The organism is Parafrankia sp. EUN1f, assembly GCF_000177675.1.
GTDB lineage: Bacteria > Actinomycetota > Actinomycetes > Frankiales > Frankiaceae > Parafrankia.
This window is the reverse complement of the sequence record NZ_ADGX01000001.1, coordinates 56,146-112,770: the sequence shown is the minus strand read 5'-3', so window position 1 is coordinate 112,770 and position 56,625 is coordinate 56,146. Positions and strand designations below refer to the sequence as shown.

The window sequence follows — 56,625 nt, the reverse complement described above, 5'->3', positions numbered from 1 at the left end:
GCCGTGGCCCCGGCTGGACCCGGCGGAGCGCGGCGCGGCACTGGGCCGGCTGTCGAAGGCGCTGCAGGCGCGCTCCGAGGAACTGGCCGTCACGATCAGCCAGGAGAACGGCACCCCCGTCGCCGCGGCCCGGCTGGCGCAGGTGCTGATGGCGACGATGACGCTGGACTACTACGCCGGGCTCGCCCCCGAGATCGCCTTCACCGAGACCAGGGCGGGAATGCTCGGGCCGACCGTCGTGCGCCGGCGCCCGGTGGGGGTCGTCGGCGCGATCGTGGCCTGGAACGTGCCGCTCTACCTGAGCGCGCTCAAGCTGGGCCCGGCGCTGCTCGCCGGCTGCACCGTCGTGCTCAAGCCGGCGCCGGACGCCCCGCTGTCCCTGCAGATCCTCGCCGAGGCCGCCGCGGACGCCGACCTGCCGCCCGGTGTGCTCAACGTCGTCCCGGCCGACCGGGACGTCAGCGAGTACCTGGTGACCCACCCGGGCGTCGACAAGATCTCGTTCACCGGCAGCACCGCGGCCGGCCGGCGCATCGCCGCCCTGTGCGGGGAGCTGCTGCGCCCGGTGAGCCTGGAGCTCGGCGGCAAGGGTGCGGCGCTCGTGCTCCCGGACGCGGACCTCGGCCGTGCGCTGCCGGGGATCCTGCAGTACGGCTTCATGCTCAACGGGCAGGCCTGCGTCGCGCAGACCCGCATCCTGGCACCCCGTGACCGTCACGCCGAGCTGGTCGAGGGCCTGCTCGCGGCGGTCGGCGCGCTGAAGGTCGGCGATCCGCTGGACGAGGCCACCGGGCTCGGGCCGCTGGCCAGCGGCCGGCAGCGGGACCGGGTCGAGGAGTACATCGGGATCGGGCGGGGCGAGGGCGCCACGCTGGCCCTCGGCGGTGGCCGGCCCGCCGGGCAGTCGCGCGGCTTCTTCGTCGAACCGACCGTCTTCACCGACGTCGACCCGGCGATGCGGATCGCGCAGGAGGAGATCTTCGGCCCGGTGCTGACCGTCATCCCCTACGACACGGTGGACGACGCGATCGCGATCGCCAACGGCACCCGCTACGGGCTGGGCGGCACGATCTGGACGTCCGACGTCGAGGCGGGCTACGCCCTGGCCGACCGGATCGACGTCGGCGTGCTCGGCGTCAACATGTTCATGCTCGACAACGTCGCGCCGTTCGGCGGCGTCAAGGATTCCGGGATCGGTCGTGAGCTGGGCCCGGAGGCCCTCGCGGCCTACCTGACCTACCAGACGGTCAACCTGCCGGCCGGTTCCACCCCGCCAGGAGCGTGACATGACATCACAGACCACCGAAACCACGGCGACGGCGGCGACCGGGGCGCGCAGCCAGCTCACCGAGCTCGGTTTCTACACCCTCGCCGGGCACAGCGGGAGCCCGCGCGACCTGGTCGACGAGGTGCGCCAGGCCGAGGAGCTGGGCCTGGGTGCCGCGTTCATCTCGGAGCGGTTCAGCACCAAGGACGCGGCGACGCTCTCCGGCGCCGCCGGCGCGGTCAGCGACACGATCGGCATCGCGACCGCCGCGACGAACCACAACACCCGCCATCCGATCGTCACCGCGACGATGGCGACCACGATGCACCGCCTGACCGGCGGCCGGTTCGCGCTCGGCCTCGGCCGCGGCTTCGACGGCCTGTTCAAGGCGCTTGGCCTGGCACCGATCACCGGCGCGCAGATCGAGGACGTCGTAGCACTGCTGCGCCGGCTGTGGAAGGGCGAGATGGTGCTCGGCCACGACGGCCCGGCCGGCAAGTTCCCCTATCTGCACCAGGACCGGGACTTCGACGAGGACATCCCGATCCTCATCGCCGCGCTCGGCACCCGCACCCTGGAGCTCGCCGGGCGGTGCCTCGACGCGGTCGTGCTGCACACCTTCTACTCGGACGCCGCCGTCACCGAGGCGCTCGCCGCCGTCGCCCGGGGAGCGAAGTCGGTGGGGCGGGACCCGGCCGAGGTGCGGGTGTGGTCGGTGCTCGCCACCGTCTCCGACGAGATCCCCGAGGACCGGCGGCTGCTCAAGACCATCGGTCGGCTCGCCTCCTACCTGCAGGGCTACGGCGACCTGATGGTGCGGGTCAACGACTGGGACCCGGCGGTGCTGGAGCGTTTCCGGGCCGACACGTTCGTCCGCGGCTTCAAGGGCGCCTTTGACGCGAAGGCGACCACCGCCGAGCTGGAGCATCTCGCCACGCTGATCCCGGCGGAGTGGATCGCGACCAGCGCGACCGGCAGCCCGCGGCAGTGCGCCCAGGCCGTCGCCCGCCAGTTCGACCTCGGTGTGACGGGTGTGATCATGCACGGCGCGACGCCGACGGAGCTCACCTCGGTGGTGGACGCGTACCGGGGGATCCGTCCGCCGGCCGTCCGTGACCTGCCGGCGAACCCCGGGCGGGTCGCATGACCGGTGACGTTCGCGCACCAGCCGCATCACCGGCCGCGTCACCGGCCGCGTCAGGGCAGGCGGCGGTCCTGGGCGGCGGCCCCGGGATCGTCGACGACCCCGCCGAGATCACACCGGGGTGGATGACCGACGTCCTGCGGGCGGGCGGTCTCGACGCCGAGGTGACCGCGGTGCGGTTCGAGCCGGTCGGCACCGGCCAGACGGCCGTCAGCTACCGCTTCCACCTCGACGGAGGTGGGGCGCCGGCCAGCCTGGTGGTCAAGATGGCCGCCGGTGCGCCGGACGTCCGCCGGCGGCTGCGGTCCGCCTACCGCAACGAGGTCGGCTTCTACGCCCACTTCGCGCACCGGGCGGCGATTCGGACGCCCCGCTGCTGGTACGCCGCGGTCAGCGACGACCTGCTCCGGTTCACCCTGGTGCTCGACGACGCCCATCCGGCCGAGGCCGGCAGCCAGCTCGACGGCTGCTCGCCCGCGCGGGCGGCGATCGCCGTGCGGAACCTCGCGGGCCTGCACGCCCCGTTCTGGAACGACGAGAACCTGGGCGGAGACGAGGGCTTCGGGAAGGACGCCCGGCTCGGGCGGGACACCGCCTGGCCGGTCCGCGCGGATGACAACGGCATGGCCTACCTCGGCAAGGTCGTGACGGCGGCGGCCGCCGAGTTCACCGAGCGGTACCGGGAGCAGCTCGAACCGGAGGACGCCGACACGCTGCTGCGCGCGGCGGCCCTCGTCAGCGGCTGGGGCCGGCACACGGCCACCCGCCGTTCCCTGATCCACGGGGACTACCGGCTCGACAACCTCCTGTTCACCGGCGACTCGGACGTCCAGGCCGTCGACTGGCAGACGCTGGAGATCGGTTTTCCGGGGCGGGACCTCGCCTACTTCCTGTCCACCGCGCTGGCGCCGGCGCAGCGGCGGGCCCAGGAGGCGGAGCTGGTCGCCGCCTACCACGACCAGCTCGTCGAGTACGGCGTCACCGGCTACTCGGGTGCGGACTGTTTCGAGGACTACCGGCGCGGAATGCTGCAGGGCCCGCTGATCACGATGATCGGCTGCGTGTACGCGAGTGCTCCGCGCACGGACAGCTCCGATCGGATGTTCCTGTCGATGGCCACCAACGCGGCCCGCGCGATTCGCGACCTGGGCGTCCTCGACCTGCTCGCGACCACCGGGGAGATCTGATGGGGAATCCGTTCGGCTATCACGGGCGGCGGGTGGTCGTCACCGGCGGTGCCTCCGGCATCGGCGCGGCCCTGCTCGACCTGCTCCAGGATCTCGGCGCCGCCGACATCACCGTGATCGACCGCAATCCTCCGGATGCCAAGGTCGACCATTTCATCGAGGCCGACCTGTCGTCCCAGGCCGGTGTCGACGCGGCCGTGGCGGCGATCGAGGGCCCCGTCCACGTGCTGTTCAACAACGCCGGTGTCGCGGGCACGCAGCCGGCGCCGGTCGTGTTCAGCGTGAACTACCTGGCGGTCCGGCGGCTGACCCAGGAGCTGGCGGTGCGGATGCCGGCCGGTGCGGCCGTCGTCATCACCTCGTCCATGGCCGGCATCGGCTGGCAGGCGCACAAGGACGAGCTGCTCAAGCTGCTGGCGATCGACGACTGGGACGAGGCCCTGGCCTGGCTTGACGCTCACCCCGACCTGGCTGCCGACCCGTATGCGCTGTCCAAGGAGTGCACCCAGCTCTACACGCACTACGCGGCACGCGGGGCCAGCTGGGCGCGGACGCGGATCAACAGCGCCTGCCCCGGCCCGGTCAGCACGCCGCTGCTGAGTGACTTCCGGGTGACGATGACCGACGAGCTCATCGACTGGTCGGTCCGGCAGGGCAACGGGCGGGCGGCCACGCCGGCCGAGGTCGCGCGGATCCTGGCCTTCCTCGGCTCGGACGCCGCCGGTTACCTCAACGGTGTGAACATCCCGGTGGACGCGGGCCTGCAGGCCGCGCTCATCACCGGCCAGACCGACTGAGGACGCCAGCGCCGGGGCGACCGGTAGCCTAGTATTGACATCGACGTCGACTTTGAAACGTGGACGTCGATGAACCGACGCGCGACAGTGACAGTGATCGGGAAGCGAGGTGGATCGTGACCAGCCCGGAGACCAAGCCATGGATCTTCGACTTCGACAACCACTACTACGAGGCCGAGGACGCCTTCACGAGATACCAGGACCCCTCGCTGCGTAACCGTGGGGTCCGCTGGGCCGAGGTGAACGGCCGGCGGCGCCTGCTCGTGGGCGGCACCCTCAACTCGTACATCGCCAACCCGACGTTCAACCCCGTCGCGAAGCCGGGCGCGCTGTACGACTGGTACCGGGGCAACCCGCGCCAGCAGCAGATCAAGGACGCGTTCGGTGAGCTGGAGCCGCTGCCCGCCGAATACCACGACCGCGCGGCCCGGCTGCGGGTGATGGACGAGCAGGGCCTCGCCGCCATGCTGGTGTTCCCGACCCTCGGTGTCGGCCTCGAGGACGCACTCAAGCGCGACACCGACGCCGCCGGCAAGGTGTTCCAGGCGTTCAACCGGTGGCTGGACGACGACTGGGGCTTCCGCTACGAGAACCGCCTGTTCGCGGTGCCCTACATCCCGCTGCTCGACCCGGTGTTCGCCGCCGAGGAGCTGCGCCGCCTCATCGACGGCGGTGCCCTCGTCGTGAACGTGCGCAACGCCCCGGTGCCGGTGGCCGGCGGCTACCGCTCGCCGTTCGACCCGGTCTACGACCCGTTCTGGGGCCTGGCCGCCGAAGCCGGCGTCGCGGTGGCCACGCACGCCGGCCTGGACGGATACGACGCCCTCGTGCAGATGTGGGAGCCGGGCGGCGAGGAGACCTCGCTGTTCCGCTCGCCGCTGCGCGGCATCGTCACGAAGAGCCGCGCGGTCAGCGACTTCTACGCCGCCGCGGTCTGCCACCGGATCTTCGACCGGTTCCCGGCGCTGCGCTTCGCCAGTGTGGAGAACGGCGCCTCCTGGGTGCCCGAGCTGCTGCACCGCCTCGACGACGCCGCCAACCGCAACCCCGGCTACTTCCGCGACTCCCCGCGGGAGGTGTTCGGCGAGCACGTCTGGATCACCCCCTTCTGGGAGGACGACATCGACACGCTCGTCAAGGACGTCCGGGTCGACCGCCTGCTGCTCGGCTCGGACTGGCCGCACGCCGAGGGCGTCCGCCAGCCCGTGGACTTCCTGGCCGAGTCCCTGTCCGGCCTCGGCGAGACGGACGTCCGGCTGGTCGCCCGTGACAACGCCCTGGCGGTCACCGGAATCAAGCTCGACTGATCTCCGCCTGATCCTCCCGGTACGCCCGGGCGTCCGCGGTCAGCTGGCTGATCGCGGACGCACCGTGGCGGCCAGGTCTGCGTGCAGGTCCGCCAGCAGGAGCAGACACTCGTCCGTGGCGTCGAGGACGAGATGATGGTGGGCGTCGGGCACGGTCACGAACGTCGTTCCGGCCGGCAGCGCGGCGCGGGCGTACGCGGCGACCTCGTCGGTGACGATGAGGCTGCGCCCGGCACGTACGAACCACACCGGATTCCGCAGCTGCGCCAGGCTCTCCGTCACCCGGTCGTTGTCGATCAGCGGCAGCCCGCGCTGGTCGAACTTCCAGGTCCAGCCCTGGGCGATCGTGCTCGGGCGCACCGCGTACTCGGCGACCGGGCGGACCACCTCGGCGGACGGCTCCGGCTGCGGCGGGCGCAGCCGGAACCTCGCCGCGGCGACGTCCCGGGTGGGATAACGGATCTCACGCCCCGACGGGAGGGACGCCACCCGAGGAGGCGGCGGCGAGCCGGCTGGCCGCAGCATCGAGTCGAACATGACGATCCCGCCGAACCGGGCCGGATGATCGGCCCCGGCGACCGCGGCGATCCGGCCGCCCATGCTGTGCCCGACCAGCAACGCCTGCCGGGACCCGACCGCGTCGAGCACCGCGATCAGGTCGGCGGTCCACACGTCCACGCCGTAACGGTCGCGGTGCCCGCTGTCGCCGTGCCCACTGAGATCGAACCGGATCACCCGCCAGCGCTCCTCCAACGCCGGCAGCATCCGGTACCACCACCCGTGATGCGCCCGGTAGCCGTGCACCAGCACCAGATCGCGGCTCCCCGACCCGGACACCGCGTAACGGATCGGCGTGCCATCCACCAGCACGGTGTCCGGCAGCGCGAAGTCGGACATCCGCGGTCCCCGCGTGGATGTCTCCCACTCGGCCAGCGCCGCCGGCCTGGCGGCAGCCTCGGTCTCGACCTGGCCCACTGCGCTCCCCACCGTGCGTCTCTCGTACCAGCCAGAACCGGTCAATTCTGGACCGGCCCGGCTCTCCGGTGCGTGCGGATGTGGCCGGCGTAGCAGGGATGGTCGCCCGGCGACGCGAAGGTCGCCGCGCGACGTCAGACCCGGCGCGTCGGGGCGGCCATGCCCAGGATCGTGGTGAGCCGGGTGCGCATCCGCTGTCTGCGCTGCTCGTAGAAGTCCAGGAACGAGGTGAGGTCGAGAGGCAGGCCGTCGAGATCGTTGTCGGCCTGGTACTGCTTGCGCTTCGCGTCGGTCCAGTACTTCTCGGCGAGCCAGTCCGCAGGCAGCTTGGCGCTCTTCTCGATGCCGGGGATCTCGGCGAGCAGCTGCAGGTTCGGCAGCCGGTTCACCGCGTCGATGTACGCGTCGATCTGGTGCGCCGGAATGCCGGCGTCGGCCAGCCGCTTCTTGGTGAACCGCGACTTCGGGAAGATGTGGTCCTGGTGGAACTGCTTGGACAGGTCGAGGCCCGGGTAGAGCAGTGCGAGGGTCGCGAAGGTCCGCTGGCCGCCGTACTTCATTTCCAACAGGTCGTCGACCTCGGTCGGGTCGAAGCTCAGCGACTTTCCCAGGGCCGTCATCCCGCTCTCGATCTCCTCGATCGGGAATCCGTCGGCGCCGTGATCGTCGATCGTCTGTCGGATCCGGGTCAACAGCCCGTCGAGGCCCGAGCCCCAGATACCGCGCTTCAGCAGCGAGCGGATGACCCAGCTTTGTAGCTGCGCGCGGTCGCCGGCCGCCGCCGACGACGTCAGGTAGCTGTCCGTCAGACCGCGGTGCCGCAGGTAGTAGGCAATCGGGATGATGACGCTGTCGGCGGTCAGCGTACGGGCCTCGAAGCCGAAAGTCTGTAGCAGAGTGGCAGCACGCAGGAGCGCGTCCTTCGTCGCCCCCCACTGGCTCTCGACTGTCGCCATCCTCCGCGGGGTGAAGTTGGCGACCTGGAACTTGATGTCTCCGCCCGCACCCATCAGCGCGGTCTTGAGCGCCACGTCCTTGGAGAAGTCGAAGTGCCGGCCACCGCCGCCGTTCAGCTCCTCGACCAGGCCTCGTACCTCCTCCCGGGCATCATGCTCCGTCCACAGGTTGGTGGCCATCGTCAGAAGAAGATCGGAGTGCGACAGCGTCGCGCCGCCGCTGTTCACCCGGATGAAGATGTCGACGACCTTGTCGGCGTCCTGGGAGTCCTCCAGGTAGTAGTTGATCGGCTTCGCCTCTCGGAGGGCGTGGTATAGGGCGAACAGGCGCTGGAACGGGCCCTTGCCATGACCGAGGATGTCTCGCCGCTCGAGCTCGTCCATCACGGCCGGCCCGCCATCGGAAAGCATGAGCGCGCCGCTGACCGGGAACCAGCGGTCCGGAGCGCCGGCGGTTGGCTTCGCCTCCTCCTTGGTGAGGAACCGCAGGTTGTACTGCAGGTCGGACTCGTCGCTGTCCGGGCTCTCGAGCAGGTCGAGGTACAGCACCTTCTTCGGGAAGGCGTTCGGGTTGTTCGCCGCCATGTACTTCTTCTTTTCGGCGTGCGTGCCGTAGAAAGCGATGTTGAGCGCGGTCAGCCGCTGCTGGCCGTCGAGTATGGCGGTGACGCCGTGGCCGGCCGGGACCGACGCCTTGCTCGCATATGGATGATCACGCTCGTGGTAGTACGTGAGGAAGTCGTAGAAGGTATAGCTCTGTGCTTCCTGGGGCTCGATCGCCCAGAACAGGAAAGAGCCGATCGGGTAGCGGCGCATCAGGCTGTCCACCAGGCGCACGATCTGGCTGGTGTCCCAGACGAACTCCCGCTGGATCGCTGGAAGCAGGTAGTTCTTCTTGTGGATCCCAGCCAGGACCTCGGCCACGGTCACTGGAGTGCAGAAGGCCATGCGGGTAACGCTCCCTGGTTTGGTGCGTGCGGGGACTGGGCGTGATGACCTGGATGATCCCCCGCCATCGAACATGACTATGCCGCGTCACCGAACAGGGCTGCGGGTGTTGTGTGTAAAGGGTTGCCCGCCGAGCCCGCCTCGTGAGCCTCCATTGATTTTTGTGGCCGAGGGCTTCTCGGTCGCGACCGGCGCGGACATGCCGGTGCCGGATGACTCTCGCCGCTGCCCAACGAACGCCGTTGGGGTCCGGAGGCCTTCGGCGCAGGGTATGGAGCGCGTCGGGCTGGCCAGGCGGTTGTGCGCACTGGCGAGCGGGTGTTTGCCCGGGTGCGGGGGGCGGTTCGGCGCAACCGCCCCCCGCACCCGTCGCGGACCGTCACGGTCGGGCCCGCCGTCACCACGGGCAGGGTCGGGGTTGAGCCTGGGTTGCGGGAACTGTCGGTGGTCGGTGTGACCATGCACGGGTCCGACTGGTCGACGGCACCCCTGGCCCGGTGATTCTCATGATCAAAACTGCTGATGTTCCTCCTGACGACACCCCCACCGCCGCTGCCGCCGCTGCGGCTGCGGACGCTGCTGGTTTCTCGGTGGATCCCGACGCCGTCCCGGTCGCCGAGCTGGAGACCGCGATCTGCCAGTGGGCGGGCCGGATCGCCGCGGCGACCTGCACCTGGCTATGCGCACGATCATGCCCGCCATTTATGGGCCCACAGCGTCGTACACTCCGCACATGTCCGGTGACGTCCCGGTCGCGGTCTACGTCCGGATCTCCTATGACCGGTACGGCAAGCGGCACGGGGTCAGTGACCAGACCTCGGACGTCATCGACCTCATCGAGCGGACCCCCGGCCTGGTGTTGGGTGAGGTCTACGAGGACAACGACATCTCCGCGTTCAACAAGGATGCTGAGCGCCCGGAGTACAACCGGCTGATCCGGGACATCCGGGCGGGCAGGTGGACGGCTGTGGGCTGTGTCCGGGGCAGCCGTCTCGTCCGCCAGCGTCTGCAGCGGGCCGAGTTCATCGACCTGATGGAGGCGGTGCACGGCAAGGTCTACACGACCGACGGGACGGTCTACGACTTCGCCAGTGAGGTCGGTCGGGGGCAGTTCGACTCCGATGGGGTGAAGGACACCAACGAGTCGGAGAAGATCTCCGCGCGGGTGACCCGCGCGCACGTCCGGATGGCGGACCAGGGCCGGTTCCCCGGCGGGAAGCGGCCCTACGGTTACCAGCGCAAGCGCGAGATCATCGGCGATGAGATCGTCGTGACCTGGCTGATCCAGCCGGACGAAGCCGAGATCCTGCGGGAAGTGGCCCGCCGGGTGATGCGCGGCGAATCGGTGCACGCGATCGCGATGGACCTCAACCGGCGCGGCGTGCCGACCGCGCAAGGTCGGAAGTGGTGGGACGGCCCGGTGCTGGGGCGGATGCTCGTCAAGCCGGGCATCGCCGGGCTGCGCAGCTTCAAGGGCTACGACAACATCGTGGCCCCGGGCGACTGGGAGCCGATCCTGCCGGTGGAGGAGTGGCAGGCGCTGAAGGCCACCATCGAGGAGCGGGCGGCCCGCCGGATCGTGCCCGGCAACGAGGTGAAGCAGCTCCTCGCCGGGTTCATGGTCTGCGCGACCTGCGGAACCCGGATGCGCAGCACCGTCAGCAGCCGGCGGCCGGATGCGTTCCGTTGCTCGGTGATCGGCGACTCGTGCGCGACGAAGGTTCACGTACCGGCACGGCCGGTCGAAGACCTTCTGACCGACCTGATCGGACGCCGGTTGCGGGCGTACGCCGAGTACACGGCCGAGGAGGGTCCGTCGACCAGCGCGGCGAAGCTCGCGGAGCTGGGGTCGCGGATGGACCGGTTGGCCGGGATGTGGGCGCGCGGGGAGCTGTCGGATGAGGCGTACGGCAGCGCGCACCGCGCCGCGGAGACGGAACGCAACGATCTGCGGCGCCAAGCCGAGCAGGAGGCCCTGCGACGGGTCGTCCTGCCCGGCCCGGACGCGATCGCCGCGTGGGAGTCGGGTGAGCTGATGCGGCGCCGGTCGATCCTCACGCTGCTGGTCGACCGGATCGAGGTCGCACCGACCGGTTGGGGCCGCAAGCCGTTCGACCCCAACCGGGTGACGGTGCACTGGCGGCAGCACGAGACCGACGCTGCCGGTCAGGATTAGTTGTCGCCGGGCGGGTCGTGCAGGATGCGCGCGATCCGGGCCCGCACCGGCGCGGGTAAGGCCGGTGCACGGGCGAGTGTCTCGGTGAGCCATCGTTCCCGGACGTCGTCCGTGCCGGGGGTGGGCGCCGGGTCGGGTGTCCGTTGAGTGGGGATCGCGGTCGTGGCAGCCGCGCCGGTGACGGCGCGGCTGTTGCGTTTCCGGGTACGGGTCCGTCGTGTCGTGCGTGTGCAGGCGAGGTCGGGCGACGCGACCGTGGTGGCCTCCAGAACGGCGAAACGGGGCAGACACGCCACCGCCCGCCGGGCAGGTGCTGCCGGGCGGCGGGTCCAGAACCGGAGAACGCCGATCAACCCTGACCGACAGCATCTCCTACTTGTTACAACGCTTGATGACCTTGAATTAATCCCATTTCCGGGCGTGGAGTCCGGCCGTCGGCGGACCCGGGGCTATCCGTCCGCCGTGCGGCGCGGCCCGGTGAGTGTCAGGCGATGTTTGAACTGGCCTGCAGGGGCGCTGTGAGCCGGGTTCAGTCGTTCGTGTTGTCGGTGTCGGGATGGGGCCCCGTCATCCGGTCTGGCCTCTCCGCCGGAGTCCGGTCATCCGGTCTGGGCTCTCCGCCGAGGAACCACGCGACTGGAGCGTCGCTGGCTGGAGCGTCACTGGCTGGAGCGGCGGCGCGCCGCACACCTCCAGGCCGCCCTGGCGACGCTGGCAGGGCAGGTTCGGCGGAGCCCATTACGAACGTGCCGATGACGGTCACGCCGTCCTGCTCGTAGACCGGGATCAGGGTGCGCTCTCCGGCCGCACGCCGTGCCGCGGCCTTCTTGTTCCATTCGGCGAATTCGGCGGGGGGCAGATAGGTACCGCGCGCAGCTTCCATTTCGGTCCGCCTGATGTAGCCGCGCTTCCCGTCCCTGAGCCCCGCCGAGATCAGGTCCGGCCAGTCGCTTTGAGGCAGGCCGAGCTTCACGGCCGGCACTGCCGAGCCGTAGGTCTCTCCGGCCGCATTGGTCGGCCAGACTGGTCGTGACTCATCATCGGGCATCGCGCCATTGTCTACGCCCATCCCGCCGACGCTGTGCGCCGCCCCCGACGCCAGGCCCGGGTCGCCGTGATCAGTTGGAACGGAAACTTGACGGGCCACCCTAGGCCCCGGATGACGTAAGGCCAGCGACAGGCCATCACCACTGACGCAAGACCAGATACGGCGACGCTTGACGCAGTGAGGTAGCGCGCTGGCCGGCACGGGTAGCGGTGGCGCTACCCGTGGCGCTACCGGTCGGACCGGGTCTGACCTGCGGACATTGGTGAAGGTAGCGGGTAGCGGCCGGAACCGCCGACCGGCCGCGATCGGCTGTAGATGGGGGTGCGCCGGGCGGCATTGCCGCTACCGCTACCACCGGCGGCCCGCCCGACCGATGGTCGCGCCCATCGACGACTTCGGCAATCAATCACTCTAAGCGACTATCGCAAGCGGGAGGGTTGGACCGGCCTGCCGCACGCGGCCCGGCACGAGGAGGGGTCGGACACTCGTTTCGGCGGCTTTTCGCCGTTTCGACGAGGCACCCGCTAACACGCTAAGTCCCAGCTCAGAAGCACTATGGCCCGCTAACGGTGGTGCTAACAGTTAGCACCCCTGCCGCTAACAGCTCGTGCTCCCGACGAGGTGCCGACCATTACGATTAGTAATCGGAATGGTCGCGCGCACCGCGGCCAAGAACCGGTCCGCCGCTACCCACTGATGCTCCTATGGATGTCAAGCGCACATGAGCGTGTCCGACCTTGATCAGCTGGCGGTCCATGGTCCATCGGTGGCGCGGCTCTGATACCGATAGATGCTGACGCGCCCCAGCAGGGCGCCGGCGAGGCACAGGACGCCGCCGGCAGTGCTGCACACGAAGATCACGTCAAGGGAAGCGCCAGCCAGGCGCGGGACCGTGTCGACGGGCGCTGCGGCGTAGATCAGCAGCACGCCCCAGCCCACCGGGCGCACCGGCCCTATCCTGGCGCGCAGGCGGCGTGGCGCCCGGTCGGCGGTCAGGGCCAGTCCTGCGGGTAGCAGGGTGACAGAGAAGGAGGCCAGCATGATCCAGTGCCACATCACGACGCGAGACCTCCCCTGGAACGCGGCGCCGGCCGTGATCTGATCCGGCCCCCGATCGGCAGCAGCGGTCCTCCTCCGTCAAGGTTCCCAGAAAGGTCACGCAGCCGCAGAAAGATCGTTCGATAGGGCAGTGGCGGTGAGGATCGTGTAGATCTCCCGGGCGACGTAGCGTTTGAGGCAGCGGATGATCTCTTTCTTGGTCTTGCCTTCGGCGGTGCGGCGCTGGGAGTAGGCCTGGGTGGCCGGGCCCAACGCAGCCGGCAGAGCACGACCCGGTAGAGCGCGGCGTTGGCCTGGCGGTCCCCGCCGCGGTTGAGCCGGTAGCGGTGCGTCCGCCCGGACGAGGCAGGCAGCGGAGCGACACCGCAGAGCATCGCGAACGCCGCCTCGGAACGCAGCCGGTCGGGGTTGTCACCCGCGCTGACGAGAAGCTGGCCAGCGCAGTCGGCACCGACACCGTTCACGGCGAGCAGCTTCGGGGCGACCACGGCGACAAGCCGGCCGATGACCTTGTCCAGGTCGACGATCTCATCGGACAGGTGCCGCACGCGGCAGGCGAGGCTGCGCAGCGCCAGGCGGACCGCCACCGCCGGATCCCCCGCCTGGGCGGCGGAAACCTCGACCTCGGCGCACACGGCGACCAGCCGGGCCGTGGTCAGCCCGGACAGTGCGGCGCGGACCGGTTCCGGTGCGGTCACGATCAGCGCCTTCATCTGCCTGACCACGTCCGCACGGTGGCTGACCGCCCCACGGCGGGCGACCCGCAACGCGCGTACCGCCTCGACCCTCCCGTCACGATCCTTCGGGACCCCGGTACGTCGCCCCGCCAGCACCGCGCGGGCAGCGGCGTCCGCGTCGACCGGGTCGGACTTGCCCTGCCAGCGCCGCGTCTTGCGATCGGGACGATCGATCTCGACCACCGTGACACCCGCCCCGGTCAGATACCGGGTCAGGTTCGCACCGTAGGAACCGGTCCCCTCGACCCCGACCTTCACCACAGTCCCGAAGCCGCACATCCACTCCAGCAGCTGGCCGTAGCCAGCCGCTGTCGCCGGGAACTGCGCCGAGCCAAGCTGGCGCCCGGCCGTGTCGAGCACCGCCGCCGTGTGGGTGTCCCGGTGGGTGTCCACACCACCGACGACGTCGACTGCCTGCCGCTGCTGTGCCATCGTGACGACAGCCGTCCCTTCACCTCGATCGACGGGGTGCGGCACGCACCAGCCGGGCGGCGGACAAGACAGTGACGGGGCCTCTGGCCAGGCTCCTATAAGGTCACCCGCCCGTCCGGTGAGCGCACACGAGCCCCGCACCGACACAGCCGGCAGATCGATCGAAGGACACCCTGGTCAATCACGTGAAGGGCCAGACCGGCCGGCGCGGGGCTCACCCACATCCTCACTATCACGTGATGACCGTGGCAACCATGCGTGACCGGTACGGACATCCACGGGGACCACGGCCCGCGAACACACCGAGACCGTCCCCAGATCCACCGCAAGGCCACCCCGCCGGCTACCGTCGGTGATCGACCGCGCGGCGAACGTCCGATCGCCGACGGTTTGCAGTCGGACGTGGGGCGGGGTCTCAAGGCTGGTTTTGCCCGGTTTTCGCGATCCGCCAGCTTGGCCGCTTACACGAAAACACCCAGTTCAGCGCCAGTTTCGCCCGCTTTACAGGGGTGCTTACGCAAGCAGCCGTGCCGCTTGCAGCAAGCACCACCGACCCGCGCCCAACGCAGCCTTATTCGTCACTGTCCGCCGGCTCTCCGGGGACCGGAGGGGCCGCCGGGCGACAACCGACGGTCGGATCTCAGGCCACAGATCACGTGCCATCGTCAGGGGCAGGCCGACGCCGGGCGATCCACTCCTGAACGTCCGACGCGCGCCACAGCCGGAAGTGCCGGACCGTCTGCACCGGCACCGGGAAGTCCGGCCGGTGCGAGAGCTGACGCGCCCGCTCTGTCGTGACCCCAAGCTCCTTGGCGATGTCGCCGGTCGTCCACAGCGATTCGTCGGTCACGGCCGCGATGGTATAGCCCAACCCCAAACAGCCACCTACCATTGGGGTTGCCCTACCCCAAGAGGTCCACGCAGCGGTCCGAGGTCAGTGCTGGCACACCGTCCCCGGACCTGGACCACACCCCTGCCACCGACAGGAGACGTGACCCTGTGCCCAGTATTCAGCCCCCCGACCACGGCCCCTGGCGCAACCCGTTCGACGGCCAACGCTTCGTCTCCGTCCGCCGCACCGACCGGGGACTCTACGGACTCACCCTCACCCCCGGCGCCGACCTCCACGACCTCATCGACGTCACCGCAACCCTGCCCCGCGTCGTCTACCTCGACCACCGACCCGCAGAACCCACCGACCCGACCGTCATCCTGACCTTCGGCCCCATCCCCACACCCGCCCGGCGCCCGACCTACCCCGACACCGACGGCCCCGTCGGCTGGACACCCACCGTCGACACCACCACCGACCCCCCGACGCTGGCCGAGGCCGACTTCCGCACCATCCTCGACGCCCGCATCTACCGCCTGTACGGACGCCACCTCAACGACATCACCCACCCCACTTCATAGATCGTTCAGCGAAAAGGAAGGGGCGCCCCCAGGCGCCCCTTTTTCGCATTTCCTGGACATTCTGCGAGCCAGCCGCTAGGACGCCGGAGATCAGATACAGCCCCAATCGGCCACTAGGTGAACCGCTAGATCTAGCACACTTCCCGGCATACCTAGAATAGTAACCACGGCGAAATTTTGAGCACCTAGAAAGTGGGTCGAGGAATCTGCATGTGTCCACGGATCACGAAAAACGAGGGAGGATGTATCGGATTGTCGCCCCGTCAAATTTTACTCTGAAACACTTATTCCATAGACGTGGCGACTAATTTCCTCCAAACTTCCAACCATCCTCAATTCATCTTCGCTCCCATGGTGAAATCGTCTCTCAATGACCGCGAATGGCCTTCCACTCACCTGATCGGCGTCGATCAGGAACACCATATTAGATGGAAGTGCAAATACGAATAGCCCGCCAGAGAACTCCGATAGCCAGAAGTCCCAGACTGCGCTACCAATCGACCATGTCGCCACCCATATCGCTGTCGCCGTTAGCCGACAATCGACAAAATCAATCTTTCCGTAGGTCGCGTCCATCCCCTCGAATGTGATATTTCCACCGTCAAGCGTCGCCCCAGAGAAGTCCAAAAAGCTCGGAGGGTGGTCTAGGGATAGGTACCTTACCGTGCGCCGCTCTTCATTGGTCTTTCCGTCGAGATTGCGGAGCCAGGTCGGAATGATGAGGTTGTCATCGGCGTCGCCGCTTGTAGAAAATTTTGCGTCGTCGAAGCTGATCCAACCGTCGCTCAAGACTGCGCCGGATAGGTCGATGAGACCGTCCCCGACCCTCATCCTTTCGAAGCTAAGCTTGCCCCCGTCGATTCGCATTGAACCAAGATTAATTCGACCGTCCGGCAGGGTAGCCTTACTAAAGCTGACAATAGAATTCGTACTCCTGGTCGAGCTGAAATCAATTGGGGATGGACGTCGATCCGAATGAATTCCAATGCGGCTCGACTCAACCTCCATGTTTCGGAACGTGCACAGCCCTCCGTCGAACTTCGAGTCCTTGAAAGATATACTGGATTCGTGTGGCGGCATCCTGGCAGTCCGGTCCCACAAAATACTTGTGCGATCGAAGTTTAACCACCCTCCATTCAGGCTCATCTTCTCAAATTTCAGTGCGCTCCTACCGAAGATATTTGCATTGCCGAAGTCAATAACTCCATCCGATAGCACGCTACTTGCGTACGCATTGACGATGGAATCGATAAATATTGTTCCTGTGAATGAGAGTTTCCCGCTTTCCACCCTCAGTCCGGAGAGGTCGACGGTGGCATTGCGAAACTCTGCACCATCCAGGGAAAAGCCCGGTTTCGACACGATAGAGTTGGCTAGAGAGAGCGACCCTTCCGTTATCTCAATCCCCGCCAAGGATCCATCACAAAGATTGGCGTCCGACAGATCGAAGGACAGATTCCGCCAGGATATGGGAGATTCCGGCGAAAGATGACTACGAATCACAGAGTACACGGCGAACCGCACCTGACGTTCCGCCCTGTCTAGGTCGGTTAGACTATAGGGCAACCTCAGATATGCGCACAGAACATCCACACATGACTGCCTCTGGTCCTCCCATTCGTCGGCCAAAGTAGCCATTGCGTAAACTCCGGCAAGTCGAGTGGCTGCCGCCTCCTGGTTACCGAGAAGTGTCGACGCAGTCGAGAATCTTTCGCTCAGCAAGCGAATCTGATCCCGATGCCCTGCCATTGCTGAGAGGTGGTGCGCCGCTTCGTCAACTCGCTGACGACGATAGGCAACAACCAAGGCTATGACGGCGCCAAGGCCGGCCGTTACGGTCAATGCGAATTTAGCGAGTTCCAACGCCTCGGTAGAATCCACATTATTGTTTGAATCGAGTCGCTCTAAGAACGTCCAACCAAAATAGCCGACTGCACCGGTGACGATGATTCCGCAAACAATGGAGCCCACGACTACTGAGAGCAGGGACCGGCGGGGGAGATCCTCTTGCGGCGATCTCTCAATCTGGGTCAAGGTGCCTCCGATCAGAGCACGAAGCCCGTCACTGCAACACCGAAGTAACCGGCTTAGGCGGTGGTTCTGACGCTAACGGTAGTAGGATTCTACCGCCAAGGAGTGACAGTCACTGCGGGCGGTGCCTGATCTAGGGCCAAGCCGTCGATCCCGTCTACGTTCGGTCGCCCCCAGAGTACGTATTTACACGTGCGATCCGCTTAGACTCGCTTCCCGTCAAGGTCGCGATAGGCGGTGTCGAAATCGTTATTCATCGGTTCACAACCGCCGACCTTCGTGAAGATTGTCCACGCGATGAGTTCGCATGTTTCGCGGGTGATGCGGCGCGTGATCCGCTGTGTCCGGTCTTCCACTTCGAGGGGGAGAATGACGTTGGGGTCTTGCAGTTTCTCGTGCGCCCAAATGTGGGCTTCGTTCCAGGTGGCGAAGATGGCGACCTGGACACCGTAGCCGATTAGGACGGCGTAGGGACGAATGCGTTGGGCTATAGCTTCGCCGAACGTCCTTCCTCCCGGCCGGTGATCTTTGCTAGCTGGTCTTTGATCCACCTGACTTCCTCCGTAGCGTTTTCGGTTCTCTCCATCAGCGCGGCGTATTCGAGGGGTTCGGTGGGCAGGCGGCCTCGGTAGCCGATGAGCTTGCTTTCCAGTTCCTCCATCGCGGTCACGGCGACGTCACCCTGCAAGTTTAGGAGTCTCAGCGGGAGATCGGCGCCGAGGTTCGGTGTGCCCGAACGGCCACCGCTTATCTGTTCCACTGTTTGCCCTTTCTTTCGCCCGGGGTATCGCGTGGAGCGGCACCCGAGGCCGAGGAGCGCACCGCCGATGCTGGTGTGCGGCCTTCTCGACCCGGCCCCGGGGCCTGACGCAAGCGTGGGATCGACGACTCGTGATCACTAGAACAGGTGCGCATGACGGGCATGCGCCGGGCGCATATGCGACCGACCGTGGTGGATAGACTACGCAGGCAAGATCCGGGCCTGGGAGGTCACGAAGGGGCGCCCTTGCGATGAGCGACCACGACGGCGATTCTCGCTACTGTCGGTGTGGAACCCGCCTGGCCCGTGACAACGACCGGGGATCATGCGGGCCATGTCAGCGTCAGGCGCGCAACCTCGGCACTGGCGCACCGGAGGTACCGGCCGGATTCTGGGACGCGTCCGATCAACTCCGGGACGCCCTCGATGAACGCCACCTAGGCCGGGTGATCACGGCCTACCGTAACCATCCCCACCACCCGGTTGCCCTGTCACAGGAGACGGTCGCCGGATGGATGGGCATCACGCAGACGCGGCTCAGCAGAATCGAATCGGGCGATCCGATCACCGATCTCACGAAGCTCATCCGATGGGCCGAAGCCCTGCGGATCCCAGAGGACCTGCTGTGGTTCAAGCTGCCACGACCACACGCCGGTAAGCCGTCCCGGACCGGTCCCGAACCCAGACCATCGGCCCCGCCGGAGTATCCCGGCGTCGCCGAAGCGCCGGGCGAGAGTAGTGCGACTCCGCCGGTTGATCAGTACCGGGTCATCGCCGATGTAGGGGAGGTGGTCATCGTGGCCATCGACCGGCGCACGTTCCTTGCGGGAAGCGGTGCGGGATTCCTGGTTGGGGGCAAGGTCATGCCCCTGGCGTCGTATCAGCAGGTCGCGCCCGAGGCCATCGAGCACCTGGCCGCGCAGCTTGACGGCTACTACCGTGCCGACGCTGCTCTCGGCCCGCACACCGTGATTCCGTCGGTGCTCGTGCAGCAGGAGCTGATCCGGCAGTTCCTGCGAGTCGCCCGGGGACCTGAACGGCAGGCCCTGCTGCGTACCAGCGTCGCCTACGCGGGTCTGACGACCTGGCTGTACCAGGACGCCGGAGACCTGGCGACCGCGTCGCAGTGGGCGAATCAGGCGCTCGAACTCGCGCACCGGGTGGGAGACACCCAGCTCGTGAGACACGCGCTGACCAACAAGGCGATGATCTGCACCGACCAGCAGGACGGGCCGGGCGCCCTCGACCTCACCAGCGCCGCACTGGCGGACGAGGACAGTCTCTGCGCGAAGGTCCGGGTCCAGGCGATGCAGCAGACCGCCCACGGCTACGCCCTCATCGGCGACCGGCGCGGCGCTGACTACGCCCTGGACAAGGCCGCCGCGCTGCTCTCCCGCGTCGATGACGACTACCCGTGGTTCAACGCCTGCCGACGCACCCCCGGCTACATCGAGGTCCAGCGGGCCACCTGCTACAACCGTCTCGGCCTTGGCCGCGAAGCCCTGCCCCTGTGGGAGCAGGTCATCTCGACCCTGCCCGCTACGGCCCGCCGAGACAACAGTGTGTACCGGGCACGGCAGGCCACCGCCGGGAATCCGGACGCCGCCGCGGACGCTGTGACGCACGCCGCCACCGTCGCCCGGGAGACGAGTTCGGCGCGGCTACGGCAGGAACTCCACGGAGTTTGGCGCCACCTCACGCCGTGGCATGACCATGAGACCGGACGACAGGTCAAAGCTCTGCTGACGACGCTGTAGGAAGGGAAACGAGCATGGGACTACGCGACCCGCTACCGGCCGACGAGGTCACCCGACGTCTCGCCGCGTTGGACGGATGGGTGAAGGCCACCGACCGCGAAGAGATCCACAAGACGTTCCCCGTGGAGTACTACGCCGCGATCGAAGCTCTCGGCGCCGTCGCCGAGTCCGCGAAGGAACTGGAGCACCACCCCGACGTCGAACTGCACTGGGGAGAGCTGACGTTCAGCCTCACCACCTACAGCGCCGGGCAGCGGATCACCGAACTCGACTTCCGGCTGGTCGACCGCATCGAAAGCGTCCTGGCCGGCTACGTCCAGACCGACGCGGCCGGATAGCCGGAGCACGCCGACCGGCGGACGGGCCGCGTGACCTGCGTAAACGGACCGTCCGCCGCCGTCCGGTCAATACCGCAACGAATGCGGCCATGATCGCGTAGACTGCTGGCTCGGTCTGCTCGCCGCGTTCGACCGCCGTTGCGGCCCCGGCTGCGACCACACCCGCTGGCTGAACATCCACCACCTCACCGGATGGGCCAACGGCGGCCACACCGACCTGGACAACCTCACCCTCGTCTGCGGCACCCGCCACCGCCACCTCCACAACGAGGAGATCGTGCTCCGCAGAACCAGCAACGGAACGATCGTCGCGCTGCTCCCCGACGGCCGGACCCTCCTGCCCGCGCCCCCGGTGACCCCCGGGGAACACCCAACCGCCGCACTCGCCGACACATCCGGGCATGTCACCCCGGACGCCATCACCACCCGCAACGGCGGCCGACTCAACCTCGGCGAATCCCTCTTCGTACTCCTCCAGGACCACCCCGCCGCGTAGGGGCAGCGCGTTGCGAGGGGCGGGTCGGCCCGCTATGGTCAGGAACATTCGGATCGACGTCGATGTCGACATTGATGTCGGGGCCATATTCCTCAAGGGAGCAGCCATGTCCGTCGACGTCGACCGGCGCGGTCCGGTCATGGTGGTCACCATCAACCGGCCAGAGGCGGCCAACGCGCTGGACGCGCCGACCATGTCGGGGCTCGGCCACGCGTTCGAGCAGGCGGAGAAGGACGATGAGGTGCGTGCCGTCGTCCTGACCGGTGCGGGTGAGCGGGTCTTCTGCGCGGGCATGGACCTGAAGGCGTTCCTGTCGGGCACCGTCGCCGACATCGACGGCCCCGGGATCGGCATCTTCACCCGGCGGCTGTTCCCGAAGCCGATCATCGGGGCCATCAACGGAACGGCCGTCGGTGGCGGCTTCGAGCTGGCGCTGGCCTGTGATCTGCTGGTGGCCGCCGAGACGGCCCGCTTCGGCCTGCCCGAGGTCAAGCGCGGCCTCATCGCCGCGGGTGGCGGCACCCGGCTGCCCCAGCGGATCCCGCTGCCGCTGGCCCTGGAGCTGGGGCTGACCGGTGCGCCGGTCAGCGCGGCCAGGCTGGGGGAGATGGGCCTGGTCAACAGGGTCGTGCCGGTCGCCGAGGTACTGCCTGTCGCGCTGGAGCTGGCGGATCAGATCGCCGCGAACGGGCCGCTGGCGGTGCGGGTCACCAAGGCGATGATGGTCGGCGAGCTGACCGCCGCCGACTGGGACGGGATCGCGGCGACCGTCGCGCCGGTGTTCGGCAGCGAGGACGCGAAGGAGGGGGCTCGCGCCTTCGCCGAGAAGCGCCCGCCGAACTGGGTCGGCCGCTGAGCCACGGCGCTGCGTCCACCTGCCTGGTCCACCTGCCTGCCTGTCTGTCACGAGGAGGAGTCGCCGTGTCCGATCCGCGTTGGGTGACCAGGCCGGTTCCCGGCCAGCTGGCGGATCAGTGGCGACGCCGGGGCCTGTGGGACGACACGCCGATGGGCATGAAGATCGACGCGGCGCTGCGGGCCCACGCCGAGCAGACCGTCCGCATCCACTCCCAGGAACGGCCGTGGGCGGGGACGTTCGGTGACCTGCGGGCACAGGCGCTGGCCCTGGCGGGCGGGCTGTCGGCGCGCGGGGTGCGGGAGGGGGACGCGGTCGCGTTCCAGCTTCCGAACTGGGTCGAGGCCGCGGCGGCGTTCTACGCGAGCACCTTCCTCGGTGCGGTGGTCGTGCCGATCGTGCACTTCTACGGCCCGAAGGAGGTCGGCTACATCCTGCGCCGGACGGAGGTCACGGCGTTCGTCACGGCCGCGGGCTTCGGTCGCCGCGACTACCTGGACGACCTCGAGAGCGTCTGCGCCACCGCGCCTTCGTTGAAGGTCGTCGGCGTGGTCGGAGCCGGTGACCGGCGGCTGCCTGCCGGCGCGGTCACGTTCGAAAAGCTCACCGGCGGGCCTGAGCTGGCCGAACCGGCCGCGCCCGACGCCGACGCGCCGGTGCTGGTCGCGTACACGTCGGGCACGACGGCCGACCCGAAGGGCGTCATCCACTCCCACAACACCCTGGGAGCGGAGGCGCGCCAGCTCGGCGCGATGGGCGCCAACGGCGGGCTGCCGTCGCTGACCGGCACACCCGTCGGCCATTTCATGGGGATGATCGGTGCGCTGCTCATCCCGGTCCTGCGGGGCGACTCCGTCGACCTGATCGACGTCTGGGATCCGGCCCGGGTTCTCTCGACGATGCTCGAGTACGGGCTGACGGCCGGCTCGGGGGCGACCTACTTCCTCACCAGCCTGCTCGACCACCCGGATCTGACCGAGGAGCATCTGCGCTACCTGCGGTTCGCCGGGCTCGGCGGCGCGGCGGTGCCCGTCGCCGTCACGGAGAAGGCGAAGGCCGCCGGGGTCTCCGTCGTGCGCATGTACGGATCGACGGAGCATCCGTCGATCACCGGGTCGCGCCACGAGCACGACGAGCGGCTGCGCCTGCGCACCGACGGTGCTCCCCTCGACGGCGTCGAACTGAAGCTGCTGGACGACGAGGGCAAGCCGGTCGCCGTCGGCCAGCCCGGCGAGATCTGGAGCCGGGGCCCGGACTGCTGCATCGGCTACACCGACCCGGCGCTCACCCGCGCGACCTTCGACGCCGACGGCTGGTACCGCACGGAGGACATCGGCGTTCTCGACGCCGACGGCGCGCTGACGATCACCGACCGCAAGAAGGACATCATCATCCGCGGCGGTGAGAACATCAGCGCCGCGGAGGTCGAGGAGCTGCTGCTCAAGACCATGCCCGAGGTTTTGGAGGCGGCCGTGGTGGCGGTACCCGACACCCGCCTCGGGGAGAAGCCGTGCGCGCTGCTGCGCCTGGCACCGGGATCGGCAGTGCGGGGCGTCGACGACATCCGCGCGCTGCTGCTCGCGGCGGGACTTGGCCGCCAGAAGCTCCCCGAGTACGTCGAGGTCGTCGTGGACTTCCCCCGCACCTCCACCGGAAAGATCATCAAGGCGCAGATCAGACGGCAGATCGCGCCGCGTTACACCGGCTAGGCCCTGCCCGCGCGCACGTCCCCCGGCCGCGGGCCGGGGGACGCCTGGCTGCCCAGGCTCGTGGGCCGCCTATGCTCGCGGCAGGCCGAGGAGCTGGCGGCCGATCAGGCCGCGCATGATCTCCGAGGCGCCGCCGGAGATCGTCAGGGCCCGGCCCCAGAGGAAGTTGTGGTACCAGCGGTCGGCGACCGCCGCCCCGGCCTCGTCGATGGCGACCGACGAGGTGATGATCCCCATCGCGATCTCCGTCAGGGCGACGTTGGTCTCCGTGTAGGCGAGCTTGGCGACGGGGCCGTCGCTGGGATGTTCGTCGTCGATCAGGATGCGCTCCACGGTGTCGCGCACGATGAGCTTCACCTCCTCGACGCGGGCGAGCGCCTCGGCGAGGGTGGCCTGGGTGTCCTCATGCTCCAGCGCGGCGGTGCCGTCGGGGAGCCGGGCGGCGCGTGCCAGCGCGACCAGGTCGTCGAACATGCGCTCGAGTTGAAGGGAGTTCGCGCCGACGAAGGCGCGTTCGGACGCCAGCCCCGACGTGACGACCTTCCAGCCGCCGTTCACCTCGCCGAGCACGTGCTCGGGCCCGAGGCGGACACCGTCCAGGAAGACCTCGCAGAACTCGGCGTAACCGGTCATCTCGCGAATCGGCCGGATCTCGATGCCGGGCAGGTCCATCGGGATGACGAACGCGGTGATGCCGGCGTGCCGGTTCACGGACGGGTCGGTGCGGGCCAGCAGCATGCCCATGTCGGCCCACTGGGCGTCGGTGCTCCAGATCTTCTGACCCGTCACGGTGAACCCGTCCCCGTCCCCGTCCCCGTCCCCGGCCCCGGCTCCGTCCGGCTCCGCGCGGGTGCGCAGGGAGGCGAGGTCGCTGCCGACATCCGGCTCGCTGAACAACTGGCACCAGACGTGCTCGCCGCCGCGGATGCGCGGGAGCAGCTGGGCCTTCTGCTCGTCGGAGCCGAACTCGATGATGGCGTGGCTGGCCAGCATCACCTGATCGAGCGGCCGGTAGACGTCGCCGCGGATGAGCTCCTCCATCAGCACCAGGTCGTGCTGGGGGAGATGGTCCGCGCGGCCACCCCACTGCACCGGCCAGCCGGCGCCGAGGAAGCCAGCCTCGTACAGGGCGCGTAGCCATCTCCGGATCGCCCGCTCCTCGTCGGCGTCCGCGGGGACCCGCACCCCCTCGCCCCGCATCGGCACGCCGTGCTCGGCGATGAAGGCACGGACCCGGGCGCGGTACTCCTCGAGGTCAGTGCGCATCGGTCCATCCTTCGGTGTCGGCGAGCGAGCGCGCGGCCGCTCGCGGGTTCGCGGCGAGGCGGGCGTCCTGATGCACCCGGCGCTGGTAGAGGTGCAGGCCGTACTCCCAGGTGAAGCCGATGGCGCCGGTCAGCTGGAGCAGGTCGTGCAGGATGTGCCCGGCGCCCGAGCTGACGCTCAGCGAGGCGAGGGCGACGGCCCGCCGGACCCGCTGAGCCTGCGCCAGTGCCTGCTCCTGCGACCGCGGCTCGGCGTCGAACTGCCGGGCCGCCTCATGGACGAGCAGCGCCATGCCGCGGACACGCACAGCATGGTCGGCGAGCCGGTGCTGGACGGCCTGGAACCCGCCGATCGGCCGGCCGAAGGCCTGGCGCTGGCCGGTGTAGGCGACGGTGTGGTCCAGCGCCCGCTGGGTGCCGCCGATCGCGTCGGCGGCGAGGAGAAGCTCGTACAGCGCGTCGGCGTGAACCGGTGCCGCGATGCGCTGCCCGCGGCCGGCGGTCACCGTGACATCCGCGCAGGTCCTGGTGATGTCGAAACCGTGCCGGGACGGTTCGCCGCTCCAGTCGCCAGGGCCGGCCAGGAGCAGTAGCTCGTCGCGGGTGCGGTCGAGCAGCAGCAGCGCGTCGGCGTCGGGGCCGCCGTCGACCAGCCGGGCGGTCCGACCGTCGGGACCGAGCCGGCCGAACGCGCAGATGCGTGCGCCGGCGGCGATGTCGTCGAGCAGCCCGCCCACGACCGGATCACCGCTGCTTCCCGCGGCCTCGGCGGCCTCGGCGAGAGCGTGGGCGCTCGCGGTGAGCCCGGCGAACGGGCTGGGATGCAGGGCGGCTCCGAGCTCCATGGCCGCGGTGACGGCGGCGTCGACCCGCAGGCCGAAGCCGCCCCGGGCCTCCGGAACGCAGAAGCCCGGCAGGCCGAGCTCGGCCAGGGGCTCCCACCGCTCACGCCAGGTGGTCTCGACCGTCGACGGAAGCTCCTGCCAGACGGTCCCCAGGGCCCCGCGCAGGGCATCGCGAAGCGCGACGATGTCGTCGGAGGCGAAGGTGGTAGTCAGAACGGCGTCAACTCCTGTGCCTTGCCGGCTGCCGAGGCGTACCAATCTCGACATTGGTGTCAACATTGATACTCTTGCGCTCCGATGCCCGCCGTCAAGTCGCGATGGCGGCCAGGCCGGCTTCGGTGATCGTGATGTCGTCGCTCCAGTGGCCGCCGCGGGTGTGGTCGTGGTTGTGGTCAGCGGATTGCGGCGGCACTGGCGGGTATCACCCCGGCGGCCGGTCTGTTGACGGGCTGATCGTGCCCGCGATGTTCGGCGCGCGCCAGGCCTGCCAAGGACGGTGCCGAACCAGCGCTATTTCACCGCCAACGGATTCAAGGGTGTCCCTACGCCGTTCGCGACCTTCAACGCCGGCGCCGCCAGGAGGAACTCATAAACTCCGTCGGCTGCGCAGTCCGCGGCGAGAGCTTCCAGGTCGAACATCTCGCCGAGCGTCATCCCCATATCCCTGATGAGGACGTAATGCACCGGCATGATGGCGCCCGGATCGCCGGTCGGATACCGCTCGACCGCCCAGTTGTCGGCCGCCAGCGCCGCCACGTCGTGCTCACCAAGCCACTCGCAGCACTCCAGGGTGAGGCCGGGCTCGCCGCTCATGAACTCGGCGGCCGAACCCTCGGTGAACCGCCGTGTCCACCCGGTACGCACGAGCAGGATGCTGCCGGGTGCCAGGGTGACGCCCTGGCGGTCGAGGGTCGCGTCCAGTTCGCCTGGGCTGATCCCGTGGTCCGGCGCCAGGCAGTCGACGCCGTGGAAACGCGCCACGTCCGCGAGCACGGCCGGCCCGATGACCCCCCGCGCGATCCGGTCGATGGCGAGCCTGTCCGCTCCCTGCGGGGTGATCGACGACGCGGGCACGGCGTTGTAGCAGAAGCCGTCGTAGAAGACGTGCGCGAGCCCGTCCCACTGCGTGGCGCACTGCAACGGCATGACGATGAAGTCGTCCGCGAACCCCGCGCCGTCGGGATACACGGACTGACCCGTCATCGACATCAGATGGACGGGGTTCACCCGCCCGCCTAATCCGATCTGTGGGCCTTTGGAGGAGAGGGTGTACCCCAGGTCGAACACACGCCCCGTCCGCGCCAGCGCCGCCCCCGCGGCGACCCGAGCCGGCGTGATCAGGTTCAGCGTTCCGATCTCGTCGTCCGCTCCCCAGCGCCCCCAGTTCGACAGGTCACGGCCAATTGCGCGGAAATCCTTGGTCATCCTTCCCCTCCTGCCTGCGCCCACCGCCCGGCCTCGCGAAGCCGCCGTCGCGGACGTGGCCTGCCGCGCCCTGGTGACCGCGGCTTTCTAGGCCGGGGCGGGTGGCTCGGCGCGGCCGAGGGCGACCTCGTGGCCGCCGAAGCGGGGCTCCACAACGGCGGACCAGTCCGGCCCGCGGCGAACGCTCGTGCCGCCGTCGATGTTGACGATCTGGCCGCTGATCCGGCTCGCACGATCCGACAGGAGGAACACGACCAGCTGGGCGACGTCGTCCACCTGAGTGGCGCCACCGAGCGGGGTGTTGGCGTCGTAGCTTTCGTAGACCGGTGTGCCGGGCTGGACGAAACCCATGATCTCGGTCGCGGTGAGACCGGGGCGTACCGCGTTGAAACGGATACCGGCCTCGCCGTACTCGTCCGCGGCGTTGCGGATCAGCGCTTCCACCCCGGCCTTCGCGACGGGGTAGGCGCCGAAGAACGGATGGGTGAGATGCCCGGCGATGGACGAGAGGCCCACGAAGGAGCCTTTGCCGGCGCGGGCGAAGATCGGCACGGCGTGCTTCGCGAGCAGAAAGGTTCCGATCACGTTCAGGCTGATGACGCGCTCGAACTCGGAGACCTTCTGCAGGTGCAACGGGGCGAGGGCCCCGCCGCCACCGGCGTTCGCGACGACACCGTCGAGCCCGTCGCGCCATTGCGCGGCCGCCGCCACGACCCGCTGGACGTCCGCCTCGTTCGTGACGTCCGCGACGTGCCAGGTCACGGCCTCGCGGCCGACCTTCGCGTTGATGCCCTCAGCAGCCGATTCCAGGGTTGCCTGGGTACGCCCGCAGATGGTGACCCACGCGCCCTCGTGGGCCAGTGCGGCCGTGATTCCCGATCCGATCCCGGTCCCGCCGCCGGTTACCAGGATGGAATGCCCCTCGACCGAGCCAACCATGTCGCCCACCCTCCGACCCGGAAACCAGTTGCCGCCGGTACGACGACAATGACGGCCAGACCGGGAGCTGGCCGCCGCCTTCGATTATTTGACGTTTAGTTTGTGCCGGTGCCGGTGCCGGTGCCGGTGCCGGTGTGTCTGGTGACGACGGTGGCGCTGTTGTCGGCATAGGTCACCTCGCGGGCAATCAGCCCGTCGCGAAAGGTGACGTAGATGGCCATCGGTGTGCTGGCGAGGTAATCGGACGACGGATCGTCGACGGAGTCGGGGTACATCGCCGCCGCGGCCGGGCCACGCAGCACCATGCGCATCAGGCCGTCCGCGGCGATGGTCCCGGTCACTCCGTCGACGGCGAGATGATCCCAGTCCAGCCACAGCATTCGATAGGCACGGGCCAGCCCGGCGGCGAAACCGGCCACGAAAGCGTCGCGCCCCTCGCCTGTCAGCCCGCCGGCCGGATGGGATCTGAGCACGAAGTCCGGCGTCACGGCCGCGCCCAGGGCCTCGAGGTCACCGACGATCTCGGCGGTCACGCGGCGTTCCAGGACGACGAGCATGGCGCGCTCGCGATCGTCCTGGGCCGCCGCGAGCCGGTCGCGGAGCCGGGCGATCGATGCCGTGGGTTCAGTGTCCATCCATCATCCCGGCTCCTCTTCCCTTCCGGATCGCCGGCGAGCGGTCGCTAAGGGCTTCCACTGGCTGGGGGCCTGTGCCGCGCGCTCGGAGGGGCGTACGCGACAGAGCTAACCATTTGACCGGCCGCGTTACAAGTGGCACTTGATGTCTTACCCTTCGATGTCCGCGGGCTGGCTGCGGATGGGTCTGGGGTCGGCTGCGGTGCCGGGCGGGAGATGGAAGCGTCCGAGGTGAGACAAAAATGAGATTATGTGCCACCATGTCACGCATGGGGCATCGTGACGCGGCACGGCCGGGGGCTCGTCACCGGGATCGAGTGCATCAGTAGCCGCAGTAGCTGTGGAGCGGCCGGCCGGCCGGCGCAGTCGCCGCCAGTCGCCAGCCGCGCCCATGGTCTTGAGGGGATGAGCCAGATGGCACCGAAGGACATCGGCGCGCTGCGCGGCGCGGACGAGACTCTCACCCACCAGATCGTCGACACGTTCGCCACGGTGTCCGAGTCCGACCTGGCCTGGACCGAGAAGATCTGGGGTTCGCTCGCCAGCGTCGACGGTTCGCTGCAGGTCGACTTCGGCCTGGGGAAGTACCAGAACCGTGGCATCATCGACGGTTTCGCCGGCGTCTCCCGGGGCCGCGAACAATGGACCGTCCGGGGTAGTCGCGAGTTGCGCACCGCGCCCGAGCTGATGGGCATCGGCCCGATCGAGTACGAGATCGTCGAGCCGCTGACCCAGGTGCGGTTCCGACTGGCGGAGAACGATATCCAGCCGATCTCCTTCGACCTGGTCCTGTCCGGGGTGACGCAGCCGTTCTTCGAGGATCGCAACCTCGTCCGCAACCGGCACACCGGCCGCGTCGACGTGAACATCGTCCGCTATCACCAGGGCGGCTGGGTCTCCGGCACGGTCACCGTCAACGGTGAGACATACGAGGTGCGCCCGGAGACGTGGTTCGGCTACCGGGATCATTCCTGGGGTGTGCGGCAGGCCGTCGGTGCGGCTCCCACCGATCTCGCGCCGCGCCGCTCCGCCACGCCGAAGCCGGGCGCCGCCCCGGTGAAGGGGCTCATGAAATGGGCGCCGGTGTTCCTTCGCCGCGCCGACGGAACCTACTACGAGACGGCCATCTTCATCGCCGGTGGAGCCTGGGGCTACACGTCGGCCTATGTGAACGAGGCGGACGGGCGGCAGAACGCGGTGCGCCACGCCGAGCCGCGCATGACCTACGACCCGCGCACCCGTTTCGTGAAGGGTGGCGAGCTGCACCTGACCATGGAGTCCGGTGAGCTGCGGGTCATCGAGGTCGAGGCGCTGGGGGACTCCGGCTTCTTCCTCAAGACCGGGCTCTACGGCGAGTGGAAGGGCCAGATTCACGGAAGCTGGAAGGGAAAGCTGCACCTGGACGGCGAGTACATCGCGGACTGCTGGTCGGACGAGTCGTTGCGCGAACTCGGCCAGTTCCGCGATACGCCTGTCCGGGTCCGGGAGGGAGACGCGGTGGGTTACGGAATCATGGAAAGCATCATCGGTGGCGAATGGCCGGAGCTCGGCCTCACCGCCGACTCGGACCACCAGGTGTCGTACTCATGACGACGACGGCCGAGACCGAGACCGAGGGCGACTCCGTGCGGCGCATCAACGTTCTGGACCCGGAGTTCTACGTTGATCCGTGGGATGCCTACCGGTGGTTAAGGGACCAGGCGCCGGTCTTCTGGGATCCAGCGCAGCGGCTGTGGGTGATCTCCCGCTTCGAAGATGTCGTCACCGTCGAGAAGGACGGGGCGCGCTATTCGTCCTTCGAAGGTTCCCGCCCCCACATCGACCTGCGCGAAGAACTATCCATGATCAATATGGATGACCCTGACCACCAGGCGCAGCGCAATCTCGTCGCCAGCCAGTTCACCCCGCGCGCGGTGCGCCGGCACGAGCAGCACGTCCGCGACGTCGTCACGGAGATCCTCGACGCGGTGACCCCGCTCGGGGAGTGTGAGGCGATCGAGGCGATCGCCTCACGCCTTCCCGCCATCATGATCAGTGATCTGCTCGGCTACCCGAGGAACCAGTGGGAGCGGGTCCGGCGCTGGTCCGAGCAGATCATGCTGCTCTCCGGCCAGACGTCACCGGACGGGCCACCGCACGTCACGCATCCGGAGATCCCCGGCCTCATCAAGGACTTCTACGAGGGCACCCTCGAGGTCGTCAAGGCCCGGCGCGCCGAGCCACGCGACGACCTCATCTCGCTGTGGGCGAACCGGCCCGACTGGAGCACCAAGAAGGTTCTCGACGAGATCCTCCTGGTGCTCGACGGCGGCGCGGAGACGACCCGCACCGTCATCGGCACGATGATCCGCGACCTCGCCCTGCACCCCGATCAGCGGGCCCTGCTGCTCGAGCGGCCCGAGCTGCTGGCGTCCAAGGCCATCGAGGAGTTCATCCGGTGGGTGTCGCCGGTGCTCAACATGCGGCGCACCGCGACGGAGGATCACGAGCTGCACGGCCAGCACATCCGCCGCGGCGACCAGCTCCTGCTGCTCTACCCGGCGGCGAACCGCGACCCGCGGGTTTTCGCCGACCCGGAGACCCTGGACGTCGCCCGGACCGCTCCCCGGCATGTGGCGTTCGGCTTCGGCACCCATGTCTGCCTGGGTGCTCATCTGGCCCGCCTCGAGCTGCGGGTGATGTTCGAGGAACTGCTGCGCCGGATGCCGGACTGGGAGCTCGTCGACCCGACCGAGCCGAAAATTCTCCCCGCCACCTTCGCTCGGGCGTACGACCGGATCCGCATCCGGTTCACCCCGAGCTGAACGACCGGCGGGGACGACAGGGAAAGACGACAAGGAAACAGGTGCACCATGCGGGACGACAACGGTCTCGAGCGATTATCCACATGGCTGCGGGACCAGCTGCCGGCAGCCACCGACCTCCGGATCGAAAACGCCGACCGGGTGATGTTCGGCTATTCGGCGGAGATCAGCGTGCTCACGCTCGCGTGGCGCGCCAGCGGCACCGACCACCGCCAGGAGGTCGTCCTCCGGCTCAGCCCGCGAAGCCCCGGGCTGCTCGAGCCGTACGACATGGAACGGCAGTTCACCATTCTGCGCGGGCTGGAGCACAGCGCCGTCCGCAGCCCGGCGGTGCTGTGGCTGGAGCCCTCCGGCTCCGTGCTGGGACGCCCGTTCTACGTGATGGAGCGGGTGCCCGGCGAGGTCTACGAGGACCGGATCCCCGCCGAGCTCGACGCGAGCCCCGCCACGATCCGCCGCATGTCGGAGGGGATCGTCGAGCAGATCGCCGCGATCCACCGGGTCGACCTGCAGGAGAGCGGCCTGGTCGCGCTCGGAGACGGCCGGACGTACCTGGACGACGAGCTCGGGCGCTGGGCGTCGGAGCTGCACCGGGTGCGCAAGGACCGGCTGCCCGCCCTGGAACGGCTGCTCGACGTTCTGCGGGAGCAGCAGCCCGCGCCCTCGGAGACGGTCACCCTCGTGCACGGCGACGTGAAACCGGGGAACTTCGCCTTCGCTGACGGCGAGGTGACCGGCGTGTTCGACTGGGAACTGGCCGCCCTCGGCGACCCGCTGGCGGACCTCGGCTACCTCGAACTGTTCTGGGCGACGCCGGTCTTCATCACCGGCCGTCCCGGGGCACTCACCTTCGACGAGGCCCTCGCGTACTACGAGAAACTCACGGGCCTTCCGGTCCGGCACCGGGAGTGGTACAAGGCGTTCCAGACCTTCAAGACCTGCGTGATCCTGCTCGTCGGAGCGATGCTGTTCGACAGCGGCGCCAGCGACGAGCTGCGTTTCGCGCAGATGGGCCTCGCCATTCCGCATTTCACCCGGGCCGCGCTGCACGACCTGGGCGTCGAGGAGGACCTCGAGACCGGCCCGGTTCTGGCCGGCCGCGAACGTTACCGCCAGGTCCGCGACCGCCTCGCCGTGAGGTCCTCCGCCTGAGTTCGATAGACGTCGCCGCGGCTGTCCGAGGTTGGTCGCGGCGACGGTGCTACCGGACCGTCACCCGGGCCCGATCGGTTCAGGCGCCCACCTGCCGCCTGAAAAGCGGAAGGTCGGCGGTTCGACCCCGCCCCTGCCCACCCCTTTGACCTGCGGAAATAGCACGATTTGTCGATCACTTCTTGATCGTTATATGGCAACGAGTGTGGCAACGGCGTCGCATGATCCCGGTGACGGCCTGTCTCGGACCCCGGTTGACCTGCGTAAACGGTGGAGTTGACCATCCGCTTTTCGGGTGGGAGGTCACGAGGCCTGTGGCCGTGGACGTTGCCACAAGATATGGGCCTTGTGTGGCAACAGGGCTTGGCCGGCCCGGTCGCGTCGGGCCCGTGACCTGCAACGGTGCTCAGGATCGGGAATGGTAGACCGTCCGCTTGTGCGGCGGATGGCCCGGGACACACCATCACCAACCTTTAGAGCTGGCAGGGCTCCGGCGTGTTCGCGGTCTGGCCGGTTTTGTCAGGGGAAGCCGCGGAGATCGAGTGCGGCGGTCGCCGGCCGAGGCGCGCGTTGCTCCCAGCCGCCAGACCCCGCGCGCCATCGCCGCCGGCTGCCTACCCGGGGGAGCCGTGCTGTCACGACGTGGTCACTCTCGCGGCTCGGTCGCCGCACCCCTGGCGGGCAGCGATCGCCGAAGCTGGCCGCGCGCTGCCGCCATGGGCGTCCCGGCCGTTGGACGGCGCAGCCCCGCTGGTCGTGTTCGACGCGGCCGAGCGCGACGCGCTGCGGTCACTGCCGGCGGCGCCGTTCAGCCCGGCGCGCTGGTCAATCCGTTCCGAGATCAGGCCGTGCAGCTCGGCCATCCCTACCGCTCCCGCGGGCAGCCCACGCCTACAGCCGACGGCTGCAGTTGTCGCACTGAGCGGCAAGCTCGCCGATGTGGATATCGACCTTGGCTTCCAATGCCGCGGCGGCATCGTCTGGGTGCCCTCACGGACGATCTCATCGATCAGCGACGGGCTTTGGGGCCGGACGATCCCGCGATGTGTTCTCCTCGGGATTAACGTGAGCATGGGCGTGCCTCGACGACAGGCGTGCCAAGATCGGCCTGACTGAGACCCTGAAGCTCGATCACCGGGCGGGTACACGCCCTCCCTGGCCGATCCGCAGGTCTCAGTCTTTGCTCAGGCGGCGAGGCACTGCGGTCGACTCGAGATACCGGCGCAGATCCGCGAGGAAGGCGGTGTAGATCCTGCGGAGACTGGCCTCGATCGTGGGAACATCAGCGATATCGTCGCACGCGTACGCGCCGTACCACTCGATGAAGGTCTTGCCGGAGTCCGTGACGGGCAGCACGCGAATCGTGCCCAGGTAGTGGCTCATGCCGAAGGGCGGCAGGTCGGGCAGCTCGTAGGTCATCTGACGGTTCATCGCATCGTACGAGACGAGACGCTCCCGGGTCGTGTGTCGATCATCGCCGACCGTCAACTTCCGGATGGAGCCGATCGTCGCCGCCTGGTCGCCGTCCTCAGGCTCGGAGGCGTGGACGATCTCGATCCATCTGTCGACGCGGTGGAAGTCTCCGAGGACAGTCCACACGTCATCGACGGGCTGGTCGAACACCGTACTCACGTAAACCTTCCGCACCGCAACCTCCATCGCCTCGATTTACATACTATTATGCATGCAAGATGCGTCGGTGGAAAGTGTGGCTTCAGATTGCCTCGCGTCGCCATCGCGCCCTGGGAGTGCCTTCGCTGCGGGGGTGTTACTCGGTCCGAGCATGTCCGCGTCAAGATCCATCCCGTCTGAGGTGAGGGCTCGGAGGCCTCGCCCAAGGATGTTCGGCTGGCGTCGAGCTGATCGCCTGCAACGCGTTGGCCCTCTCGCTCGCGGGGTGACAGTCCTCCGTGAGAATCGGCGTGCGCAGCGTACCTACGAGCGGACTTTGTGTCATGAGGTCTCCATGGCTCGGGAGGATGTCCCATGTCCAACACATTGACGCCGCGTCGTTGTGCATGCAAAATGGTAGACACACCATGGGATGGAGTGTGTCATGGGCAGTGTCCTGAAGAGCGAGTCGCGAGATGGAGTCCTGTTGCTCACCCTCGATCGGCCTGAGGCCCGCAACGCGGTGAACGCGGAGCTGCGGGCCGCGTTGTCGGCCGCGATGCGGGAGTTCGCTGCGGATGACCGGCATCGTGTGGTCATCGTGACAGGTGCGGGTGACAAGGCCTTCTGCGCGGGGGCGGACCTCAAGGAGCTGGCGGGGCGCGGCACCGGGCAGCCCCCACCGGACTACTTCGCCGAGTTCGGCCCCGACGACTTCATCGAGAAGCCGGTCATCACCGCGGTCAACGGTGCCGCCTACGCGGGCGGCTTCCGGCTCGCGCAGTTCGGCGACATCTGCCTCGCTGCGGAGTCCGCTTCGTTCGCGATCTCGGAGGCCAAGTGGAGCCGTGGCGCCCCGTGGGCCGCACCACTGACGCGCATGCTCCCGAGGCGCGTCCTCGCGGAGCTGCTGCTCACCGCCCAGCCGATCTCCGCCCGACGTGCGTACGAGGTCGGCCTGGTCAACGAGGTCCTGCCACAGGCTGAGCTGCTGCCCCGCGCGTGGGCGATTGCGGAGACGATCGCAAAGAACGCGCCGTTGTCGGTTCGGGCGTCCAAGTGGCTTATGCGGGTCGGAGCCGAGGCCGGGGTCTCCGCCACTGCGTCGATAGGCGCGGAGCTCTTCCGCCACGTCTACGACAGCGAGGACGCTCGCGAGGGGCCGCGTGCCTTCCGTGAGGGGCGCCGACCGGAATGGAAGGGCCGATGACGGCGACTGTCCGTATTGGCGGTGGGCTTGGCTACTGGGGCGATGACATCACGGCCCCTGGCAGGCTGGTCCGCGGCGGCCGTATCGACTATCTGGTGATGGACTTCCTGGCCGAGGTCACGATGTCCGTGCTCCGCAAGCAGCTGAAGCGCGATCCGAGCGCTGGGTACGCCTCGGATATCGTGCCCATTCTGCGTGACTGCCTCGGTGACGCCGTCGAACGCGGTATCACGATCATCTGTAACGCGGGCGGGATGAATCCGTCAGGATGTGCGCGGCGGGTGCTCGAGCTCGCTGAGGAGCTCGGTCTTGGGGACCGGGTCCGCATCGCGGCCGTCGCCGGCGACGACCTCATCTCCCGGATCGATGAGCTCCGCGCGCAGGGGGCCGACCTGCGGAACATCGAGACCGGTGAGCCGTTCTCCCTCATCGCCGATCGGCTGGCCAGTGCCAATGCGTACATCGGCGCGGAACCGGTCGTCGAGGCGCTGCGGCGTGGGGCCAACGTGGTGATCTGCGGCCGGGTCGCCGACCCGTCTCTGACCCTGGCGGCATTGCGACACTCCTTCGGCTGGAAGGCCGACCAGTGGGACCTCCTTGCGGCGGGCATCGTCGCCGGCCACCTGATTGAGTGTGGTGCCCACGTGACGGGTGGTAACCATCAGGCCGGCTGGGAGGACGTACCGGCGATGGAGGATGTCGGTTCCCCGATCGTGGAGGTGGACTCGCATGGGCGCATCGAGCTCGGCAAGACCCCCGGCAGCGGGGGCGTCGTGGATGTCACGACGACCATCGAGCAGCTTCTCTACGAGATCGGCGATCCGCGTGCCTATCTGACTCCGGATGTCAGCGCGGACTGGACGACCCTGCGAGTCCGGCAGCTCGACCGTGATCTGGTGGAGATTGACGGAGCGACTGGTCGGGCGGCCCCGACGACGCTCAAGGTCTCGGCGAGCTACGAGGACGGGTACTCGACGAGCGCGCTGTGGCTCTACTCCGCGCCGGGGGCGGTGGCGCGTGCCGAGCGGGCTAGGGAGGTGCTGGAGCGGCGCTTGGCCCGCCTGAAGCTGGACATCGAGGAGGTGCGCTGGGATCTGATCGGAACCGGCGCGGTCCATGAGCGCCGTAGCCCACCCGCCGGCGAGCTGATCGAGGTGGTGCTGCGCTTCGCCGCGCGTTCACACCACCGTGCCGACCTCCAACGCGCGGTGGTGGAGCTGAGCACCGTGTTCCACGGTCCGCCGGGCAAGACCACCCTCCTGCCCGGGCGGGGCCGGGTGTCCGGGGTGCTGAGCTACTGGCCGGCACTCGTCCCGGCCGAGTTCATCGAACCGACCGTCGAACTGATCGAGGCAGGTGGGTCACGGTGAGGGTCCCAGTCGGACGAATCGCGTATGCCCGTTCCGGGGACAAGGGCGGTACGGCGAACATCGGCGTCGCGGCGCGGCACGAGCGGTGGTTCGTCGCGTTGGAGCGGGAGCTCACGGCCGCGGTGGTGCAGGAGTATTTCTCAGATCGTGCCCGACAGACTGAGCGGTTCGAGCTGCCGAACCTTTACGCGTTGAATTTCCTGCTGCACGGGATTCTCGGCCGTGGTGGGACGAGCACGCTGCGACTGGACCCACAGGGCAAGGCACTCGCTGACGCCCTGTGCTTTCTCGAGATCGAGCTGACCGACACCGAGTTCGCGTTGCTGAACTCGGGCGCCGATGAGGAGGAGCACCGATGACGATCAGGTCCGAGCACCTGCCGCTCACCACTGTCGGGCACGACGAGATCCGGCAGGCCGTTCGAGCAATCAACGCCAAGTACCCGTTGGAGTACTGGAGTGAGAAGGAGCGGAAGAAAGAGTTTCCGGCCGAGTACTTCCAGGATTTCGTTGAGAGCGGCTTCACCACGATGACCGTTCCTGAGGAGTACGGCGGTGGCGGAGCCACCCTGAGTCAGGGCGCGGCCATGCTGGAGGAAGTCGGCGCGGGTGGCGGAGCGACCGCCGCGTGCAGCACAGTGCACTCGAGCCACATCGCGCTCAGCTCGATCATCAAGTACGGGAGCCCGGAGCTCAAGGAGAAGTACCTCGCCCGCATGGTGGCCGGTGAGCTCTCGGTCAGCTTCGGGGTGACCGAGCCTGACGCCGGCACGGACACGTCACGCATCAGCACCACCGCGGTGCGGGACGGCGACAAGTACATCGTCAACGGCCAGAAGGTCTGGAACTCACACGCGCAGCGTGCCGAGAAGTGCCTGCTGCTCTGCCGGACCTCCGCGCGGGCGTCGGACGGCACGGAGACCACCTCGGGCATGTCGATGCTGATGGCCGACCTGAAGGTTCCGCAGGTCACGATCAAGAGAATCGCCAAGCTGGGTCGGAACGCCGTCGACTCCAACGAGGTGTGGTTCGACGATCTCCCGGTCGATGTCTCCGACCTGGTCGGTGAGGAGGGGCAGGGCTTCCGGCAGATTCTGGCGAGTGTCAACGCGGAGCGGATCCTGCTGGCGGCCGAATGTGTCGGAATGGGGCGCTGGTGCCTCGAGCGTGGTGTGGAGTACGCAGGGCAGCGGGTGGTCTTCGGCCGTACGATCGGCAAGAACCAGTCGGTGCAGCACCCTCTCGCGGACTCCTATATCCAGCTCAGCGCGGCGGCTCTCGCCGTTCGTGCAGCGGCGGACGCCTATGATGCCGGCGCACCTGCCAAAGAGATCGGACGGTTGGCGAACACGGCGAAGTACCTTGCCTCGGAGGCCGCGTTCAAGACAGCCGACCACGTGATGCAGATCCACGGCGGATACTCATTCGCCACGGAGTATCACATCGGCCGGCACTGGATTGAGCTGCGTCCGCACCGCATCGCGCCCGTCAACAACCAGATGGTGCTCAACTTCATCTCTGAGAAGGTGCTCGGGCTCGAGCGGAGCTACTGAGCGTCTCACACGCGCTACCCGGCCCATGACACGCTGCCCGGGCGCACTCTGAGTGCGCCCGGGCAGCTGTGTCATGACCCGAGATGTGCCGCTATCTCGCCACCGGTCTGCTCGATGGCGGTCTGACGAAGCTCCTTCCGGAGGAGCTTGCCCATCGGCGTCGTCGGCCACTCGGTTGGCGCGATGGGCAGGAAACGCTTCGGAATCTTGTAGCCGGCGATCCTGCCGCGACACGCCCGGCGAAGGGCTGCCGGGTCGAACGCCGCGCCCGGGCGGAGTTCGACGAAGGCCACCACGGCCTCCCCCCACCGGGTATCCGGTATGCCCACCACGGCAGCCGCGACGACATCGGAAATTTCGCGGACCAGAAAGCTCTCCACCTCGGTCTCGGAGACGTTCTCCCCGCCAGTCTTGATCATCGACGAGTAGCGCCCACGGTAGTAGAGGCGGCCGTTCTCGTCCAACCAGCCGTAATCGCCGGTGTGGAAGAAGCCCTCGTCGTCGAAGGACTCCCGGGTCAGGTCGGGAGCGCCGTAGTAGCGGGAGAACAGGTTCCAGCCGGTGAAGCAGATCTCGCCGGGTGTGCCTGCTGGCAGCGGCGCGCCCGAGGCCGGATCACAGATGCGGACGGTGACTCCCGGCAGGGGACGGCCGTTGCTCATCCGGCCCTTCTCGGACCCGAGCCGGGGTTCGGTCAGCGTGACCATGTTCGCGGCCTCACTCATCGCGTACATCATGACGACCGTCGCGCCTTCGGCCTCGAGCCTGTCGTACATCGTCAGCCCGGGGGCGCAACCGACCTTGCTGGGTCGGTGCCAACCCTTCCGCTCGAGATCGTCCCACAGCCGGCCGAGGACCAGGTCGAAGCCGGTGGTCGCGGTGAGCCCCCGCTCGTGAACGGCCTGCGCCATCGCCTCTGGTTGGAAGCCGTCGAAGATGTGCATGCTGGTGCCGTAGAGGCAGGTTCCCAGGAGCTGGACCAGACCGCCGGCGTGGAAGTACTGCCCCAGGCCGAGGAAGCGGTCGTCCGGGCCGAGCCCCAGCCGCTCCATGAAGTAGTGGGCGGAGCCAAGGAGACCCTCCTGCCGGATCACGACGCCTTTGGGGCGAGCGGTCGAGCCGGAGGTGAAGAGGATGACGGCATCCTGGTTGCGCACCGGGTCCGGTGCGCGCCCCGCCTCGGACCGGAGCCACGACTGTAGGCTCCACTCGTGCGGGGATGCGTCCGGGTCATCGGAAATCACGGCTTGCAGCAGCGGGAACGGCGAGCTGTCAGCTGGGCCGTACGCGGGTAACCCCAGGGCTGCCATCCGATGATCGACGGGCTTGCCTGCCACGTGGGTGCTGGTCACGAGGAACTGGGCCTCTGTCGAGGTGAGCGCGTACGCCAGCTCCTCTGACTCCCAGGCCGTGTTCAGCGTGATCACCACCGCGCCGAGCTGCCACAACGCGTGCAGCAGGACCACGTGCTCCCACGAGCGGCGGAGATGAACCGCGACGTGTGTGGCGTTCGCGATGCCGCGCTTGGACAGGGCCACCGCCAGTCGGTCGCGCGCCGCCGAAAGCTCGCGGAAGGTCAGAACCGTGTCCCCGTCGACGAGTGCCTCGTGATCGGGCCATCGGCTGACCGCGTGCGCCAAGGCGTCGTGGACAGTCTTTCCCTGCCACGGGTTGCCGCCGAGGGCGGCTGGCACGGCGGGCGTTTTGGTCTCCGTCATGGGCTCTCCTGCTCTGACGCCTGCGGCGCTCGCCGCGACGCCCTTGTCATTACCGTGATGTCATGCAAAATAGTAGGCGGATCTGGCCGCATCCGTCGACGAAAGGCAGTCGCCATGACACCGGGGATCACAGGGGGAGGTCGATGAGCCTTGTCCTCGAGGAGATGCACGGGCCGGTGCTGGTGCTGACCCTGAACAGACCGGACAGGCTCAACGCCGTCGTTCCCGAGCTGTTCGACGCCCTGTCGGACGCTCTGGCGACGGCGCCAGGACGGGCCGGGGCGGTTGTTCTGACCGGTGCCGGCCGCGGCTTCTGCGCCGGCGGCGACATCCGCGCGCCGAAGTCTGACTACTCCCCGTCCTCACGTCGGATGCGCCGCTTCTACCACCCGGTGATCCTGCAGCTCGACGCCCTGGACATCCCCTTCGTCGCGGCGGTGAACGGGCCTGCGCTTGGTGCGGGCCTGTCCCTGGCGGCCGCGGCCGACCTCCGGGTGGCCTCGGAGAACGCGTTGTTCTCGGCCGGGTTCGCGGAGGTCGGCCTCTCGCCGGACAACGGCGCGACGCATCATCTGGTGCGCGTGCTGGGTTACACACGAGCCTTCGAGCTCCTCCTCGGCAATGCGCGGCTGGATGCCGAGCGGGCTCACGAGTGGGGCCTGGTCAACGAGGTTGTGCCGGCTGCCGAGCTCGTGGCACACACCGTGGCCCTCGCGACCCGCCTCGCGACCCTGCCCGGGGTGAGCGGGCCGGTGACCAAGGGGCTGTTGAAGGACTCCCACCGCCGCCATCTCGTCGAGCAGCTCGAGCTGGAGGCCCAGGCGTTCGACACGACGTCCGAGCACCCCGGGAGGGCTGCTGCCCGTGCGGCGATGGCCGATCGGATCACCTCCCGGTGACGGGCGACGCGAGGTTCACGAGGGATATCTCATGAAGCTTGGATTCTTCGGGGCGAACGTCGGGGGGATGGTGTCCCGGCAGGCGGGCGAGGTGGCCGCTCATGCGGAGGGACTTGGCTACCAGTCGCTGTGGGTGGGGGAGCATCTCGTGCTGCCGAGCCCCCGCCAGCCCAAGCCTCCGCTCGACCCCGACTGGCCCATGGCCGATCCTCTGGTGACGCTCGGCTACCTCGCCGCGCACACCGAGCGGATCCAGCTGTGCACAGGGATCGTGGCGGCGACACTGCGGCAACCGGTCCAGCTCGCCAAAGAAGCGGCGACTGTCGACGTCCTCTCCGACGGCCGCCTGGTCCTGGGCGTGGGGGTCGGCTACCTCGACCTGGAGTACCAGGCCATGGGCGTTCCCGCGGATCGCCGCCGGGCCCGGTTCCGGGAGCACCTCCACGCTCTGCAGGCACTATGGACGATGAAGGAACCCGTCTTCCATGGGGACTTCGTCTGGTTCGACGGCATCGACGCCCATCCGCGTCCGGTCCGCCCCGAGGGGCCGCCGCTCGTCCTCGGCGGCAAAGCCACGGTCGCACTGCAAGACGCGGCCGAGTTCGGCTCGGGCTGGTACGGGTTCGGCCACACCCCGGACGAGGCCGCACGGGCCCGCGCGGTGATCTTCCAGCACGCGGAGAAGATCGGACGAGACCTGGCGGGCTTCGAGATCACGCTGACGCCGCGCGCACGGCTATCCCTAGAACTGATCGACCAGTACCGCGCGGCAGGCGTGACTCAGCTGGTCGTCAGCATCGAGGCGGACACCTTGGACGGCGTCCGGCGCCGCCTCGACTACAACGCCCCAGGCCAGCTCGGGCTGCTGTGATCGCAGACGGTCAGATCACCTGCCAGTGACCCTAGACACATGTCGACTATTTTGCATAAAATTTGCGCGTTGGGAGGCGGCGCGTGCAGCGACTTGACGATCTAGCGGCGACGGTCACGGTGCGACCAAAGAACATCACGTTCAGCATCGAACCCGGGCAGAGTGTCTACGATGCCGCAGTCCAGAACGGTATCCGATGGCCCACCAGCTGCGAGGGCCTCGGAACCTGTCACTTGTGTTTCATGTCGGTGATCGAGGGGGCCGACCGGATCAATGCGGTGGAGCCGTTCGAGGCTGACGGCTTGGCCGAGGTCGTCGACACATCTCGGGAAGGCACCTTGCGGCTCGCCTGCCAGGTGCGCCCGGAGGGCGACATCATCGTGATGAAGCGCGGGGTACGGAAGGTGCCTGGACGACCTCACCCCAACTCCGGTCCAGCGGCACGGCGGCAGAGCGATCCAACGTCAGGAGCAAAGGATGAGTAAGAAGCTGGTCCAGCGTGGCACGAACATGATCTTCACTCTCCTGCTTGACGGAAATGTCTTTGTCGAAGATCCGGCGACCGGGCAGAGCGGTGTCTTCACCCGGGACGGCCTGCCGGTCTCCGGAGAGCTGAAGTACGCGGACCAGGTGATGCTCGATTACGTGGCGGGTGCGTACACCGATGCGGAGAAGTAGGCACTTAGCCGAGAGGAATGGCGACGGCATGACGCAGGTTTCGGAGCCGACGTCCGATCACGACGACGTCGAGGCCCTGATCGAGGCGAGGACCTCCGGTCGAGCCGGCAAGACATACCAACAGGTCATCCGCGAAGACGGGGACGAGGTCCCAGACTTCATGCGGCCGTCCTGGCAAGACCTCGGCGACGACGACATCCCGATCGACCGATACACGTCGCGGGAGTTCCTCGAGCTCGAGGTCGAGCACGTGTGGCGCAAGGTCTGGCAGATGGCGTGCCGCGAGGAGGAGATCCCCGAACCCGGCGACCACATCGTCTACGAGATCATCAACGACTCGTTCATCATAGCCCGCACCCCGGACGGCTCCATCAAGGCGCTTCAGAACGCCTGCCTGCACCGGGGCCGCCGCCTCCGGGCGACTGACGGCCGGGTGCCCGAGTTCCGCTGCCCGTTCCACGGATGGGCCTGGAACCTGGACGGCGATATGAAGCGCCTGCCCTGCGTGGAGTGGGACTTCAAGCACGTCGACCCGGAGAAGTTCTCTCTCCCCGAGGTCAAGGTCGGCACCTGGGGCGGCTTCGTCTTCATCAACATGGATCCGGACTGTGAGCCGCTTGAGGAGTTCCTGGCTCCGATCCCGGAACATTTCAAGCACACCGGCTATGAGAACCGATTCAAGTCCGCCCATGTCGCCCAGGTCATCTCGGCCAACTGGAAGGTCGCCCTCGAGGCATTCATTGAGGCCTACCACCTGCCTCAGACCCACCCCCAGACCGCGCCGAGCATCCAGGACTTCATGAGTCAGGTGGACCTGTTCGGCAAGAACGTCAACCGGGTCCTTTCGGCACGCGGAGTCAGCAGCAGCACGCTCGGTGAGCTCGAGGAAGAGGACATCTACGAGAGCTATCTCGAGGCGCGTACGTTCTACGAGGAGCGCCTCGGGACCAATTCCCGCGATGTCCCCCGCGACGTGCTCGAGGGCCTCCCTGAGGGTCAGACCGCTCGGCAGCGGATCGTCGAGACGATCCGTACCGAGCTCGCGCCGCGTCTGGGTCTCGACCTGGGTTCAACGCCGGCCTACCAGCTGATGGACGCGATCCAGTACTTCGTCTTCCCCAACTTCTTCCCGTGGGATTCCGGGCTGACGAACATCTACTACCGCTTCCGGCCCAACGGCGAGGATCCCGATTCCTGCATTCTGGAGATCTTCTACCTATCGCCCATCCCCGAAGGCGCACCGCGCCCGAAGCCGGCCAAAATCCACTGGCTGGAGCGCGATGGCGACTGGCTCGAGGCCCCGGAGCTGGGCAGCCTCAGCGCAGTTGTCAACCAGGATCGGATCAACATGCCGCAGATCCAGCGGGGCCTGAAGGCCTTGAAGCGCACCAAGCCCGGGATCACGCTCGCCTCCTACCAGGAGAGCCGGATCCGGCACTTCCACGCCCGGCTGACCGACTACATCAACGGCAAGATCTGATCGGCGTCCGGACCCGGAATCTCGCGGCGTACGTCGAACGCTACCTTTCGCAGAATTTCGTGAGCCGGTAGCCGAGTACATGAACGAGACGGATGTTCTGTCTCCTGGCGCTGGCCTAGTTCTGGCGTGGTGTTGTGCGATATCCTCACGGCAAAGATGCCGCGATGATATCGCGCGCACCTCGACAAGAGTCGGGGTGCGCGCACCGCGGCAGACGCCAGATCCTTCGCATGGACCTAGAAAGTCGACCAGAGATCGTGCGGGGCCTGACCCTACTAAGAAATAAGTATTTGGGCTGAGGGGCTGGACGCATTCGAAGCTTCTGCCTAAAATTCATGCAATTTGGAAACGGCTGGATGGCGAAATGCGCCGGATATTCCACCGCGCGACTCGCAGACGTCGGCACCGACGTACACCTTTCACTAGGTCCGGCTAACCCACGGAAGGCATGTGATGAGCGACATCGGAGATCAGGAGCCCGGACCCAACGACATAGATGTTGTCGTCGTGGGATCAGGCATGGCGGGTATGGCGGCGGCTCTGGAAGCGGCCGCTGCCGGTGCGAGTGTCCTGCTGGTCGAAGGCGCGCCGATCCTCGGTGGCTCCAGCCGGCTGTCCAACGGGATCATGATGGCAGCGGGCACAAGCTTGCAGCGCGCTAGCGGCCTCGAGGACAGCCCAGACGAACTCTTCCAGGACTACCTGCTGGCCAACCAGTGGAACGTGGTCCCCTCGCTGGTACGGAGGCTGGTGGACGAACTGCCGGACACCTTCGAGTGGATCCAGGACCTCGGCGTGCTGTTCGCGCCGGATCTTATCCCAGCCGGCGAGGAGCGGGTGCCGCGGGGACATGCCGTCGTCGGTCAGGGACAGGGCATCGTCGACGTCCTGTCCCGGCACGTGACCAGAAACCCGAACATCGACATCGCGCTCGGGCAGCGCGTCGACCGGCTGCTCGTGGAGGACGGCACGGTGGTCGGCGTCGCCTCGGGGGACGACGTCATCCGGGCCGGAGCGGTGGTGCTCGCGACCGGCGGCTTCGGCGGCAACCCGGAGCTATGGGATCGGTACCTGCCGCTCGCAGCAGCCAACGACGCGGCGTGGTATATCGCCGGCGAGGTTCCTGACGCCGGCGACATCTTCAAGCTCGTCGAGCCGGTCAATGCCTACATAGATGGCGTTGACCGGGGCGGCTGGGTGCTGTGCGCCGACTTCAACCGCGATCCCCAGGCCTACCTGCCCGGCTGGCTCGTGCTGGTGAACCGAAGTGGCCGACGGTTCATGGACGAGATGGCCCCCTACAGCGTCGTCGACCCGATCGTGCGGGGGCAGGGGAACCGGGTGTTCGCCGTCTTCGATCACGCTGCCAAGACCAGCGCCACTGCTGACAGCATCAAGGCCGCGACAAAGGTCAACCTGGAAGGCGTGGTGCGGTCGCATTGGCTCGAAGAGGTTCTCGACGAGCAGATCGAGGCCGGCAAGGTGAAAGTGGGGGCGACTCTCGAGGATCTGGCCGAGAAGCTCGGCATTGAGCCGGAAAACCTTACCGGCACGATCGAGCGCTACAACGACGACACGCGACGAGGGCATGACTCACTGTTCCTGAAGGATGGTGCCCACATGGTGCCCGTCGCGCAGGCGCCCTTCTACGGCTGCGAGTTGCGGCTGTCGCTGATCGCCCTGACAGCCTGCGGTCCCGCCATTGATCCTGATGCGCGAGTGCTCGACAACGGTCAGGCTCACGTTCGCGGCCTCTTCGCGGCCGGTGAGTGCACAGGCGGCACCATCGGGAGCCTATACCTGGGTAGCGGGAACTCGATCGCCAACTGCCTGGTGTATGGCCGCATCGCCGGTCGCAACGCAGCCGGGCTCGCCCGCGGTGCGGCCGATGCGACGGCAGCGAGTACCGACTCGGATGCGGCCCAGGCCCCTGTCCCTGCCTGACTCCAGGGGTCCCGCCGAAGCCTTTCCCCCGGCGCGGCCCGTTTTGAAGCCTCGCACCCCGACCTCATAAGGAGGATCCGTCATGTCTGAGCAGAACAAAGAAGCCGCTCTGACCTATCTGAAGGCGCTCGGCCGCGGTGATGCGGTCTTGATGGACAGTATTCTAACCGACGACTTCGACACCCTTGCCCGGGGGACCGCCAAGATCTGTGGCAGACGTACACGTGAAGAAACCGTGGCCTTCACAGGCGCGGTCCCGTCGTTATTCAAGGATGGAATTCGGTTCGAGTTCGAGAGCATCACCGCGGAAGCGGACCGGGTTGCCTGCCAGCTCAAGGGCTACTCCACGCTGGCTGATGGCCGGGTCTACAACAACGAATACATATACTTGTTCCATGTCCGGGACGGGAAGATCTACCACATGGACGAGTACATCGACACCAAGTATGCCGATGAAACCCTCCTCGAGATGATGGATGAGCTCCAGGTCAAGTGACCCCTTTCCGCTGATCTGATTTGTCGTCGGGTCGCGGACCGACTGACGTCCCTGCGGCGATGCCCCTGTAGAAGCGGTGCGGAAACTACTGACCTCGGCGGCATCTTGAGATGGTGGTGGCCGAAGGGAGATTCGGGGTCATCGGGTTCGGCAGAGCAACGCTCATCGAGATCGGTCGCCTCGGAGCTATCCATGAGTTTCTCCTACCAGATCCGTCGACTCGACTGATGAGGTCCAGATCCGCGCCGATCCGGTCAGGATCGTTCTGTCGTAAGGCGCACCGGTGCTCCCAGTACCGGTGAACCTTCTATTTTATGTGTCCGAGACCCCGTCCGCCAATACGCGCGATGCCATCGCGGGCCTGACGCCCAAAGACCTCTGTGTCCGATGACCGCGCGGTCGAGGCCCTGAATCACCTCCGCCGGGGTGGCGCCGCCGTCCACCGAACGCAAATCGCTTCCCACCGCAGCGAGCAGGGTCATCAGAGCAGTCTCTTGGCTGCCATATACGGCCGTCGTCGACGATCCCGCCTACCACGCTCGATCTCGCTGGGGCTGACAAGATCCGGGTGAAACTCGGCGCCCGCAGCGGTCAACGCCTGCGCGGAGCCCCGATGGTCGCCGGGATCAGGTTCGACCCCGGCAGCAGCATGACCTCCGCCATAGGACGAGAGCCGATTTCATCCGATATCCGCTCATGAGACCTCCCACGATTGACGACCTACCTAAGCGCAAGGTAGCGTCAAGATTTTCATGCCAAAGCGGGGTAAGTATGTCGCCTGATACGGCGCAAGACGTCACTTTCGACCCGGCTCTGATGGTGAGGAGGGTTCGGGGTCGTTACGAGGTGACACGGAATGTGCGCCACAAGCAGATGCTGGAGCAAGTGCTCGAGCACCTCCAGGGTGAGGTGGACTTCGACCTCGACCGGCTCATGAACGCCTACCCGGTGCCCGAGCCTCGGTACCGGGTGTGGCGCGACGGTGCCGATATCGGTCCCAAGGGCCGCAAGGCCGTGCGGGAATGGTACGCCGGACATTTACGCGCGCGTGGCCTCGTACTGCAGTACGACATCGAGACGATCGTGGTCGATGACCGGACCATCGTCACCGACGGCTACATGTCCGCCGTCCTTCCGGGACAGTGCGTCAGGGCTCGGGGCGTGCCGGACGCCGACCCGTCGAAGATCTACCTCAAGCGGTACCGCAACTGCATTCTGTGGCCCTTCAGCGAGGCGGGCGAGCTCATCGGCGAGGAGTTCCACCTCAGCGGCAACCTCGGTGACTCCCACCTGTGGATTCTCGACGACGCGGACGTGCCGCAGGTGTTCCATCGACTGACGAAGGCGGCCGAGGCGTTTGAGAAGAGGACGGCGGGAACATGATCTCTCCGCAGCCAGCCCCGCCGGATGGCCAGCCTTCCCCTGATGAGATGGCGGAACTCCGAGCCCCGTCTTGGTAGCCCATGATGTCCAATCAGGGGGACTTGGCGCTCAGCTGATGGCCCCGACGGCGCCTGAGTTCGGAACAGGGCAAATCGTTGAAGTTTGACTACCACTACCAACAGAGCATCAGCGACCTACATCACGTCCCCGACGAATTTGCGACCTTCGAGCGGTCCGGCTACAAGACGATCTGGGTGCGGGAAGCTGAGCACGACTCGTTCCTTCCCCTGGCGATCGGTGCACTCCACACCACGACAGTCGAGATCGGCACTGGGGTGGCGGTGGCCTTCGCTCGCAGCCCCATGATCGCAGCACAGTTGGGCCATGATCTGCAGCTCGCATCGGGGGGACGTTTCGTCCTCGGCCTGGGGACCCAAATGCGCGGTCACGTGACGCGACGCTTCTCGATGCCGTTTGACCCCCCCGGATCGAGGCTGCGGGACTATATCGGCGCGGTCAAGGCAATCTGGCGTTGTTGGAACGACCGTGAGAAACTTGATTACCGCGGGAAATTTTACACGATCGACAAGATGCCCGACTATTTCGTCCCGCGTCCCTCGGCGGCAGGGCCTCCCCCGGTCTTCGTGGGCGCGGTGGGGGAGGGGATGGTCAGAGTCGCCGGCGAGGTGGCCGAGGGCATCGTGCTGCATTCCTTGTTGACACCCGACTACCTGGCCTCGGTTTTGCGCCCTTCGTGGACGCGTGGTCTGCGGAATCGGGCCGCTCCGCTCCACCGTCCCTTCCAGACGGTCGCCCCCGTCTTGGTCGTGACCGGACGAGACGAGAAGGAGCTCCGATCTGCCGATCGCCGGGTACGATCACGCATCGCATTCCTCGGCGCGACACATCAGTACCGAAGGATCTTTGACCACCACGGCTGGGGTCATATCCACGAGCAATGGGTCACCCTACTGAGAGCTGGAGAGCACAAGGAGATGAGCCGGCTCGTTGACGACGAGATGCTCCAGGCGTTCGCTGTCGTCGCCGAGCCCAGAAACGTCGCACAAGCGATGGCTGATCGGTACGCCGATGCATCCGACCGCGTCAGTGCGCTGACACCGTACCCGACCACGAGGGAGCTGTGGGATGAGATAGCAGTCGGTATGCGCGCGGTCACCACGAATCCCGGCGCAGATGGCACATAGCAAATAGTCGCGGTCAACGAAGGGATGAGCCGTGCGGAATAGGCGAACGGTCACGGTCTTCGGCGCCAGTGGGCGCATGGGCCAAGCACAGGTACGTGAGTTGATCCGTGCGGGGCATCGACCTCGCGCAGTGACACGCAGTGTCGGGCTCTTCGACCGTCTGGGGATCTTCGATGCCGACGTCGTCGCCGCCGACTACGCCGATCTGGATTCGTTGCAGCGGGCTGTATCCGGGGCGGACGCGATCTTCTACTCGCCGGCCTCCGTCGACAGGGATTCCGCGCTCCGTCAGAGCGAGCACGTGATCGCCGCAGCGCAGAGCTCCGGGGCAGGCGTCGTCGTTCTCAACTCCAAGATGTGGGCACCGGACCGGCCATGCGGTGAACCACGCTACGATCTGGTGCTGGAGATTGAGAACCTGTTCGCTGGCGCCGGGCTGCCTGTCGTGACGTTCAGGCCCGTTCTCTTCATGGACAATTTGCTTACCCGATTCGCCAAGCCGGCATTGGCGCTGGAAGGTGTCTACCGGTATTGTCAACGGCCGGACATGCGGGCGGACTGGATGTCCATGGACGACCTGGCGAAGTTCATGGTTGCTGCACTTGACCGCCCCGACCTCCACGGGAAGCGGATCTGTCTGGGTGGGCCGCAGACCCTTGGCATCGACGAGATTCTCGCCGTTCTCTCGCGTGTGATGGGCAAGCCCCTGCGGTATGAGTATGTCACCCCCTACGAGTTTGGCCTGCTCGCGCATGCCGCCCTCGGGTACGACGAGCGCGACCGGCCGAAGGCAGTCTCCGCGGCGTTCTTCGACAGCTTCTACTCGTTCAACAACAACTCCCCGCATCAGCCGTTCAGGGTTGATGTCGCGTCGGTGCTCCGAGAGATCCCGATCAGCATGGAGACCTTCGAGGAGTGGGCGGAGCGCCAGGACTGGACCTTCGACCCGTCTGCCGAGCCACTCGCAGGTTCTCGGGCCGGTTGATCTACGCATGCGGCTGCCGGAACCGCCGGGTCCATGCTCAGTCGCAAGGGGTTCGTCGGCCAGCGGTCGTGATGGAGCCTGATCAGGTCCGCCAGCGGCATCCTCGGGTCAGGCGCCGAGGTGACCGGCGTGTAATAGCCAGGCTGCTGTGATCGGTGATTGGTCCAATCGGCTTTCGGTGATACTGGGCAGATTCCGACTTTCTGCATGAGATCCAAGTGTAAGGCGTAGGGAGTTGCGGAGGCTGGAAGCCCGCGCACCTACCGTCACGGCTTTTCTGACGCGCATCATTTCGGCGTCGCGTGGGCGAGCATCTTACGCAGCCGCAGTCCAGAACGGTCTCTGATGGCCCGCGATTCGCAAGGTCCTTGGGACGCTAGGTGCGTCCGGAGAAGCGCGGCTGCGGGAACCATCGGGGCACCCTCACTCCGAAGGCGCGGATCGGCGCTGTGCTTCTGTCGCAGTCACCGCGCCTCTCGACGACAACGAGGAGCGGGTAGTGATCGAGAAGTCGTACGTCGACTCCGGCGAAAACCAGATCCATCACAGTGACACGACTGAGGGTTCCGGCGAGCCGAACTCTGATAGTCACGTCACGCTCACCGACCCGGACGTCTATGAATGTCCGTTCCCGGTCTACGAGAAATTGTACGACGAGCAGCCCGTCTATCGCGATCCGAAGTCAGGGAACTACATCCTCACGAGGTACGACGATGTCCGGAAGGCTTTACTGAATGTGGGCGTCCTGAGCAGCAACACCGGTCTTCTCGGCGAACTCGGGTGGGATCAAAAGGCGAGCGATCTGTTTGCGGCGCAGGGTTGGTTACCGATGAACACGTTGGTCTCTAACGACCCTCCGGGGCACCGTACCTACCGTTCGCTGCTCGACAAGGTGTTCACCGCGAAGAAGGTCGCGAGCCTTGAGTCGCGCGTTCAGGAAATCATCGACGAGCTGATCGACGCTTTTTCTGACGAGCCTGAGATCGACTTCTTCGACGCCTTCGCGGCTCCGCTGCCAATGTACGTTATCGCCGAACAGCTCGGCGTGGCCCGAGAGGATCGAGCCGATTTCAAGCGGTGGTCGGCCGCGGCGATGGAGAGCATGCAGCCGCTACTCACCCCGCAACGGCAGGTCGAGCTTGCTTGCGAGTTTGTTGACATGCAGCAGTATATGGCCCGCGCGATTGAGCGAGTCCGTGCCACTCCCGACGATCGGCTCATTAGCCGGCTAGCCAACACCGAGACCGAGGGACGGCTCCTGGACATGCGGGAGCTGCAGAGTCTGATTCTTCAGATCCTCGTTGCGGGAAACGAGACGACTACGACGACCTTGGCCTCCGGAATGTCGATGCTGCTGGAGCGGCCCGAGCTTGCCGAGGAGATCAGGGTGAATCCGGATTCTGTCCGGCCGTTCATCGAGGAGACGCTGCGCGTGGCAGCTCCGCTCCAAACGCTTTTTCGCAGGGTCACGACGGAAGTAGCACTGCATGGCGTCACCATTCCCGTCGGCTCGATCGTCGAGGTGCGCTTCGGCGCCGCCAACCGCGATCCCCGCAAGTTCCCCTGCCCGGCCGATGTCGATCTGGAGCGGAAGAACAGCGCGAGCCATATGTCCTTCGGCGCCGGGATCCACATGTGCGTCGGGAATCAGCTTGCTCGTGCGGAGCTGCGGCTGGCCTTTCAAACCCTAGTCCGGCGCCTCGATGGCATGAGGCCGTCCCGCGGGGCGGATAGCGTCCGGCTGCAGCGCTCGTACACCACCTACGGACCGAACCAGCTCTGGATGTCTTTCGACCTGCGTCGCTAGACAGTGACGCTCCCTCTCAAACGGCCAGCAGGGCGTCGCGGACATCGACGGCTATCAGCCTCAAGAGAGTGTATGCCGCCCACCCGACGAGTGGATTGGTGGCGGCATATCGACGGACTGAAACATCCTGCGGGGGCGCCGGACCTGGTCGGAAGCCTCCCAACTGATGGGCCGGCCGGGTCATCCGCTCTTTCGTCGGCCATGGCCAGACGACCTGAGGAGATTTGATGGGAAAGCATGACGGCAAGGTCGCATTCATCTCCGGCGCTGCCCGGGGACAGGGACGCAGCCACGCGGTTGCCCTGGCCAGGGAGGGCGCCGACATCATCGCGATCGACATCTGCGCGAATCTGGCTGCGGTTCCCTATCCGCTCGGGACCGAGGCGGACCTCCAGGAGACGGTCAGCCTGGTCGAGAAGCTCGATCGACGGATCGTCGCGACCAAGGTTGACGTCCGTGACCCCGCAGGCGTCCGAGCTGCCATGGATGCGGGGGTGTCCGAGCTCGGGCGTCTCGACATCGTCCTCGCCAACGCCGGTGTGATGACCCCGTGCGCGGCGGAGGACATCAGCGAGGAGGCCTGGAACGAGGTCGTCGGGACTGACCTGGGCGGTGTGTTCTTCACCGCCCAGGCCGCGATCAGGCACCTTAAACGCAACGAGAGTGGCGGGTCGATCGTCCTGACCAGCTCCACCGCCGGTGAGATCGGGATTCCCCACCTCGCGCACTACGTGGCGGCCAAACACGGCGTCATCGGGCTTACCAAGGCCCTCGCGAACGAGCTGGGGGCGTTCAACATCAGGGTCAACGCCGTTCTCCCCACGAGTGTGCGTACCGGGATGATCGAGAACCGTGCGACCGTCGATCTCTTCGACCCCATGGGGGAGACCGACGGCACCCTCGAGGGCGTCCGAGGTACCTTCGCTGCCGTGCAGGTCCTGCCGTTACCGTGGCTTGAGGCGCAGGACGTCACCGATCTGGTCATGTTCCTGGTGTCGGACGAGGCTCGGCACATCACCGGCAGTTCGATGCGCGTCGACGGCGGGGCCATCACCAAGGTCTGATCAAAGCGGCCAGAACTGCCTGCGGGCCCCGATGCCATCGGCATCGGGGCCCGCAGCGTAAGCGGCCGGCGGGTTGGCCGTAGTGCCTGTGCAGCTGCGGCCGTCACCGAGGGCGCAGGATGGGCCGCAGGGCGTCGAGGACTGAGGCGTCGTCGAGGGTGGACGGCACCGGCTCGTCGATGCCGTCGGCGATACCGCGCATGGTCTTGCGCAGGATCTTCCCGGAGCGGGTCTTAGGTAGTGCGGGCACGATCGAGATCTCCTTGAGTGAGGCCACCGCGCCGACCTGGTCGCGCACCATCTGGACCAGCGCGGCGCGTAGCCTGTCCTCGTAGCCTTCGGTGGCGGCCCCTTCTCGGTCCAGGACACCGGCTTTGAGGACTACGAACCCGCGCGGGAGCTGGCCTTTCATCTGGTCCGAGACGCCGATGACTGCACATTCGGCGACGTCGGGGTGCGAGGCGAGGACCTCCTCCATGCCGCCGGTGGACAGGCGGTGCCCCGCGACGTTGATGACATCGTCGGTGCGGCCCATCACGAACACGTAGCCGTCGGCGTCGATGCGGCCGCCGTCGCCGGTGAGATAGTAGCCGTCGAAAGCCGACAGGTAGGATTTCACGAACCGCTCGTCGTCGTTCCACAGAGTGGGGAACGCGCCCGGCGGGAGCGGCAGCTTCGCGACGATCGCGCCGTCCTCCCCGGCCGGCGCGGGCCTGCCGTCGGTGTCGAGGACCCGGATGTCCCAGCCGGGCAGGGGCCGGGTCGGTGAGCCGGGCTTGATCTCCAGCAGCTCGATGCCGGCCGGGTTGGCCACGATCGGCCAGCCGGTCTCGGTCTGCCACCAGTGGTCGATGACCGGGATCTTCAGCAGTTCCGAGGCCCAGCGGTAGGTCTCAGGGTCGAGCCGCTCCCCGGCCAGGAACAGGTAGCGCAGCCCGGACAGGTCGTACCTGCGCGCGTAGTCGCCGTTCGGGTCCTCCTTGCGCAGTGCCCGAAAGGCCGTCGGCGCGGTGAACATGCTGCGCACGCCGTACTCGGACATGACCCGCCAGAACTGACCGGCGTCGGGGGTGCCGACCGGCTTGCCCTCGTAGAGGACGGTGGTCGCCCCGGCCAGCAGCGGGGCGTAGACGATGTAGGAGTGCCCGACGACCCAGCCGACGTCGGAGGCGGTGAAGATTGTCTGGCCGGGGCCGACGTCGTAGACGTTGGGCATCGACCAGGCCAGCGCGGTGGCGTAGCCGCCGCTGTCGCGGACCACGCCCTTGGGCCGGCCCGTGGTGCCGGAGGTGTAGAGCACGTAGAGGGGGTCGGTCGACTTCACGGTTACCGGGTCGGCGGGGGTCGCCGAGGCGGCGGCCTCGGCCCAGTCGGCGTCGTTCGGGCCCATCGCTGCCACGGCCTGCGGGCGCTGCAGGATGACCTGCGTCTGCGGCTTGTTCGCCGACAGCTCGATCGCCTTGTCCAGCAGCGGCTTGTACTCGATGATCCGCCTGCCCTCGATCCCGCACGAGGCGGAGACGACGACCTTGGGGGCTGCGTCGTCGATGCGGGCCGCGAGTTCCTTGGCGGCGAACCCGCCGAACACCACCGAGTGCACCGCGCCGAGCCGCGCGCAGGCGAGCATCGCGATCGCGGCCTCGGGGATCATCGGCATGTAGATCACCACGCGGTCCCCGAGCCCGACGCCCAGGCCGCGCAGCACCCCGGCGAAGGTCGCGACCTCGTCGCGCAGCTGCGTGTAGGTGTAGGTGCGTCGGGTGTCGGTGACCGGAGAGTCGTAGATCAGCGCGGCCTGGTCGCCGCGGCCGGCCTCGACGTGTCGGTCCAGCGCGTTGTGCGCGACGTTGATCTCCCCGTCGGCGAACCAGCGGTAGAAAGGCGGGTTCGAGTCGTCGAGGGCCCTGGTGGGTGCCCGGTGCCAGTCGAGCGCCCCCGCGGCGTTCAGCCAGAACCTCTCCCGGTCCTCCACGCTGGCCCGGAAAACGTCCTCGTACCTACCCACGCGGGCCTCCTTGCCATGCACGGCGCTGTTTCAGGAAAGCTCTGTTTTGGGAAAGCACGGTGCCCGCCGTCAGTGGCTCTGGGTGAACCGAAGGACGGGGAGCTTCCCTTGCTGCTCGAACCGGGCCACGACACGCTGCCCGATGCTGGCCTCGGTCGCTGGCCTGCCGTCGGACGTCACCAGGTTGGTCAGCATCCGGGGCCCCTCGTCGAGCTGAACGTAGGCGAGGACGTACGGGGCGACTGCCGCGAAGGCCCCCTCGCCCCGGTGCACGACCGTGTAGCTGTAGACCTCCGCGCCGCCGCCGGCGGGCTCCCAGCGGACGCCGGCGGACGCGTGCCGGGGGCAGAAGGGCCGGGGCGGCCACAGCGCGGCACCGTCCTCGGCGCAGCGGCTCAGGACCAGCCGTCCCTCGGTGGCTGCCTCCCAATACGGCTCGAGGCCGGGCTCGACGGGCGGGTCCACGTCGGGGAATCGCCGTTCGGCGCTGGTCATGCGTCCTCCTGCCCCAGGATCAACGTCGCGCTGCCCATTCGGGTGCCGAGCCACCCGCCGGTCCCGTGTACCAGTGCGAGGTCGCAGTTCGGAACCTGCACTGCCGCGGCTGCCTCCCCGCGCAGCTGACGCACGGCCTCGATCGTGCGGGTCATTCCCCCGCGGTTGGCCGGATGGTTGTTGCACAGTGACCCGCCATCGGTGTTGAACGGGAGGCGGCCTGTCGCCTGCAACGTGCCATCCGAGACGAACCGCCCGCCCTCGCCCTTGGCGCAGAAGCCGAGATCCTCCAGCGTGATGATCACGGTGATGGTGAACGAGTCGTAGATCGAGACGTAGTCGATGTCGGCGTGTGACACGCCGGCCTCGGTGAACGCGCGTGGTCCCGACCACACCGCTCCCGTGTAGGTCAGGTCGATCCTGCCCAGATCGGTGTGCTTGGCGGCCTCTCCGGCCCCCAGCACCTTCACCGTCCGGCGTTCCAGGGACTGTGCCACCTGCGGTGACACCACGACCAGCGCTCCACCGCCGTCGGTGACGACACAGCAGTCCAGCCGGTGCAGCGGAGCCGCGATCAGCGGTGAGCCCAGGACCTCCTCTACCGTGACCGGCTTCTGGAGGAACGCGTTCGGGTTGTGCTGGGCGTGCGCGGCGGCAGCGACCTTCACCTCGGCCAGCTGCGCGGGCGTGGTGCCGAACTCGTGCATGTGCCGCCTGGCCGCCAGGGCATACGACGCCGGGTTGCTGTGCCCGTACGGCATCTCGAACGGCTGCGCTGGCCCGGCCGAGGGCGGTACCCGCCGGCCCGCGGACCGCGGCCGCCCGCCCATCGTGATCAATACGACCGAGCACTTGCCCGCCGCGATCGCCTGCGCGGCATGGCTCACCTCAGCCACGTAGGTGGAGCCACCGAGGTCGGTCGAGTCGAGGTGCCGCGCCGCGAGACCGAGGTGGTCGGCCATCGCGATGGGCCCGCCCGGCGCGTCTCCGGAGCAGAGGTAGCCGTCAACATCTGTCAGGTCCAGGCCCGCGTCCGCGAGGGCACCGACCGCGGCCTCGACGTGGATCTGCGCAGTCGATGTGTCCGGCAGCACGCGGCCGGGATGCTCGTAGGCGCCCGCAATGAACGCCGCCCCCCGGATGCTCATGCCCGTGGCCCGCCGGCGACGTAGATGACCTGCCCGTTGATGAAACCGGCGTCCTCGCTGGCCAGCAGGGCGATCGCGTTCGCGATGTCGATCGGCTGGGCGACGCGGCGCATCGGGTTCCGCTCCGCCACCGCCTCCTTGTACGCCTCGAAGTCGAGGCCCTGCCGGGCAGCCGTCTGCCTGATCATCGGCGTCTCCACGAAACCGGGCGCTACGGCGTTGACCGTGATGTTGAACTGGCCCAGC

At 67.6% G+C, this 56,625-nt stretch carries 52 protein-coding genes, 1 tRNA gene and 2 pseudogenes (2 of these 55 cut by a window edge); 33 read left to right on the top strand and 22 right to left on the bottom strand.

Annotated features, from left to right (window positions below; all coding sequences use genetic code 11):
* The 5 genes from FREUN1FDRAFT_RS00505 to FREUN1FDRAFT_RS00485 all read left to right on the top strand — a co-directional run.
* Positions 1–1,285: the 3' portion of an aldehyde dehydrogenase gene (locus FREUN1FDRAFT_RS00505; protein ID WP_035948351.1), read on the top strand. The gene continues 173 nt to the left of window position 1, outside the view; only the last 1,285 of its 1,458 coding nucleotides appear in the window; its start codon lies beyond the left edge, outside the window; it ends in the stop codon at positions 1,283–1,285.
* Between the two features lies 1 nt (position 1,286).
* On the top strand, positions 1,287–2,414 hold the full coding sequence (locus tag FREUN1FDRAFT_RS00500) for a TIGR03857 family LLM class F420-dependent oxidoreductase (protein ID WP_006537946.1): 1,128 nt from the start codon (positions 1,287–1,289) through the stop codon (positions 2,412–2,414).
* The gene (locus FREUN1FDRAFT_RS00495; protein ID WP_006537945.1) at positions 2,411–3,598 is read left to right on the top strand and encodes a phosphotransferase family protein; all 1,188 of its coding nucleotides are present in this window, start codon (positions 2,411–2,413) and stop codon (positions 3,596–3,598) included. Before FREUN1FDRAFT_RS00500 ends, FREUN1FDRAFT_RS00495 begins: the two co-directional genes overlap by 4 nt.
* The gene (locus tag FREUN1FDRAFT_RS00490) at positions 3,598–4,395 is read left to right on the top strand and encodes a coniferyl-alcohol dehydrogenase (RefSeq protein ID WP_006537944.1); all 798 of its coding nucleotides are present in this window, start codon (positions 3,598–3,600) and stop codon (positions 4,393–4,395) included. Before FREUN1FDRAFT_RS00495 ends, FREUN1FDRAFT_RS00490 begins: the two co-directional genes overlap by 1 nt.
* Positions 4,396–4,511: 116 nt before the next feature.
* Positions 4,512–5,702: an amidohydrolase family protein gene (locus FREUN1FDRAFT_RS00485; protein ID WP_006537943.1), complete on the top strand. Its 1,191-nt coding sequence runs from the start codon at positions 4,512–4,514 to the stop codon at positions 5,700–5,702.
* Positions 5,703–5,741: 39 nt separating this feature from the next.
* Here FREUN1FDRAFT_RS00485 and FREUN1FDRAFT_RS00480 read toward each other — a convergent pair whose 3' ends face one another.
* Both FREUN1FDRAFT_RS00480 and FREUN1FDRAFT_RS00475 read right to left on the bottom strand, forming a co-directional pair.
* Positions 5,742–6,689 (bottom strand): alpha/beta fold hydrolase, encoded by a 948-nt coding sequence (locus FREUN1FDRAFT_RS00480; protein ID WP_232294977.1) that lies wholly within the window; start codon positions 6,687–6,689, stop codon positions 5,742–5,744.
* Between the two features lie 122 nt (positions 6,690–6,811).
* A complete protein-coding gene (locus tag FREUN1FDRAFT_RS00475; protein ID WP_006537941.1) occupies positions 6,812–8,581 on the bottom strand; it encodes a DUF262 domain-containing protein in 1,770 nt (589 codons plus the stop codon).
* Positions 8,582–9,221: 640 nt separating this feature from the next.
* Between FREUN1FDRAFT_RS00475 and FREUN1FDRAFT_RS00470 the strand changes: the two genes are divergently transcribed.
* Complete coding sequence (locus tag FREUN1FDRAFT_RS00470; protein WP_083828444.1) at positions 9,222–10,757, top strand: recombinase family protein; 1,536 nt, start codon at positions 9,222–9,224, stop codon at positions 10,755–10,757.
* On the opposite strand, the gene FREUN1FDRAFT_RS00465 is transcribed toward FREUN1FDRAFT_RS00470, so the two are convergent.
* The 5 genes and pseudogenes from FREUN1FDRAFT_RS00465 to FREUN1FDRAFT_RS00445 all read right to left on the bottom strand — a co-directional run bounded on the left by FREUN1FDRAFT_RS00465 (position 10,754) and on the right by FREUN1FDRAFT_RS00445 (position 14,910).
* Positions 10,754–11,110 carry a hypothetical protein gene (locus FREUN1FDRAFT_RS00465; RefSeq protein ID WP_035948346.1) on the bottom strand — a complete coding sequence of 119 codons (357 nt, stop codon included), beginning with the start codon at positions 11,108–11,110 and terminating at the stop codon, positions 10,754–10,756. The two genes, FREUN1FDRAFT_RS00470 and FREUN1FDRAFT_RS00465, sit on opposite strands and share 4 nt — an antisense overlap.
* A gap of 176 nt (positions 11,111–11,286) precedes the next feature.
* A complete protein-coding gene (locus FREUN1FDRAFT_RS45720) occupies positions 11,287–11,805 on the bottom strand; it encodes a hypothetical protein (RefSeq protein ID WP_232294976.1) in 519 nt (172 codons plus the stop codon).
* Positions 11,806–12,546: 741 nt separating this feature from the next.
* On the bottom strand, positions 12,547–12,846 hold the full coding sequence (locus tag FREUN1FDRAFT_RS00455; RefSeq protein WP_232294975.1) for a hypothetical protein: 300 nt from the start codon (positions 12,844–12,846) through the stop codon (positions 12,547–12,549).
* Positions 12,847–12,960: 114 nt separating this feature from the next.
* A pseudogene (locus FREUN1FDRAFT_RS00450) lies at positions 12,961–14,033 on the bottom strand (IS110 family transposase).
* A gap of 652 nt (positions 14,034–14,685) precedes the next feature.
* Positions 14,686–14,910 carry an AlpA family transcriptional regulator gene (locus tag FREUN1FDRAFT_RS00445; protein WP_232294974.1) on the bottom strand — a complete coding sequence of 75 codons (225 nt, stop codon included), beginning with the start codon at positions 14,908–14,910 and terminating at the stop codon, positions 14,686–14,688.
* A 122-nt stretch (positions 14,911–15,032) separates the two neighbouring features.
* On the opposite strand from FREUN1FDRAFT_RS00445, the gene FREUN1FDRAFT_RS00440 reads away from it, so the two are divergent.
* Positions 15,033–15,446: a hypothetical protein gene (locus FREUN1FDRAFT_RS00440; protein ID WP_006537934.1), complete on the top strand. Its 414-nt coding sequence runs from the start codon at positions 15,033–15,035 to the stop codon at positions 15,444–15,446.
* 270 nt (positions 15,447–15,716) lie between these two features.
* Here the strand turns inward: FREUN1FDRAFT_RS00440 and FREUN1FDRAFT_RS43305 are convergent, their stop codons facing one another.
* The 3 genes from FREUN1FDRAFT_RS43305 to FREUN1FDRAFT_RS44845 all read right to left on the bottom strand — a co-directional run bounded on the left by FREUN1FDRAFT_RS43305 (position 15,717) and on the right by FREUN1FDRAFT_RS44845 (position 18,237).
* Entirely contained in the window at positions 15,717–17,480 is a 1,764-nt protein-coding gene (locus FREUN1FDRAFT_RS43305) for a hypothetical protein (RefSeq protein WP_006537933.1), read from the bottom strand.
* 200 nt (positions 17,481–17,680) lie between these two features.
* A complete protein-coding gene (locus tag FREUN1FDRAFT_RS00435) occupies positions 17,681–18,028 on the bottom strand; it encodes a hypothetical protein (RefSeq protein WP_006537932.1) in 348 nt (115 codons plus the stop codon).
* Positions 17,965–18,237 carry a hypothetical protein gene (locus FREUN1FDRAFT_RS44845; protein ID WP_198144213.1) on the bottom strand — a complete coding sequence of 91 codons (273 nt, stop codon included), beginning with the start codon at positions 18,235–18,237 and terminating at the stop codon, positions 17,965–17,967. Before FREUN1FDRAFT_RS44845 ends, FREUN1FDRAFT_RS00435 begins: the two co-directional genes overlap by 64 nt.
* Before the next feature lie 251 nt (positions 18,238–18,488).
* Here FREUN1FDRAFT_RS44845 and FREUN1FDRAFT_RS00430 point away from each other — a divergent pair, with 251 nt between their 5' ends.
* From FREUN1FDRAFT_RS00430 to FREUN1FDRAFT_RS00410, 6 genes and pseudogenes are all read left to right on the top strand, one after another.
* Complete coding sequence (locus FREUN1FDRAFT_RS00430) at positions 18,489–19,994, top strand: helix-turn-helix transcriptional regulator (RefSeq protein WP_006537931.1); 1,506 nt, start codon at positions 18,489–18,491, stop codon at positions 19,992–19,994.
* Between the two features lie 14 nt (positions 19,995–20,008).
* A complete protein-coding gene (locus FREUN1FDRAFT_RS00425; RefSeq protein WP_006537930.1) occupies positions 20,009–20,332 on the top strand; it encodes a 4a-hydroxytetrahydrobiopterin dehydratase in 324 nt (107 codons plus the stop codon).
* Positions 20,333–20,447: 115 nt separating this feature from the next.
* A pseudogene (locus FREUN1FDRAFT_RS47830) lies at positions 20,448–20,591 on the top strand (HNH endonuclease signature motif containing protein); the annotation flags it as partial.
* Between the two features lie 18 nt (positions 20,592–20,609).
* The gene (locus tag FREUN1FDRAFT_RS45710; protein ID WP_006537929.1) at positions 20,610–20,828 is read left to right on the top strand and encodes a hypothetical protein; all 219 of its coding nucleotides are present in this window, start codon (positions 20,610–20,612) and stop codon (positions 20,826–20,828) included.
* 106 nt (positions 20,829–20,934) lie between these two features.
* Complete coding sequence (locus tag FREUN1FDRAFT_RS00415; protein WP_035948406.1) at positions 20,935–21,684, top strand: crotonase/enoyl-CoA hydratase family protein; 750 nt, start codon at positions 20,935–20,937, stop codon at positions 21,682–21,684.
* Between the two features lie 65 nt (positions 21,685–21,749).
* A complete protein-coding gene (locus FREUN1FDRAFT_RS00410; protein WP_006537927.1) occupies positions 21,750–23,393 on the top strand; it encodes an AMP-binding protein in 1,644 nt (547 codons plus the stop codon).
* A 69-nt stretch (positions 23,394–23,462) separates the two neighbouring features.
* Here FREUN1FDRAFT_RS00410 and FREUN1FDRAFT_RS00405 read toward each other — a convergent pair whose 3' ends face one another.
* The 5 genes from FREUN1FDRAFT_RS00405 to FREUN1FDRAFT_RS00385 all read right to left on the bottom strand — a co-directional run bounded on the left by FREUN1FDRAFT_RS00405 (position 23,463) and on the right by FREUN1FDRAFT_RS00385 (position 28,502).
* Positions 23,463–24,659: an acyl-CoA dehydrogenase family protein gene (locus FREUN1FDRAFT_RS00405; RefSeq protein ID WP_006537926.1), complete on the bottom strand. Its 1,197-nt coding sequence runs from the start codon at positions 24,657–24,659 to the stop codon at positions 23,463–23,465.
* On the bottom strand, positions 24,649–25,770 hold the full coding sequence (locus tag FREUN1FDRAFT_RS00400) for an acyl-CoA dehydrogenase family protein (protein ID WP_157474167.1): 1,122 nt from the start codon (positions 25,768–25,770) through the stop codon (positions 24,649–24,651). Before FREUN1FDRAFT_RS00400 ends, FREUN1FDRAFT_RS00405 begins: the two co-directional genes overlap by 11 nt.
* A 243-nt stretch (positions 25,771–26,013) precedes the next feature.
* Complete coding sequence (locus FREUN1FDRAFT_RS00395) at positions 26,014–26,928, bottom strand: cyclase family protein (protein WP_006537924.1); 915 nt, start codon at positions 26,926–26,928, stop codon at positions 26,014–26,016.
* An 87-nt stretch (positions 26,929–27,015) separates the two neighbouring features.
* Positions 27,016–27,867 carry an SDR family oxidoreductase gene (locus tag FREUN1FDRAFT_RS00390; RefSeq protein ID WP_006537923.1) on the bottom strand — a complete coding sequence of 284 codons (852 nt, stop codon included), beginning with the start codon at positions 27,865–27,867 and terminating at the stop codon, positions 27,016–27,018.
* Positions 27,868–27,962: 95 nt separating this feature from the next.
* Positions 27,963–28,502, bottom strand: coding sequence for a nuclear transport factor 2 family protein (locus FREUN1FDRAFT_RS00385; protein WP_006537922.1), 540 nt, complete (start codon positions 28,500–28,502; stop codon positions 27,963–27,965).
* A 414-nt stretch (positions 28,503–28,916) separates the two neighbouring features.
* On the opposite strand from FREUN1FDRAFT_RS00385, the gene FREUN1FDRAFT_RS00380 reads away from it, so the two are divergent.
* The 4 genes from FREUN1FDRAFT_RS00380 to FREUN1FDRAFT_RS43300 all read left to right on the top strand — a co-directional run bounded on the left by FREUN1FDRAFT_RS00380 (position 28,917) and on the right by FREUN1FDRAFT_RS43300 (position 32,598).
* A complete protein-coding gene (locus FREUN1FDRAFT_RS00380) occupies positions 28,917–30,092 on the top strand; it encodes a hypothetical protein (protein WP_006537921.1) in 1,176 nt (391 codons plus the stop codon).
* The gene (locus FREUN1FDRAFT_RS00375) at positions 30,089–31,306 is read left to right on the top strand and encodes a cytochrome P450 (protein ID WP_006537920.1); all 1,218 of its coding nucleotides are present in this window, start codon (positions 30,089–30,091) and stop codon (positions 31,304–31,306) included. The genes FREUN1FDRAFT_RS00380 and FREUN1FDRAFT_RS00375 overlap by 4 nt, the downstream gene beginning before the upstream one ends.
* Positions 31,307–31,354: 48 nt before the next feature.
* Positions 31,355–32,458, top strand: coding sequence for a phosphotransferase family protein (locus FREUN1FDRAFT_RS00370; protein WP_006537919.1), 1,104 nt, complete (start codon positions 31,355–31,357; stop codon positions 32,456–32,458).
* A 67-nt stretch (positions 32,459–32,525) separates the two neighbouring features.
* Positions 32,526–32,598 (top strand) — tRNA-Phe (locus FREUN1FDRAFT_RS43300).
* A gap of 495 nt (positions 32,599–33,093) precedes the next feature.
* Here FREUN1FDRAFT_RS43300 and FREUN1FDRAFT_RS00365 read toward each other — a convergent pair.
* Positions 33,094–33,321 carry a hypothetical protein gene (locus tag FREUN1FDRAFT_RS00365; RefSeq protein WP_006537918.1) on the bottom strand — a complete coding sequence of 76 codons (228 nt, stop codon included), beginning with the start codon at positions 33,319–33,321 and terminating at the stop codon, positions 33,094–33,096.
* A 310-nt stretch (positions 33,322–33,631) separates the two neighbouring features.
* Positions 33,632–34,105, bottom strand: a complete 474-nt coding sequence (locus FREUN1FDRAFT_RS00360; RefSeq protein WP_006537917.1) for an SRPBCC family protein — start codon at positions 34,103–34,105, stop codon at positions 33,632–33,634.
* Positions 34,106–34,514: 409 nt separating this feature from the next.
* Between FREUN1FDRAFT_RS00360 and FREUN1FDRAFT_RS00355 the strand changes: the two genes are divergently transcribed.
* The 4 genes from FREUN1FDRAFT_RS00355 to FREUN1FDRAFT_RS00340 are packed head-to-tail and all read left to right on the top strand — an operon-like array spanning position 34,515 to position 38,201.
* Entirely contained in the window at positions 34,515–35,279 is a 765-nt protein-coding gene (locus tag FREUN1FDRAFT_RS00355) for an enoyl-CoA hydratase/isomerase family protein (RefSeq protein WP_006537916.1), read from the top strand.
* Entirely contained in the window at positions 35,276–36,649 is a 1,374-nt protein-coding gene (locus FREUN1FDRAFT_RS00350) for an acyclic terpene utilization AtuA family protein (protein ID WP_006537915.1), read from the top strand. Before FREUN1FDRAFT_RS00355 ends, FREUN1FDRAFT_RS00350 begins: the two co-directional genes overlap by 4 nt.
* The gene (locus tag FREUN1FDRAFT_RS00345) at positions 36,646–37,008 is read left to right on the top strand and encodes a hypothetical protein (protein ID WP_006537914.1); all 363 of its coding nucleotides are present in this window, start codon (positions 36,646–36,648) and stop codon (positions 37,006–37,008) included. Before FREUN1FDRAFT_RS00350 ends, FREUN1FDRAFT_RS00345 begins: the two co-directional genes overlap by 4 nt.
* Complete coding sequence (locus tag FREUN1FDRAFT_RS00340; protein ID WP_006537913.1) at positions 37,005–38,201, top strand: acyl-CoA dehydrogenase family protein; 1,197 nt, start codon at positions 37,005–37,007, stop codon at positions 38,199–38,201. The genes FREUN1FDRAFT_RS00345 and FREUN1FDRAFT_RS00340 overlap by 4 nt, the downstream gene beginning before the upstream one ends.
* Positions 38,202–38,272: 71 nt before the next feature.
* Here the strand turns inward: FREUN1FDRAFT_RS00340 and FREUN1FDRAFT_RS00335 are convergent, their stop codons facing one another.
* Complete coding sequence (locus tag FREUN1FDRAFT_RS00335; RefSeq protein WP_006537912.1) at positions 38,273–39,919, bottom strand: class I adenylate-forming enzyme family protein; 1,647 nt, start codon at positions 39,917–39,919, stop codon at positions 38,273–38,275.
* A 143-nt stretch (positions 39,920–40,062) separates the two neighbouring features.
* On the opposite strand from FREUN1FDRAFT_RS00335, the gene FREUN1FDRAFT_RS00330 reads away from it, so the two are divergent.
* From FREUN1FDRAFT_RS00330 to FREUN1FDRAFT_RS00275, 12 genes are all read left to right on the top strand, one after another.
* Positions 40,063–40,818 (top strand): enoyl-CoA hydratase/isomerase family protein, encoded by a 756-nt coding sequence (locus FREUN1FDRAFT_RS00330; protein ID WP_006537911.1) that lies wholly within the window; start codon positions 40,063–40,065, stop codon positions 40,816–40,818.
* Between the two features lie 31 nt (positions 40,819–40,849).
* Entirely contained in the window at positions 40,850–41,689 is an 840-nt protein-coding gene (locus tag FREUN1FDRAFT_RS00325) for a TIGR03619 family F420-dependent LLM class oxidoreductase (RefSeq protein ID WP_006537910.1), read from the top strand.
* Between the two features lie 83 nt (positions 41,690–41,772).
* Entirely contained in the window at positions 41,773–42,174 is a 402-nt protein-coding gene (locus FREUN1FDRAFT_RS00320; protein WP_006537909.1) for a 2Fe-2S iron-sulfur cluster-binding protein, read from the top strand.
* A complete protein-coding gene (locus FREUN1FDRAFT_RS00315; protein WP_006537908.1) occupies positions 42,167–42,367 on the top strand; it encodes a hypothetical protein in 201 nt (66 codons plus the stop codon). The genes FREUN1FDRAFT_RS00320 and FREUN1FDRAFT_RS00315 overlap by 8 nt, the downstream gene beginning before the upstream one ends.
* A gap of 28 nt (positions 42,368–42,395) precedes the next feature.
* Positions 42,396–43,847: an SRPBCC family protein gene (locus FREUN1FDRAFT_RS00310; protein ID WP_006537907.1), complete on the top strand. Its 1,452-nt coding sequence runs from the start codon at positions 42,396–42,398 to the stop codon at positions 43,845–43,847.
* A 453-nt stretch (positions 43,848–44,300) separates the two neighbouring features.
* On the top strand, positions 44,301–45,791 hold the full coding sequence (locus FREUN1FDRAFT_RS00305; RefSeq protein WP_006537906.1) for an FAD-dependent oxidoreductase: 1,491 nt from the start codon (positions 44,301–44,303) through the stop codon (positions 45,789–45,791).
* Positions 45,792–45,873: 82 nt separating this feature from the next.
* On the top strand, positions 45,874–46,287 hold the full coding sequence (locus FREUN1FDRAFT_RS39320; RefSeq protein WP_006537905.1) for a nuclear transport factor 2 family protein: 414 nt from the start codon (positions 45,874–45,876) through the stop codon (positions 46,285–46,287).
* Positions 46,288–47,160: 873 nt separating this feature from the next.
* Positions 47,161–47,670: a hypothetical protein gene (locus FREUN1FDRAFT_RS00295; protein ID WP_006537904.1), complete on the top strand. Its 510-nt coding sequence runs from the start codon at positions 47,161–47,163 to the stop codon at positions 47,668–47,670.
* A gap of 155 nt (positions 47,671–47,825) precedes the next feature.
* Entirely contained in the window at positions 47,826–48,875 is a 1,050-nt protein-coding gene (locus tag FREUN1FDRAFT_RS00290; protein WP_006537903.1) for a TIGR03617 family F420-dependent LLM class oxidoreductase, read from the top strand.
* 31 nt (positions 48,876–48,906) lie between these two features.
* The gene (locus FREUN1FDRAFT_RS00285) at positions 48,907–49,860 is read left to right on the top strand and encodes an SDR family oxidoreductase (protein ID WP_157474166.1); all 954 of its coding nucleotides are present in this window, start codon (positions 48,907–48,909) and stop codon (positions 49,858–49,860) included.
* 499 nt (positions 49,861–50,359) lie between these two features.
* Positions 50,360–51,667, top strand: a complete 1,308-nt coding sequence (locus tag FREUN1FDRAFT_RS00280) for a cytochrome P450 (protein WP_006537901.1) — start codon at positions 50,360–50,362, stop codon at positions 51,665–51,667.
* Positions 51,668–51,894: 227 nt separating this feature from the next.
* On the top strand, positions 51,895–52,731 hold the full coding sequence (locus FREUN1FDRAFT_RS00275; RefSeq protein ID WP_006537900.1) for a mycofactocin-coupled SDR family oxidoreductase: 837 nt from the start codon (positions 51,895–51,897) through the stop codon (positions 52,729–52,731).
* Between the two features lie 103 nt (positions 52,732–52,834).
* On the opposite strand, the gene FREUN1FDRAFT_RS00270 is transcribed toward FREUN1FDRAFT_RS00275, so the two are convergent.
* The 4 genes from FREUN1FDRAFT_RS00270 to fabG all read right to left on the bottom strand — a co-directional run.
* On the bottom strand, positions 52,835–54,736 hold the full coding sequence (locus tag FREUN1FDRAFT_RS00270) for an AMP-binding protein (protein ID WP_006537899.1): 1,902 nt from the start codon (positions 54,734–54,736) through the stop codon (positions 52,835–52,837).
* 69 nt (positions 54,737–54,805) lie between these two features.
* Positions 54,806–55,231 carry a Zn-ribbon domain-containing OB-fold protein gene (locus tag FREUN1FDRAFT_RS00265; protein WP_006537898.1) on the bottom strand — a complete coding sequence of 142 codons (426 nt, stop codon included), beginning with the start codon at positions 55,229–55,231 and terminating at the stop codon, positions 54,806–54,808.
* Positions 55,228–56,379, bottom strand: a complete 1,152-nt coding sequence (locus FREUN1FDRAFT_RS00260) for a thiolase domain-containing protein (protein ID WP_006537897.1) — start codon at positions 56,377–56,379, stop codon at positions 55,228–55,230. The genes FREUN1FDRAFT_RS00265 and FREUN1FDRAFT_RS00260 overlap by 4 nt, the downstream gene beginning before the upstream one ends.
* Positions 56,376–56,625, bottom strand: partial view of a 3-oxoacyl-ACP reductase FabG gene (gene fabG / locus FREUN1FDRAFT_RS00255; RefSeq protein WP_006537896.1) — the end only. 512 nt of this gene lie beyond the right edge of the window; 250 of the gene's 762 nt are visible here — the last part of the coding sequence; its start codon lies off the right edge, out of view; the stop codon is at positions 56,376–56,378. The genes FREUN1FDRAFT_RS00260 and fabG overlap by 4 nt, the downstream gene beginning before the upstream one ends.

Bases quoted from the DNA above. Each gene is read 5' to 3' on its own strand.
- FREUN1FDRAFT_RS00500 (WP_006537946.1), top strand. From the start codon at position 1,287: ATGACATCACAGACCACCGAAACCACGGCGACGGCGGCGACCGGGGCG.
- FREUN1FDRAFT_RS00495 (WP_006537945.1), top strand. From the start codon at position 2,411: ATGACCGGTGACGTTCGCGCACCAGCCGCATCACCGGCCGCGTCACCG.
- FREUN1FDRAFT_RS00490 (WP_006537944.1), top strand. From the start codon at position 3,598: ATGGGGAATCCGTTCGGCTATCACGGGCGGCGGGTGGTCGTCACCGGC.
- FREUN1FDRAFT_RS00475 (WP_006537941.1), bottom strand. From the start codon at position 8,581: ATGGCCTTCTGCACTCCAGTGACCGTGGCCGAGGTCCTGGCTGGGATC.
- FREUN1FDRAFT_RS45720 (WP_232294976.1), bottom strand. From the start codon at position 11,805: ATGCCCGATGATGAGTCACGACCAGTCTGGCCGACCAATGCGGCCGGA.
- FREUN1FDRAFT_RS00455 (WP_232294975.1), bottom strand. From the start codon at position 12,846: ATGCTGGCCTCCTTCTCTGTCACCCTGCTACCCGCAGGACTGGCCCTG.
- FREUN1FDRAFT_RS00430 (WP_006537931.1), top strand. From the start codon at position 18,489: ATGAGCGACCACGACGGCGATTCTCGCTACTGTCGGTGTGGAACCCGC.
- FREUN1FDRAFT_RS00425 (WP_006537930.1), top strand. From the start codon at position 20,009: ATGGGACTACGCGACCCGCTACCGGCCGACGAGGTCACCCGACGTCTC.
- FREUN1FDRAFT_RS00415 (WP_035948406.1), top strand. From the start codon at position 20,935: ATGTCCGTCGACGTCGACCGGCGCGGTCCGGTCATGGTGGTCACCATC.
- FREUN1FDRAFT_RS00405 (WP_006537926.1), bottom strand. From the start codon at position 24,659: ATGCGCACTGACCTCGAGGAGTACCGCGCCCGGGTCCGTGCCTTCATC.
- FREUN1FDRAFT_RS00400 (WP_157474167.1), bottom strand. From the start codon at position 25,770: ATGTCGAGATTGGTACGCCTCGGCAGCCGGCAAGGCACAGGAGTTGAC.
- FREUN1FDRAFT_RS00395 (WP_006537924.1), bottom strand. From the start codon at position 26,928: ATGACCAAGGATTTCCGCGCAATTGGCCGTGACCTGTCGAACTGGGGG.
- FREUN1FDRAFT_RS00390 (WP_006537923.1), bottom strand. From the start codon at position 27,867: ATGGTTGGCTCGGTCGAGGGGCATTCCATCCTGGTAACCGGCGGCGGG.
- FREUN1FDRAFT_RS00385 (WP_006537922.1), bottom strand. From the start codon at position 28,502: ATGGACACTGAACCCACGGCATCGATCGCCCGGCTCCGCGACCGGCTC.
- FREUN1FDRAFT_RS00380 (WP_006537921.1), top strand. From the start codon at position 28,917: ATGGCACCGAAGGACATCGGCGCGCTGCGCGGCGCGGACGAGACTCTC.
- FREUN1FDRAFT_RS00375 (WP_006537920.1), top strand. From the start codon at position 30,089: ATGACGACGACGGCCGAGACCGAGACCGAGGGCGACTCCGTGCGGCGC.
- FREUN1FDRAFT_RS00370 (WP_006537919.1), top strand. From the start codon at position 31,355: ATGCGGGACGACAACGGTCTCGAGCGATTATCCACATGGCTGCGGGAC.
- FREUN1FDRAFT_RS00365 (WP_006537918.1), bottom strand. From the start codon at position 33,321: ATGGCCGAGCTGCACGGCCTGATCTCGGAACGGATTGACCAGCGCGCC.
- FREUN1FDRAFT_RS00355 (WP_006537916.1), top strand. From the start codon at position 34,515: ATGGGCAGTGTCCTGAAGAGCGAGTCGCGAGATGGAGTCCTGTTGCTC.
- FREUN1FDRAFT_RS00350 (WP_006537915.1), top strand. From the start codon at position 35,276: ATGACGGCGACTGTCCGTATTGGCGGTGGGCTTGGCTACTGGGGCGAT.
- FREUN1FDRAFT_RS00340 (WP_006537913.1), top strand. From the start codon at position 37,005: ATGACGATCAGGTCCGAGCACCTGCCGCTCACCACTGTCGGGCACGAC.
- FREUN1FDRAFT_RS00335 (WP_006537912.1), bottom strand. From the start codon at position 39,919: ATGACGGAGACCAAAACGCCCGCCGTGCCAGCCGCCCTCGGCGGCAAC.
- FREUN1FDRAFT_RS00330 (WP_006537911.1), top strand. From the start codon at position 40,063: ATGAGCCTTGTCCTCGAGGAGATGCACGGGCCGGTGCTGGTGCTGACC.
- FREUN1FDRAFT_RS00325 (WP_006537910.1), top strand. From the start codon at position 40,850: ATGAAGCTTGGATTCTTCGGGGCGAACGTCGGGGGGATGGTGTCCCGG.
- FREUN1FDRAFT_RS00315 (WP_006537908.1), top strand. From the start codon at position 42,167: ATGAGTAAGAAGCTGGTCCAGCGTGGCACGAACATGATCTTCACTCTC.
- FREUN1FDRAFT_RS00310 (WP_006537907.1), top strand. From the start codon at position 42,396: ATGACGCAGGTTTCGGAGCCGACGTCCGATCACGACGACGTCGAGGCC.
- FREUN1FDRAFT_RS00305 (WP_006537906.1), top strand. From the start codon at position 44,301: ATGAGCGACATCGGAGATCAGGAGCCCGGACCCAACGACATAGATGTT.
- FREUN1FDRAFT_RS39320 (WP_006537905.1), top strand. From the start codon at position 45,874: ATGTCTGAGCAGAACAAAGAAGCCGCTCTGACCTATCTGAAGGCGCTC.
- FREUN1FDRAFT_RS00295 (WP_006537904.1), top strand. From the start codon at position 47,161: ATGCTGGAGCAAGTGCTCGAGCACCTCCAGGGTGAGGTGGACTTCGAC.
- FREUN1FDRAFT_RS00275 (WP_006537900.1), top strand. From the start codon at position 51,895: ATGGGAAAGCATGACGGCAAGGTCGCATTCATCTCCGGCGCTGCCCGG.
- FREUN1FDRAFT_RS00265 (WP_006537898.1), bottom strand. From the start codon at position 55,231: ATGACCAGCGCCGAACGGCGATTCCCCGACGTGGACCCGCCCGTCGAG.
- FREUN1FDRAFT_RS00260 (WP_006537897.1), bottom strand. From the start codon at position 56,379: ATGAGCATCCGGGGGGCGGCGTTCATTGCGGGCGCCTACGAGCATCCC.